45 protein-coding genes (2 of these 45 running past the window's edge) are annotated in these 57671 nt (G+C 51.2%); 17 read left to right on the top strand and 28 right to left on the bottom strand.

Annotated features, from left to right (window positions below; translation table 11 throughout):
* On the top strand, positions 1-469 hold the 3' end of the coding sequence (locus GBK04_RS07790; RefSeq protein WP_152758369.1) for a hypothetical protein. It extends 1478 nt beyond the left edge of the window; the window shows 469 of its 1947 coding nt (coding positions 1479-1947); the start codon falls outside the window, past its left edge; its stop codon occupies positions 467-469.
* A 106-nt stretch (positions 470-575) separates the two neighbouring features.
* Here the strand turns inward: GBK04_RS07790 and GBK04_RS07785 are convergent, their stop codons facing one another.
* The 8 genes from GBK04_RS07785 to GBK04_RS07750 all read right to left on the bottom strand — a co-directional run bounded on the left by GBK04_RS07785 (position 576) and on the right by GBK04_RS07750 (position 10545).
* Positions 576-1106, bottom strand: a complete 531-nt coding sequence (locus GBK04_RS07785; RefSeq protein ID WP_152758367.1) for a hypothetical protein — start codon at positions 1104-1106, stop codon at positions 576-578.
* Between the two features lie 158 nt (positions 1107-1264).
* Entirely contained in the window at positions 1265-2155 is an 891-nt protein-coding gene (locus tag GBK04_RS07780; RefSeq protein ID WP_152758365.1) for a dienelactone hydrolase family protein, read from the bottom strand.
* Between the two features lie 85 nt (positions 2156-2240).
* Positions 2241-2756 (bottom strand): heme-binding domain-containing protein, encoded by a 516-nt coding sequence (locus GBK04_RS07775; protein WP_373330805.1) that lies wholly within the window; start codon positions 2754-2756, stop codon positions 2241-2243.
* A 184-nt stretch (positions 2757-2940) separates the two neighbouring features.
* Positions 2941-4359, bottom strand: a complete 1419-nt coding sequence (locus GBK04_RS07770; protein WP_152758363.1) for a SusD/RagB family nutrient-binding outer membrane lipoprotein — start codon at positions 4357-4359, stop codon at positions 2941-2943.
* Between the two features lie 58 nt (positions 4360-4417).
* Entirely contained in the window at positions 4418-7534 is a 3117-nt protein-coding gene (locus GBK04_RS07765) for a SusC/RagA family TonB-linked outer membrane protein (protein WP_152758361.1), read from the bottom strand.
* Positions 7535-7789: 255 nt separating this feature from the next.
* Positions 7790-8026, bottom strand: coding sequence for a hypothetical protein (locus GBK04_RS07760; RefSeq protein ID WP_152758359.1), 237 nt, complete (start codon positions 8024-8026; stop codon positions 7790-7792).
* A gap of 73 nt (positions 8027-8099) precedes the next feature.
* The gene (locus GBK04_RS07755; RefSeq protein WP_152758357.1) at positions 8100-9932 is read right to left on the bottom strand and encodes an ABC transporter ATP-binding protein; all 1833 of its coding nucleotides are present in this window, start codon (positions 9930-9932) and stop codon (positions 8100-8102) included.
* A 151-nt stretch (positions 9933-10083) separates the two neighbouring features.
* The gene (locus GBK04_RS07750) at positions 10084-10545 is read right to left on the bottom strand and encodes a DUF4112 domain-containing protein (RefSeq protein ID WP_152758355.1); all 462 of its coding nucleotides are present in this window, start codon (positions 10543-10545) and stop codon (positions 10084-10086) included.
* 278 nt (positions 10546-10823) lie between these two features.
* Between GBK04_RS07750 and GBK04_RS07745 the strand changes: the two genes are divergently transcribed.
* Positions 10824-12317 carry an outer membrane protein assembly factor BamB family protein gene (locus GBK04_RS07745; RefSeq protein ID WP_373330804.1) on the top strand — a complete coding sequence of 498 codons (1494 nt, stop codon included), beginning with the start codon at positions 10824-10826 and terminating at the stop codon, positions 12315-12317.
* Between the two features lie 11 nt (positions 12318-12328).
* On the opposite strand, the gene GBK04_RS07740 is transcribed toward GBK04_RS07745, so the two are convergent.
* The 5 genes from GBK04_RS07740 to GBK04_RS07720 form a co-directional block, all read right to left on the bottom strand.
* Positions 12329-14113: an ABC transporter ATP-binding protein gene (locus GBK04_RS07740; RefSeq protein ID WP_373330803.1), complete on the bottom strand. Its 1785-nt coding sequence runs from the start codon at positions 14111-14113 to the stop codon at positions 12329-12331.
* Positions 14114-14226: 113 nt separating this feature from the next.
* Positions 14227-14733 (bottom strand): hypothetical protein, encoded by a 507-nt coding sequence (locus tag GBK04_RS07735; RefSeq protein ID WP_152758351.1) that lies wholly within the window; start codon positions 14731-14733, stop codon positions 14227-14229.
* A gap of 179 nt (positions 14734-14912) precedes the next feature.
* Positions 14913-15992 carry an aminotransferase class V-fold PLP-dependent enzyme gene (locus GBK04_RS07730; protein ID WP_152765952.1) on the bottom strand — a complete coding sequence of 360 codons (1080 nt, stop codon included), beginning with the start codon at positions 15990-15992 and terminating at the stop codon, positions 14913-14915.
* Between the two features lie 125 nt (positions 15993-16117).
* Positions 16118-18022 carry a phosphoglycerate dehydrogenase gene (gene serA / locus GBK04_RS07725; RefSeq protein ID WP_152758349.1) on the bottom strand — a complete coding sequence of 635 codons (1905 nt, stop codon included), beginning with the start codon at positions 18020-18022 and terminating at the stop codon, positions 16118-16120.
* 159 nt (positions 18023-18181) lie between these two features.
* Positions 18182-19162, bottom strand: a complete 981-nt coding sequence (locus GBK04_RS07720) for a YheT family hydrolase (protein ID WP_152758347.1) — start codon at positions 19160-19162, stop codon at positions 18182-18184.
* A gap of 98 nt (positions 19163-19260) precedes the next feature.
* On the opposite strand from GBK04_RS07720, the gene GBK04_RS07715 reads away from it, so the two are divergent.
* Entirely contained in the window at positions 19261-19677 is a 417-nt protein-coding gene (locus GBK04_RS07715) for a lipocalin family protein (protein ID WP_152758345.1), read from the top strand.
* On the opposite strand, the gene GBK04_RS07710 is transcribed toward GBK04_RS07715, so the two are convergent.
* Positions 19678-20109, bottom strand: coding sequence for a DUF4174 domain-containing protein (locus tag GBK04_RS07710; protein WP_152758343.1), 432 nt, complete (start codon positions 20107-20109; stop codon positions 19678-19680).
* Positions 20110-20202: 93 nt separating this feature from the next.
* Between GBK04_RS07710 and GBK04_RS07705 the strand changes: the two genes are divergently transcribed.
* Positions 20203-20421 (top strand): Kazal-type serine protease inhibitor family protein, encoded by a 219-nt coding sequence (locus tag GBK04_RS07705; protein WP_152758341.1) that lies wholly within the window; start codon positions 20203-20205, stop codon positions 20419-20421.
* 12 nt (positions 20422-20433) lie between these two features.
* Here GBK04_RS07705 and GBK04_RS07700 read toward each other — a convergent pair whose 3' ends face one another.
* From GBK04_RS07700 to GBK04_RS07665, 8 genes are all read right to left on the bottom strand, one after another.
* A complete protein-coding gene (locus GBK04_RS07700; RefSeq protein WP_152758339.1) occupies positions 20434-20811 on the bottom strand; it encodes a co-chaperone GroES in 378 nt (125 codons plus the stop codon).
* A 168-nt stretch (positions 20812-20979) separates the two neighbouring features.
* Positions 20980-22449, bottom strand: a complete 1470-nt coding sequence (locus GBK04_RS07695) for an MBOAT family O-acyltransferase (protein WP_152758337.1) — start codon at positions 22447-22449, stop codon at positions 20980-20982.
* A 15-nt stretch (positions 22450-22464) separates the two neighbouring features.
* Positions 22465-24156: a hypothetical protein gene (locus GBK04_RS07690; RefSeq protein ID WP_152758335.1), complete on the bottom strand. Its 1692-nt coding sequence runs from the start codon at positions 24154-24156 to the stop codon at positions 22465-22467.
* Positions 24149-25570, bottom strand: coding sequence for a DUF6056 family protein (locus tag GBK04_RS07685; protein WP_152758333.1), 1422 nt, complete (start codon positions 25568-25570; stop codon positions 24149-24151). The genes GBK04_RS07690 and GBK04_RS07685 overlap by 8 nt, the downstream gene beginning before the upstream one ends.
* A complete protein-coding gene (locus GBK04_RS07680) occupies positions 25563-26513 on the bottom strand; it encodes a glycosyltransferase family 2 protein (RefSeq protein WP_152758331.1) in 951 nt (316 codons plus the stop codon). The genes GBK04_RS07685 and GBK04_RS07680 overlap by 8 nt, the downstream gene beginning before the upstream one ends.
* A gap of 63 nt (positions 26514-26576) precedes the next feature.
* Positions 26577-27473 carry a DMT family transporter gene (locus GBK04_RS07675; RefSeq protein WP_152758330.1) on the bottom strand — a complete coding sequence of 299 codons (897 nt, stop codon included), beginning with the start codon at positions 27471-27473 and terminating at the stop codon, positions 26577-26579.
* On the bottom strand, positions 27470-28546 hold the full coding sequence (locus GBK04_RS07670) for an LptF/LptG family permease (protein ID WP_373330802.1): 1077 nt from the start codon (positions 28544-28546) through the stop codon (positions 27470-27472). The genes GBK04_RS07675 and GBK04_RS07670 overlap by 4 nt, the downstream gene beginning before the upstream one ends.
* Positions 28547-28702: 156 nt before the next feature.
* Complete coding sequence (locus GBK04_RS07665; RefSeq protein ID WP_152758328.1) at positions 28703-29365, bottom strand: metal-dependent transcriptional regulator; 663 nt, start codon at positions 29363-29365, stop codon at positions 28703-28705.
* Between the two features lie 261 nt (positions 29366-29626).
* Here GBK04_RS07665 and GBK04_RS07660 point away from each other — a divergent pair, with 261 nt between their 5' ends.
* Both GBK04_RS07660 and GBK04_RS07655 read left to right on the top strand, forming a co-directional pair.
* Entirely contained in the window at positions 29627-30967 is a 1341-nt protein-coding gene (locus GBK04_RS07660) for an Nramp family divalent metal transporter (RefSeq protein ID WP_373330801.1), read from the top strand.
* A 131-nt stretch (positions 30968-31098) separates the two neighbouring features.
* Entirely contained in the window at positions 31099-33063 is a 1965-nt protein-coding gene (locus GBK04_RS07655) for a KUP/HAK/KT family potassium transporter (RefSeq protein ID WP_152758326.1), read from the top strand.
* An 86-nt stretch (positions 33064-33149) separates the two neighbouring features.
* Here the strand turns inward: GBK04_RS07655 and GBK04_RS07650 are convergent, their stop codons facing one another.
* Positions 33150-34103, bottom strand: coding sequence for an aldo/keto reductase (locus GBK04_RS07650; protein ID WP_152758324.1), 954 nt, complete (start codon positions 34101-34103; stop codon positions 33150-33152).
* Positions 34104-34300: 197 nt separating this feature from the next.
* On the opposite strand from GBK04_RS07650, the gene GBK04_RS07645 reads away from it, so the two are divergent.
* Positions 34301-35362: an NAD-dependent epimerase/dehydratase family protein gene (locus GBK04_RS07645; RefSeq protein ID WP_152758323.1), complete on the top strand. Its 1062-nt coding sequence runs from the start codon at positions 34301-34303 to the stop codon at positions 35360-35362.
* 57 nt (positions 35363-35419) lie between these two features.
* Here the strand turns inward: GBK04_RS07645 and GBK04_RS30425 are convergent, their stop codons facing one another.
* Positions 35420-35728: a hypothetical protein gene (locus GBK04_RS30425; RefSeq protein ID WP_373330800.1), complete on the bottom strand. Its 309-nt coding sequence runs from the start codon at positions 35726-35728 to the stop codon at positions 35420-35422.
* A gap of 26 nt (positions 35729-35754) precedes the next feature.
* Positions 35755-36774 (bottom strand): neutral/alkaline non-lysosomal ceramidase N-terminal domain-containing protein, encoded by a 1020-nt coding sequence (locus GBK04_RS07640; RefSeq protein WP_373330799.1) that lies wholly within the window; start codon positions 36772-36774, stop codon positions 35755-35757.
* 113 nt (positions 36775-36887) lie between these two features.
* Here GBK04_RS07640 and GBK04_RS07635 point away from each other — a divergent pair, with 113 nt between their 5' ends.
* From GBK04_RS07635 to GBK04_RS07615, 5 genes are all read left to right on the top strand, one after another.
* Positions 36888-37649 carry a creatininase family protein gene (locus GBK04_RS07635; RefSeq protein ID WP_152758321.1) on the top strand — a complete coding sequence of 254 codons (762 nt, stop codon included), beginning with the start codon at positions 36888-36890 and terminating at the stop codon, positions 37647-37649.
* A 90-nt stretch (positions 37650-37739) separates the two neighbouring features.
* Complete coding sequence (locus GBK04_RS07630; protein WP_152758319.1) at positions 37740-38765, top strand: DNA-binding response regulator; 1026 nt, start codon at positions 37740-37742, stop codon at positions 38763-38765.
* Entirely contained in the window at positions 38762-39061 is a 300-nt protein-coding gene (locus GBK04_RS07625) for a helix-turn-helix domain-containing protein (RefSeq protein ID WP_152758317.1), read from the top strand. Before GBK04_RS07630 ends, GBK04_RS07625 begins: the two co-directional genes overlap by 4 nt.
* A gap of 220 nt (positions 39062-39281) precedes the next feature.
* Positions 39282-42227: a T9SS type A sorting domain-containing protein gene (locus GBK04_RS07620; protein WP_152758315.1), complete on the top strand. Its 2946-nt coding sequence runs from the start codon at positions 39282-39284 to the stop codon at positions 42225-42227.
* A 265-nt stretch (positions 42228-42492) separates the two neighbouring features.
* Positions 42493-44268: a T9SS type A sorting domain-containing protein gene (locus GBK04_RS07615; protein WP_152758313.1), complete on the top strand. Its 1776-nt coding sequence runs from the start codon at positions 42493-42495 to the stop codon at positions 44266-44268.
* Positions 44269-44342: 74 nt separating this feature from the next.
* Here the strand turns inward: GBK04_RS07615 and GBK04_RS07610 are convergent, their stop codons facing one another.
* Positions 44343-44978, bottom strand: coding sequence for a pseudouridine synthase (locus GBK04_RS07610; RefSeq protein ID WP_373330798.1), 636 nt, complete (start codon positions 44976-44978; stop codon positions 44343-44345).
* Positions 44979-45086: 108 nt separating this feature from the next.
* Between GBK04_RS07610 and GBK04_RS07605 the strand changes: the two genes are divergently transcribed.
* From GBK04_RS07605 to GBK04_RS07585, 5 genes are all read left to right on the top strand, one after another.
* Complete coding sequence (locus tag GBK04_RS07605; protein WP_152758311.1) at positions 45087-45722, top strand: RNA polymerase sigma factor; 636 nt, start codon at positions 45087-45089, stop codon at positions 45720-45722.
* A gap of 75 nt (positions 45723-45797) precedes the next feature.
* Complete coding sequence (locus tag GBK04_RS07600; RefSeq protein ID WP_152758309.1) at positions 45798-46889, top strand: FecR family protein; 1092 nt, start codon at positions 45798-45800, stop codon at positions 46887-46889.
* 158 nt (positions 46890-47047) lie between these two features.
* Positions 47048-50527 carry a TonB-dependent receptor gene (locus GBK04_RS07595; protein ID WP_152758307.1) on the top strand — a complete coding sequence of 1160 codons (3480 nt, stop codon included), beginning with the start codon at positions 47048-47050 and terminating at the stop codon, positions 50525-50527.
* A 50-nt stretch (positions 50528-50577) separates the two neighbouring features.
* Complete coding sequence (locus tag GBK04_RS07590; protein ID WP_152758305.1) at positions 50578-52014, top strand: RagB/SusD family nutrient uptake outer membrane protein; 1437 nt, start codon at positions 50578-50580, stop codon at positions 52012-52014.
* A 256-nt stretch (positions 52015-52270) separates the two neighbouring features.
* Positions 52271-53389, top strand: a complete 1119-nt coding sequence (locus GBK04_RS07585) for an alpha/beta hydrolase family protein (RefSeq protein WP_373330797.1) — start codon at positions 52271-52273, stop codon at positions 53387-53389.
* On the opposite strand, the gene GBK04_RS07580 is transcribed toward GBK04_RS07585, so the two are convergent.
* A complete protein-coding gene (locus GBK04_RS07580) occupies positions 53384-54508 on the bottom strand; it encodes a TlpA family protein disulfide reductase (protein WP_152758301.1) in 1125 nt (374 codons plus the stop codon). The genes GBK04_RS07585 and GBK04_RS07580 overlap by 6 nt on opposite strands.
* A gap of 203 nt (positions 54509-54711) precedes the next feature.
* A protein-coding gene (locus GBK04_RS07575) for an efflux RND transporter permease subunit (RefSeq protein ID WP_152758299.1) crosses the window boundary here: on the bottom strand, positions 54712-57671 show its 3' portion. It continues 88 nt past the right edge of the window; only the last 2960 of its 3048 coding nucleotides appear in the window; the start codon falls outside the window, past its right edge; its stop codon occupies positions 54712-54714.

The following is a 57671-nucleotide window of genomic DNA, read 5'->3' as shown; positions in this document are numbered from 1 at the left end:
CCGGGCCGCCAACACCTACTACTCACTGGTGCACCCTTCGGCGTACTACACGCTGAACAATATTCCGATGGGCGAAAAAATGAAAGTTTCCGACCTGACCACGACGCGTACCGGCGATCGTAAGGCTTCGGCCGATACGAAATCAACGATGGATCTGGTATCGCCCGACGGGCAGAATCAACCCGCTGCTGCCACGGCTTTGGCGGGTGCCCCTACCTACGAGGAAATCAAACCTTTGTTGCAACGCAACACCTGCCTGGCCTGTCATGCCGCCGACAAGCGCGTTGTGGGTCCGCCTTATGTGGAGGTAGCGAAGCGGAAGTATAGTAACGAGAAGATCGTGGATTTGATCTACCACCCCAAACCTGAAAACTGGCCCGACTACACCACGCCGATGGCCGCTATGCCGCAGGTACCCCGCGATGAGGCGCTGAAAATTGCCGCCTGGATCAATTCGCTGGATAAATAATTGGATTGTTTTTTATAGAAAACAGCCTTCCCGGTATCAGAACCGAGAAGGCTGTTTTGTCTACCTGATTGTTACAAACGTACCCCATAGGCTATTTGTACTCTTTTCACAAATCCAGCCGGGTGATAGGTACCCTGAACTCTGCCTTGACCAGCACCGTGTCGGGTAAGACCCTCTCCTTGTTTTCGCTATCCCCAAAAAGGATTTGAAAATTTCCTTCCATGATGTTGGCTACAGTATCCACCCGGCTGATGGTGATTTGATGGTTGAAGGTAGATTTTTCAAGCACGTACACCTGGTCCAGGAAAACATCATAATTTGATAGGCTCAAACTGCCCTCTACGTCTTCACAGTTTTGTGAATTATATTTTCTTTTGAAGATTCTGGCGGTACCTTCTGTTGGGGAGATGTCAAAAATAGCTAAGCCTAGCCTATCCAATCCAAGATTAGAAAAAATTTGAAGATTGATGCCTATTTTTTTCTCTCCACAGGATTCAGTAGCCAGGTATGCGCGAATTTGTGACTTGCCATCCCAAGTTATACCATTGATGCTTCCTTTCACTACACCCAAGCTTAGATCGATTGCTTCCTGCTTGCAGCTAGACAGCAGAAAGAGAAATACAAGCAGTTTTTTCATGGGAGATGTAGGTTAGGGTACCTTCAAACCAAATAACGACCCAGCACATTCAATATTTTAATTTCGGCTGACCGGCGCGTGGCTGCTTCCAAAGAAAAAAGGGATCATCCCAGCTCGTGCTGATGATGATCCCTTTTGATAGCGAAAGTACCTTCTTTCTACACTTTGAACTTCTTCTTAAGGTACCCCAGTGCCATGCCGTAGGCTACCTTGGCGTTGGCTTCGTCGTACTTGGGGTTGCTGGGATTGGCGAAACCGTGTACACCGGGAAAAATCTTATAGGTCAACGTTTTGCCCGCCTTCTTCATGTTGGCGTCGAATTGCTCGATGACTTCCTTGGAAATCCGCTCTTCGGTCGCGAAGAGGCCCAGGACATCGCCATCCAGCTTTTTGAGTTGTTCTACATCCTGCACGGGCATGCCGTAGTACATCACGGTACCAATCGTTTGGTCGCCGCCGATGAGGCCCGACCGCAGCGACCAGCCGCCGCCGAAGCACCAGCCTACATTGGCTACCTGTGCCTTAGGCCCGGCGTAGTCGAAACCCCCTTTGACAATATTTACCAGGCGGTCTTCCTGGGTACCCATCATCAGTTTGCCCGCTTCCTGCGGATTGTCGGTCGATTTGCCGTCGTACATATCCAGCGCCAGCACGTTGACGGTTTCGCCTAAATCTTTGTAAAAAGTATCGGATTGACGGCGGATGTGGTCGTTCAAACCCCACCATTCCTGATAGACGAACAGCCATTTGTCGCTGTTCTTTTTGGCTTTGATCAGGTACCCGCTCGCGTCTTTGCCATCGGGTGTTTTGAAGGTAATTTCCTTGCCCATGCCGTCATAGTTGAGCGGGAGGGGCGACGGGTGCAAAGCCTGAAAGGCCGGATCGAGCGCGAACTGCTTCATGCCTTCCTGGGGAAAAGTGAAATCAACGGCGGCTACCGTATGACAGACCGGAATGGTTGCAGGGGTACCTTCCGATTGAGGCTGCCCCAGGTACAGGCCGAATAGACCGGCCAGCATCAGATGAAAAGAAACGAGAAATTTGGTCATAATTCTGAACAGTTAAAGTTGCCTGGTTTGTGACAGTGAATAAGCCTTTTTCCGGACAATTTGTTTGTTTTGACCCCTATCTTTTTTACGATGCCGGAGCGGGTTGGCGGGGTTTCATTTTCAGGCTATCGGCCGGGTAGGTTGCTTTTAGCATGGCCATTTGTTCCTTTGCCCAGTTTATAATCAGTTCACGCTGAGCATCCGTCAGGTTGGCGTCGGGGTGCATACCCAGGTAGGTATAGTCCTTAATAGGCATTTCTTTTTCTTCTACCATTTCCACAATCTCTTCCAGCTTATGGTTCTGCACGGCAATGGGGCGCTTAGTGAACTCCGAAAAGTTCAGGTGGCGCTTGCCATCGGTAATGTGGTTGTCGAGCCACCACGCCACAGGTTGTACGTTATAGTACCAGGGGTACACGGTTTTGTTGGTATGGCAGTCGTTACAGGCTACCTGTAGCACATGGTTGACGTCATCGGGTACGGTGTATTTGGTAGAAATGTCGTAGGTACGGTCGTCTGACTCATTCCGGTCGGGACGGATGAATTGAGCCAAGATCAGTAAAGCAGCGAGGGCTAGGAAGATTTTCAGAATCATGTTCATAGAAATGAGATTTGTCGGGGTCCGGTACGCCGGAGCGGCCCGTGCGATTAGGAGAGATAAGAAAAGCCTCCGATCAGGAAAATCTAATGGATTTCTTCCGATCAGAGGCTTTTCTCAAAAACAATATGTAACAGCAATCTATGGAAAAACCACTTTTAACTGTCAATCGTCCACTGTCAACTGCCTACTTATCCCAAAACAAAGGTTCGGAAAGCGGCCCAATGGAGGGTACATTTACGCCGTTCTCGGAAATTTCGACGCTTGGGTACGCCACCCGGCGGATGAAGGTAGGTAGCGCCGCATTGACGGGTAGCGTGAAACCCTTGTACTGGTAATTGAAACGGCGGGCGTCGTTCCAGGCTTCGGGGTTGAGGTAGGTGATGACGTATTTCTCTTTGAAAATCAGCGCCAGGGTCAGGTTCGCTGCTCCGACTGACACGCTCGGATCATTGATGTAGGTATCCCGGGCAGCAGCGGCCACGCCCAACTTATCCATGTTGGCTTTGATGCCTTCCAGATAGGCGGCATAAGCTCGTTCGCGATTACCGGCCCGCAGGGCGGCTTCGGCCTCGATCATCTTTACTTCGGCGTAAGTGACAATTAGAAGCGGCGAGTTGTCGCCGGTGAGGGGCGAATTGAGTGAAATGTAGCTTTCGTCCTTTACGGTATTGTTGCCGCCCACGTTGCCCTGTCCGTTCACGGTACCTTTGTAAACCCCGTTCACGGTCTTGTCGGTGATTTTCTCGATTCGGGGATCGAACAGCCCATAGGTGGTGCCATTCAGCTGATTTACCAGCTGGGTCGACAGCCAGCCGTCCAGCACCAGAGCGGCATTATCGCGGGCTACCTGCGCCCACGGGTTGCGTAGGAGAAAGGTGCTCATCTGGGCGTCGTCAGCATTGGATGTGTACGACTTATCCACGGCTTCCAGGACAGACGCTGCGTTGTAGGTGCTTTGCTTGGAGACTTTGTTGAGCATCCGGGCTTTCAGGGCATAAGCGGTCTTGATCCAGTTGGCTGTTTTGCCTCCGTGGATCAGGTCGTCAGAAGCACTGAGCTTGATTTTGGAATCCGTTTTGGAAAGTTCGGTGATACCATCGTTGAGCAACGTCAGGGCGGTGGTGTACATTTCTTCCTGCGAATCGTAGGCCGGCGTAAGGGGCTCACCCGTGAAAGCCTGGCTGAACGGTCCGCTGCCGAATGAATCGGCGATGAGATTGAGATGATACGAAAGCAGTACATCGGCTACACCGACATATTCCGACGACTCTTGTTCCTGTGCCAGTCTCTTCATATCCGTCAGGTCGGCCATGGCGTAGTAAATCGCGTCCCAGGTACTGGTATAGTCGGTTTCCTGGTAGGTGTCGGTAGAGCCCCCTGAACCCGGATTGGCCAGATATTGCACGAAGTAGGAAGTAATATTGGCCATCCGCTGCGAGTTGAGGGCGGTTTTCTGCGTGGTAGTCGACAGCAGCGAATTCAACGGCGGATTCGAGATCAGGTTCGGATTCTCGTTCAGATCGAAGTAATCCTTGCAGCCGTTCAGTCCGAAGGTGCCGAGCAGAGCCAAAGTCACGAAGGTGTGTTTTATGATATTTTTCATTGGAAGTATTTTTATAATTGTATGAGCCAAGGGCCATTAGCTAACAGCCATCCGCATTTTAGAATCCTACATTCAGCGTAAAGAGGAAACTCCGCACGGCGGGGTAGGTAAAGCCGCTGAACCCATTGACATTGCTACCGCTGTTGTTGGAGCTGGTTTCGGGGTCATAACCCGAATACTTGGTGGCCAGCCACAGGTTGTTACCCGTTACACTCAACTGGATGGAACGAAACAGACTCTTTTCCAGCAAAGAGGTAGGTAAGTTATAAGCCAGGCGTACCGAACGCAGCCGTACCCATGAAGCATCTTCGATGAAGTTTTCGGAGATACCCCGGTGCACATTGCGGTAGTAGCCGTTGCCGTAGTCTACGCCATCCGGACCCACGCCCTGACCCAGGAATACCGCTTTGGTATTGGGGGTACCGTCGGCCAGCACGCCCTCAAAGACTTTGGTTTCATTGCGGTCTTCGGTGTATTTGGCAATCCCGAAGGCAGAGAAAAAATTGCTTAACTGATTGTAGCGATCCTGACCTACCTGCGCATCGAACAAAACAGATAGACTCAAATCGTGGTACCTGAAGCTGTTGTTGAGACCTCCAATCCAGTCGGGTAATGAATTGCCGATAAGTTTTTGGGCCGAGTTACGAACCGGAAAGCCATTGGAGCCAATGACGATCGGACGGCTCTTGTCGATGGTCATCGGATCTTCGGCCGTGCCATTTTCGTAGTACCGCTGGTAGCTGGTACCGTACAGATTACCGTAGGCTTCGCCCGGAATCAGTTTCATGCTCACCGTCGAACCCGAATAGCCATACTGGGAAGCGTAAGCGATTTCGGTCAGTCCTTCGCGGATGCTGATCACACGGTTGCGGTTGGCCGAGAAGTTCAGACTAGCGTTCCAGGAGAAGTTGGTCTTCTGGACGGGGGTACCTTTCAGCACTAGTTCGACTCCCTGGTTGCGCATGGTACCCGAGTTGATGGCAGCCCGCACATAACCGGTAGCCGATGATACGTTCACGTTGATGATCTGGTCTTTGCTCAGCGAATGATAATAGGTGAAATCAAGTCCCAGTCGGCTGCCGAAAAAGCCCAGTTCCAGGCCCGCTTCGTAGGTTTCCGTAAATTCGGGCCGCAGAGTAGGGTCACCCAGCAGCGAACCCCGTGAGAAACCCGTAAGGCCGGTAGGCAGATTGGTGTAGGAAGCATAGCCCGTAGTAGTAGAATAGGGTAGGGCGTCTTTACCAATTTTCGCGTAAGAAGCCCTGACTTTACCCAGGCTCATGTAGGTAGGAAGCGCCAGATGCTGCGAGAATACATACCCCAAACTAGCCGAAGGATAGAAAAATGAATTGTTGGGTGCCAATAGCGACGAGGTGATGTCGTTCCGGCCGGTCAGGGTCAGGTAGAGGTAGTCTTTATAATCGAGGGTCAATTCTCCGAAAATCCCCATCAGACGGTAGTCTTCGGCGCTTTGCGTAGGGGTGATGGTCTTGGCATTCCGCAGATCGAAATAGTTATATACCGTAAGCTCATTGCCTTCGGCCCCAAAGCTCCGGCTGCGGCGGTCGTACAGGTCATGGCCCAGGCGCAGAGTACCTTTCAGGTTCTCGCCGAGCTGGGCGGTGCCGCTGGCCGTGAATGTGGAGGTAATGGACCGGAACTGGGTATTGTACTGGTACACAAAGCCTAAGTCGTTGTCCTCGTAGACGTACTCATCCGCAAAGCCCCGGGGCCCCGGCGCCGTGCGCAGGCGGTTGTCGGAGTAGGTGTCCAGACCCGCCCGGTAGTTGAGCGACAGCCACGCGAAGGGCGTATAGTTGAAATTGACTCCCCCAATCAGACGGTTCACATTGTCGCGCAGTTTGTTGGTGTAGGCACCATAAATAGGATTGTTGTTGCCATAGGTGTTCATGGTACCATCGGGCTTGATGTAATCCGTCACGTCGTAGCGCGGCGACCAGTAGCTCAGGCTCTCGCTGAATCGGTCGGCGTTGTAGCGATCGCCGCCTGAGTTGATGAAGTTGAGGTTGGTACTGGTTGTGAACTTCTCACTGAATTTCACCTGGGCGTTTAGGCGGGCCGAGAATTTATCAAAATTTGTGAAAGGAATAACCCCCTCATGGTGCAGGTGCGACAGTGACGACAAAAAAGTGATTTTGTCGGTACCCCCCGAAAACGACAGGTTGTTCTGAAATTGCTGGCCCCGCTGGTAGGCATCTTTGAAGTGATTGTAGAGCTTGTCGGGATGGGTAGGGTCAATTTTCTTGGCTTCTTCCACGGTAGGTCCCCACGATGGAAAAAAGTCCTGGGGATTATAAACACCGCCGTAGCCGATGGTGTATTTATCCTGCACCTCGGGAAACTTGTTGACCGTTTCGGTGCCATAGGTACTGCTGAAATTGGCCCGCAAAGCGCCCGATCTGCCCGACTTGGTCGTGATAACCACTACGCCGTTGGCCCCACGAAGGCCGTACAGCGCTGTGGCCGCGCCCCCTTTCAGAATGTTAATGGTTTCGATGTCGTCGGGGTTGATATCCGCCGCCCGGTTAGACATCCCCCGTAGTTCGGCGCTCTGCCCCTGCGTGGAGGTACTGTTATCCATCAGGATGCCATCGATCACGAACAGCGGCTGATTGTCGCGGTTGACATCGATGGAGTTGATGCCCCGGATCAGGATGCGCGCGCCCTGGCCGGGCGCGCCACCTGTACTGTTGATGGTTACGCCGGCTACTTTTCCCTGCAAGGCATTGACCAGGTTCGTCTGCCGGTTCTGCATCAGTTCGTCACTGTCTACCTGTTGGGTGGCGTAGCCGAGCGCCTTCTTCTCACGGCTGATGCCCAGTGCCGTCACCACCACCTCATTGAGCGTCTTGGTATCTTCGGACAGCGCCACGTTGACCGTACTACGGTTGCCCACGGCCACTTCTTTGGTAACAAAGCCAATGGAACTGAAAACCAGCGTAGTGTTGGCACCATTTACCCGGAGGCTATACGTTCCGTTTTCGTCGGTCAGGGTACCCTGAGTACTGCCTTTCACGGCCACGCTCACGCCTGGTACCGACGAACCGTCTTTTTCGGAGGTCACCGTACCGCTCACCTGCGTTTGCTGGGCCATGGCCACGTGCAGCCCCACCAGGAGCCATGCCGTGAAACATACCTGTACAATTTTTTTCATGGATACATTTGAATTTTAGTTGTGGAAAAATAAACATCCTATATTCAAAGATAGGAAATAAGCCTCAAAGTGAGTTGTTGGAAGTTGCAAAATGTAGTGGGGACTGGCCGGGCAGAGGGGTACCTTAAACAGGTAGAGGAGATAAAGGGAAGCTCAGAGAATTGTGATTTTCAGGCGGGTATAATCCTTAATTCTCTTGAAATCGGCTTTGTTGTAGGTATAAACTTCATCACAATACTTCGGTATCAAAGTAAATCATAAATTCACTTCATTAGCCAGATCGGATAAGTTGATATTGGGGTCAATCTTGGAATTCTTGAATCGCTCACGCACTTCCAATGCTTTCTCGTAAAGATCGAGCTGGTTGGGTTTGGCTTTTTTCTCCACCTCCTGCACAGCAATTCTGACGTGACGTCCTTTAAATGGGGACAGAATAGATTTAATGGCCTCGTCGTCTAAGGCTTCTATCTCATATTGAACGGGCTGTTGCATGGCTTTTTTAGTAAAAATAAGAATTTCCTTATTGAAATGTTTCAAATAGCTTATATCCTTCGCTTTTCAACGGCTAAAGGTACCCCTGCGCCTGTAAGTTGAATAGTTCGGCGTATTTTCCATTAATAGCCAGCAGTTCTTCGTGCGAGCCGTATTCCAACAGGGTACCATTTTCCATAAACAGAATCCGGTCGGCCATGCGCACGGTGGAAAAGCGGTGCGATATCAGCACAGCCATTTTGCCCTCGATCAAGCGGCTGAACCGCTGGAACACCTCGTTCTCGGCGCGGGCGTCCAGCGCCGAGGTAGGTTCGTCGAGTACCACCAGCTGGGCATCGCGCATGTAGGCGCGGGCCAGGGCTACCTTTTGCCACTGTCCGCCGGATAGCTCCTGGCCGTCCTTGAACCGCTTACCGAGTACCTGCTGGAATTGCGCCGGGAGCTGATCAACAACCTCGCTGGCTAGACTCTTGCGGGCAGCGTCGGCGATGCGTTCGTCGTCGTCCCGGCGTTCGATATCACCCACGGCGATGTTCTCGGACACTGTCATTTCGTACTTGATGTAGTCCTGGAAAATAATCCCGATGTTGGCGCGCAAATCTGCCAGGCTGTAGGCTTCCAACGGCAGGCCATCGAGCAGAATTCGTCCCTCGGTCGGTTCGTAGAGTCGCGAGAGCAGCTTAACCAAGGTCGTCTTACCGGCCCCGTTCTCACCGACTAGAGCCAGCTTCTCGCCCGGATGTAGCGTGAAAGACAGATTACGGATTGCCCAGCGTTCGCTATCGGGGTACTTGAAACTGACATTCTCAAAAGTAAAGCCTTCCCGAATCGGCCGGGGAATTGTGACGCCATCCGGATTAGCTTTGATGGTAGGTTCTATCGCAAAAAAATCGAATAAATCCTGTAGGTACAGCGCACTTTCGGCGATGCTGGAGAATCGTCCCATGATTCCTTGTAACATCCCGTGCATCCGCTGAAACGAACCCGACAGGAAGGTCATGGTACCAATGCTGATGAACCCGGCAATGGTTTGGATCAGGATAAATACGTAAGCCCCATAGTAGGCCAAGGTACCTAAGGCCGCCAGCAGGTACCCCCAGGTCGCGCGGCTGAGGACGATCTTCTTATTCTGCTCGTAGTATTCATCCGACAAGGCCTTAAACCGCTGGGTCAGGTACTTCTCCAAGCCAAAGACTTTGACCTCCTTGGCGGTTTCGGCACTGGCCCCTATGTAGCGCAGGTAGTCGAGTTCGCGGCGTTCGGGCGTCCAGGAGCGGGTGAGCGAGTAGCTACGCTCATTGAAGTGCGTTTCGCCAAGAAAAGAGGGAATAACGGCTATAATCAGAATCAAAATCAACCACGGACTGAAGGCCACCAAACCCGCGCCCAGCAACAGCAGCGAAATAATGTCCTGCACCTGCGAAAGTACCTGCGTCAGCAGCACGGTGCGGCTGGTGGTCTGGCGGCGGGCACGTTCGAGTTTGTCGTAGAAAACGGGGTTCTCAAACTGGTACAAATCCAATTGCGCCGCGTGGTGGACCAGGTCGACGGAGGTTTTGTTAGCTACCAAATCACCCAGTAAACTGTCACACAGCCCAATCAACCGGCTCAGCAAATCCGAAAAGACAGTTAGCCCCAGTTCCGCTGCTACCATTGTCCAGAGGTACCTTTGCGAGCCACCTTCAGCAATGAGCCGGATCACCTCGTCAATGATTTCCTTACCAATGTATAGCATTACCACCGGAATGCCGGCTTTCAGTAGCCGGAACACCACATTGCCGACCGTCAGGGGCTTACTGGTATTCCACACCAGGCGGAAAAACGGCGGTAGGTTCTGTAACGCTGAAAATCGCTTGCGGAGCGATTGGGAGGTAGAGTCTTTTTTAGGGGGTAGGTTGGGGCGCAAATGTTTGTCGATTGGTATATATCAACTAATCATTTGCAATGGGGAAAAGTTCGAGTGGAGTGGCGGATAGGGGTAGGTTTAAATAGAGAATAGTCTCTGGTGCAAGTAAATTCGATACGCTCGATTTGAAAACCGGCTTCAGAATAAAAACTCAGTCAAACACCCAGACAAAAAACTTATAACTCAGCCAGGCCAGGGCACCTACCAGTAGGATGAGCAGCAGCATAATAGGTACCACGATCTTCCAGGCCCCGCCCTTGTGGCGTCCCTCCACATAATGCTCCTGCATGAGTTTTACGTTCCGAACGTTGGCCTTGAAGGCTACATCGAAAATATCACCGATAAGGGGGATGGACCCGAGCAGGGCGTCGATCACAATATTGAGGGCCATCCGGGCCAGCACAAATCCGCTGGCGCCGTTCCTGGCTAAAATCGAAACCATATACCCGGAAATCAAAAGGGTAGCGAAGTCACCGGCACCGGGGATAAGTCCTATCAAAGCGTCGAAACCAAACCTGATGTTGGTGCCGGGAATGGTAAAGCGGGAATCCATCCATTTGGCCATCGATTCTACATGGGAGATGGCCGACTTCTGCTTTGATACTGCTTGCATGGGTAGGGGTTAGCATTTGGTTTGGGATTGAACTTACTAATAGTATGCCACTTTACGTAGGGTTGTCACGTATACCCTGCTCAGTGAGGATTTTCCCCGGCTTTGGACGGCCAGTCCTGATTCACAAGCCATATACCCGGCTCGGTGGGCCTTGCGAAGATAATTGATAGGAATCCGGGAATCGCGTAGGCAGTTTCTAGCCTGCCGGGAATAAGGCGCATTATATTTAGCGGCAAGCAGTCAAAATGCTATATTGCTCCAATAAACCCCCATTTTTTGTGAAAAACGCCCTGATTCTGTTCATTTTAGTAATCCTTTTGGCCTCACTGTATTACTTTACCCATCGCAAACCTTACAAGAAGTGGTCTAGCACCCTCCCTGGTATTGGTACCTTTTCTTCGGCCAGGGTAGAGGATTTGAATGGGGATGGTGTAAGGGATATACTGCTGGGAGCCGGGAAAAATGAATTCGAGTACAGCGACTCGGCCTTAGTGGCCCTGGACGGAAAAACCGGCGAATTACTTTGGCACAATTCGGCCCGCGATCAGATGTTCGGCTCAGCCGGCCTGTACGACATCAATGGAGACGGTGTGAAGGATGCTTTTTTTGCGGGACGTTCCGTCGAGTTCAAAGCGCTGGACGGTAAAACCGGTAAAACACTTTGGCATTTTGATTCCACTTACTATTCACAGAACGGCAGGCGCTGGTTTAATTTCTACAATCCGCAATTCATCCACGATGTAGACGCCGACGGACTGCGTGATATTCTGATTTCCAACGGGGGCGATATCATGGTACCCCCTTTCAATCCCAACCGGGCGGCCGGCAGATTGGTGATCCTCAGCAGTGCTACGGGAAAACTGCTGGCCGAAGCAATGATGCCCGATAATAAGGAAATATATATGTCCATAGCCGTGGATTTTAACGAAAAAGAGCCTGAGCAATCCCGGATCATTTTCGGAACCGGTGGAGAAAGTATCGCAGGTAACCTGTTTGTGGGTACCATCCGAATGGTACTCGATGGCGATTTGACCCACGCAACAAAAATAGCTAGTGGAGAGAACCGGGGATTTATCGCGCCACCAGCCTGGGTGGATATGACGCAGGATGGCGTGCTGGATATTGTGGTCAATAGTGTGGATGGCCGGGTGATGGGCTTTGATGGTAAAAATCTGGCTCTGCTCTGGTCAACTGCGATTCCTAAGACCGAAGCTTACGCGTCTATGGCCATTGGGAACTTCAATGAAGATACTGTACCCGACTTTTTCATCTCTTTTGCCAAGGGCCGCTACCCTCGCCTTACCTGGACCAAACAGGCCATGCTGGACGGAAAAACCGGGGCCATTCAGTTCCTGGATTCACTCGGCTACTACCAGACCAGCAGCCCCATAGCGGTCGATTTGAACGGCGATGGAAGGCATGAAGTGCTGCTTAGCGTGGAGAACGAGGTCGTGCAAGGTAGGGAGCAGGTGTTCTATACCAATATTGTCAGCATTGACTTTTCCAGTGGCAAGATCATAAAATTTGTTCCGGCTCTGTTGGGACATAACCTTTCTTCTACCCCCTGGGTCGGCGACCTCGACAACGATGGCTATCTCGATTTAATTTATACCCACAGTACCGATAAGTACGGTAAGCTTTCTCAATCTTTTCAAGGCATGCAGGTACATCGTTTCGCCACCACTATTCCTATTAAAAAAGCCGTTCAGTGGGGAGCCTACATGGGAAGCGCTTACGATGGCGTGTACAGGACAGAGGCATTGCTTCCCTAAAAAAAAACCGTTCAATCCTTTTCCAGGGTCCTGGCAATCTTATCCAGGTTCAGGCTGCGGGCCGATGCATCGAAAATTTCGCGGTAGGTACCTTGCATGTCGTACAATTCGGCATGGGTACCCTGTTCCACCAGATGGCCCTTTTTCATGACATAGATACAGTCGGAATCAATGATCTGGGATAGGCTGTGGGAAATGACAACGACGGTACGGCCCTGTTTGATGGCGTCCAGACTGTTCTTGATTTGCTCGGTGGCGATGGCGTCAAGGCTGGCGGTTGGTTCGTCCAGAAAAATCACCGAGGGGTTTTTTAGAAACAACCGGGCAATGGCGATGCGTTGCTGCTGGCCGCCCGAGAGCATTTGAGCGTCGGTCTCGTATTGTTCGGGCAACTCCATAATCTGTTCGTGCAGGTAAGCCTGCCGGGCGGCTTCCACCACTTCGTCGTAGGAAGCTTCCATGGCTCCGTAGCGAATGTTTTCGGCAATTGAGCCCTTAAAGATATGATTCTTTTGCAGTACCATTCCCAAATCACCGCGGAGCTCGGGCAGATCGTAGCGGTCTAGCGGAATACCATCCAGCAGTATTTTTCCAGAATTGGGAGGATAAAAGCGGACCAGCAAATTGATCAGGGTACTTTTACCCGCTCCCGAAAGCCCCACCAGCGCGACGGTCTGACCAGCCTTTATCTTCATCGAAATATTGTACAGCGCTTTGGTGCCATTGGGGTAGGTAAACGACACATCGTCGAGTTCAATATCCCCTTTGATGCGGTCGGGAATGTAGTCCCCGCCGGTTTCCACGGCCCTGGCGTCGTCCAGAATGTCAAAAAATCCTTCGGAGTACGTCAGGGCATCGTTCATTTCGTCATAGATGCGGTGCAGCTGCCGAATGGGCGCCGACACATTGTTGAACAGCAGGATATGGAACATAATCGCCCCGATCGACATCTGCTGGTCCAGTACCAGGTAGGCGGTCAGGATGATGATGAGCACGATACCGATCTGTTCGATAAAGCTTTTGATCCCATCGAAAAAGAAATTGGTACGCCGGGTTTTGAGTTGCGATTCCATCAGGTCCAGTTGCAACTGGTACTGCCGCTTGCCCTCAAATTTTTCCCGTACGAAGGACTTGATCACCAGCACCGACTCGATGAGGTTGATAAGCCCACTGCTCTTGTTTTCCCGCTGGGTTTTCAGCTTACGCCGCACGCCCTGCAATTTCTCTGCCTGCCGGTAGCTTACCCAAAAATACACGGGCAGAATCCCCAGAGCAATGCTTCCCACATACACATTGGCCGAAAACATAATGATCAGGGCCACGATGGCATTGGCCGATAAGGGAAGTATGTCGATAAAGAAATTCTGAATGAGCTTGGTCAGGCTTTCGACACCCCGGTCAATGCGGGTCTGAAGCTTTCCTTTCTGGTTGGTATTGTCGCTGTAAAAGCCCAGTCCGTAGGATAAAATACGATCTACTGCCGTCTGGGATAGTTCGCTCGATACCTGGATCCGTATTTTTTCACCGTAGTAGCGTTGACCGAAAACAATAAAGGTGTTGATAACTTCCTTGGCAAAGAGAATCAGCGAAATCTCACCCAGTAACAGGGCACCGTTCTTTACTCCCCAGCCTTTGTCCAGCATGCCTTGAATCGTATCGACCGTGTAGCGCAGTACAATAGGGTTCACCTGGGCCGTCAGGGCACCCAGCAGGGTCAGAAATAAGGCCAGTACGATTTGGCTCCGATAAGGCCGGACGTAGGGAAGCAATCGCTTAAAGATCTCCCAGATATTCACGCAGCGTTTTTGTTAAGGCTATGGGCCTTTTTGGAGAAAGTGGGCCGATGAGTAAAAGTATAAACGTATAGTTGGCCAGAATGAAGACTCCGTTTGTAATGAGAAACATTCACTCAGTTTTTATGGGCCTCCCGATACTTTTCAGTGTTGAGGATCATCTTGTCCATAACTGCCTCGTCTCTTTTTAAATCCTCTTCCCTAAACCCGGCTTCATTTTTGAGATACTCAGGATATTTTTTCAAATAAGCTCTTTTCAAAGCAATATACTCTCTGCCTGTACTACATTCCTGGAAATCTTTTTCGAAGAATTGCCGGAGAATCTCTGCATGCTTTTCATTAAAAGCCAACCGTTTTGCCATTCCTTCAAACTGCACCAAGTTCAGACCAAATGCAATTTTGATAGGATATCTGCCACTTAAGGCGGATGAGTCGATACCCCAGTTAAAATTCTTTTCCACGCCGTATCTTCTGGAAATGGCAATTAATGAGTCAAGTAAGACCGTATCCTTGCTCATATTTAAAACTATCTTGTCATCCTTAAACAGAATTGGGGGTTCAGGTGACTGAGAAAAACTATTCGTAATTGGCAAAAGGAAAAACAGCAGCAGGTATCTTCTCATAGCCTCATAGATTTTGAGTCAAGATACCAACTCGCTCATTTCTTACGTACATCGAAGCTAGTAGGGTATCGCTTTGCCAAGATATACAAAAAATGAAACCGGAGTAGTACGTCTGAATTTTTAATTTTCAGAACGGGCTACTCCGATTATTTCTTCAAAAAAAGCCTGTAAATATACGCCTACACTTCCCCCAACGCTTTCACCAATCCCTCGATCTGCGCCACCGACGTAGCCGGAAAATTGGCCAACCGTACCTGCGAGCCCTTGAACTCGCCGTAGCCGCTGCCAATGATCAGGCCTTTTTCTTTGAGCTTGCTGATGACGGCTGAGGATTCTTTCTTTGTATTGGCTACTACCACCGTTTGGGATTGGTGGCGGGGTATCTTCACAAAAGCGTCAAAGTTGTTATGTTTCTTAACCAGATTATAAAGTAACCCGGCTTTGTGTTCGGTTTCTTTGCGTATAGTTTCAATGCCAATTCGGTTGAAGTCTTCCGCGATTTTGCCCAAAATGTAGATCGCCATTACGTTAGGGGTGGCGGGTGTTTCGTATTTCAGGGCGTTTTTCCACAAGGTAGGTAGGTCGTGGTGCGCCCCGATGGTGAGACTGTCGTACTTCCGCAGACGTTCGGCCTTGGCCAGGCACGCCTCGTTTACGATCCAGACGCCCAATCCGGCGGGCATGCCGAAGGCTTTCTGCACCGAGAAAAACGCGGTATCGATCAGGCTATAATCCAGCGCTGGGTAGGGTGCCGACGACACCATGTCCACGGCCACAAATTTGTCAGGATTCTTGGCTTTTAGTTTGTGAATATCAGCTACGGGCATCTGCACGCCAGAGCTTGTTTCGTTATGCGTGATGCAGATTACCTCGGCGTATTCAGGTACCTCGATTTCGGCGAAATCAAATCCCTCACCCATCGGCTTTTCGTACACATGCGCGAACTTGTGAAGTGCATGAGCGTAATCGTAAAACTTTTTCGAGAACGAGCCATTAACCAAATGAAAACTTTCGTGCTCGACGCAGTTCAACAGAATCCGTTCCCACGTTTCCGAAGCCGAACCCAGAAAAAGTACCTGATGTGTATCCGGGATAGATAGCAACATCCGCAGCTGCTCCACCGTGAAGCGGTGCAGGTCGCGGTACTGCTGGCTCCGGTGCGAGATGGAACCCAACTGACGGTCCATGAAGGTTTTCAGGTGTTTCTCAAAGGTGGGAAACAGTGCCGCCGGGCCGGGAGTGAAGAAGGTATTTTGCATAGGGGTAGGTAGGTAGCGGTGGTTCTTGAGGGACATAGGCACAAAGATTCAAAGTGCGTAAGATTGCAATCAAGCGTAAGTAATTCCTTTATGCCTCTGTGCCCTTGCTACTTTGTACATCCTGATTAATACAGCATCCGGAAACGAATGGTACCTTCGACGGCCTTGATTTCCTGGATGAATTCCTCGGAGTACTTCTTGGAAATATCCACAATCACGTAGCCGATCAGTTCGTTGGTCTTGAGGTACTGTCCCGAGATATTGATTTCGTATTTGGCAAAAATGCTGTTCAGCTTGGCCAGGACACCCGGTACATTGGCGTGGATGTGCAGCAGGCGGTGCGAGTCGCCCAGCTTGGGTAGCTGCACCTCGGGAAAATTGACGCTGCCGTAGGTACTGCCATTATTGATGTATTCCAGCAGTTTGCCCGGTACGTAGTAGCCGATGTTCTCCTGGGCTTCTTCGGTACTGCCGCCGATATGAGGCGTCAGAATGACGTTAGATAGGCCGATGAGCTCGCTTTCGAAGGCCTCATTATTGGTTTTGGGTTCTTTAGGAAAAACGTCCACGGCGGCCCCGGCAATTTTTCCGCTCTTGATGGCCTCAGCCATGGCCGCGATATCTACTACGTGACCGCGCGACAGGTTCATGAAAATGACCCCGTCCTTCATCAGGTCAAACTCCGCCTTTCCGATCATGACGGTGTTCTCCTTGCGACCGTCCACGTGCAGGCTGATTACATCAGAAATCTGGAGCAATTCTTCCAGCGAACGTACCTTGCGGGCGTTGCCGATGGCTAGTTTGTCAACAACATCATAAAAATACACTTCCATCCCCAATGCCTCAGCCACCACAGAAAGCTGTGTGCCAATGCTGCCGTACCCTACCATGCCTAGTTTTTTGCCCCGAATTTCGTAACTACCACTGGCCGACTTGTCCCAGTGGCCGGTGTGCATGGCGTTGCTTTTAGGGACGATATTTCGAATCAACATAATCATTTCGCCAATAGCCAACTCCACTACGGAGCGGGTGTTGCTGTAGGGCGCGTTGAATACTGCCACGCCGCGTTCGGTGGCCGTTTCGAGGTCGATCTGGTTAGTGCCGATGCAGAAAGCACCAATGGCCATCAGGCGGTTAGCACTTTCGAGTACGCGCTTGGTGATCTGGGTTTTGGAGCGGATACCGATGATTGACACGTCCTTGATCCGCTCGCAGAGTTCATCTTCGTCCAGCGCGCCTTTCAAAAACTCCACTTTGAAGCCTTCTTCTTCAAAAGCCCGCACGGCCGCCGGATGCACGTTTTCCAGCAGGAGTACCTTGATTCGGCTCTTGGGGTACGACTGGCTGCGACTCAGTTTGTTATCGTACAGGAATTCATCCAGCGAGCCCGACACGTGATCGGCTACCTGTACCACGCGGGGGCGGTTGACATTTTCAGTGAAAGCATAAAAACGGTTAGCCAGGCCCGATTCGCGCAGCTCGTAATCGGTATAGCCGTCACCAATCACGTAGATATCGCCCGTCAGATTCAGGGTACGCAGGAGTTTTATTTTGCCACCGTCCGAGGCCAGTACGTTCGTCTCATCCACGCCGATAATGCGCCCCTCTTCGTCGAATACGAATTCATTGGCAAAAACATGATCGGCACGAACACCCAACTCGGTCACAATGGGAACGATAAATTCCTTGAAACCGCTGGAAACCACATAAATATGGTCGGCATTGTCGGTGATAAAAGTCTTGTTGCGCAGAAATGAATCCGACACTTTGGTACGCAGGTAGTCAACCAGAAGCTCAATGTGCGAGCGATCGGCCGACAGCAGGGCGATGCGGCGGCGTAGTCCTTCGGCAAACGCCATTTCGCCGTTCATGCCTTTATCGGTCAACTCGCGGATCTGCTGTACAATCGCTTCGCGGTCGTTATGGCCGGCCAGGGCAATATGGGCCAGCTCGTCGAGCCCTTCTACTTTGGTAAACGTGCTGTCAAAATCAATGACAATGTGCGTCGGATTAAGTGTTTGCGTCAACATGCAGGAAGTTTGGCAGGAATATTATCCCCTTGGTTCAGAATGACTACTACGTTTTATGCAAAATTAAGAAACGTAGCGTACACTGACTATAAAAAGTACATTTACAGCCGATTGTATAGGATGCGTACTATTTATTAATTGATTAGTGAAAATGTGCCCCTAGCTTTTGTTGTTTTCCAAAAAATCTAGCGCCCGCTGCTCCGACCAATACAAATCATTGTCCAGGGTTTCGGAGCGAAATCCGCAATGTCCGCCTTCCTGCGTAAGTTCCAGCCACACATTCGGCATGGCGGCGATTTGAGCCTGGGGTAGACTTTCCGCAGGTACCAGAGGATCGTTCAACGCATTGACAATCAAGGTAGGGATGGTAATGGATTCCACAAAGAATTTGGAACTGTTGCGAGCGTAGTAGTCGTCTGCGCCGTCGAAGCCGTGTAGGGCGGCAGTGTAGATATGGTCGAAATCGTAAAAGGTTTTTACTTTGGCGTAATCGCCCACGCTGATATGATCGGGAAAGACTTTGGATTTTTCGGTCACTTTGGGTTTTAGCGATGATAGAAAGCGTTTCAAGTACACCCAGTTTTCCGGTTTTTCGATCGCCCGACTGCACGCCAGCAGATCCATGGGTACGCTGAACACGACCGCTTTTTTTATTTCAGGAATCAGGAGGGTACCTTGCTCTCCTAGGTACTTGAGGGTAAGGTTTCCGCCCAAACTGAACCCCATCAGAAAAAGGGTACCATAGCCTTTTAGAAGTGCGTGCTGCACCACCAGATCCAGGTCGTCCGTGGCCCCGCTATGGTAAAACCGTACCTGCTTGTTCATTTCACCCCCGCAACTCCGGTAATTCCAGGCTAGGCAATCATACCCCTGACGAGTCAGTGCCCGCACCATGCCCAGAATATACTGCCGCTGGCTGTCTCCTTCCAGGCCGTGCGACAGAATCACCAGGCCTTTGGAGACGGGAGCGCCGGTTTTGGCCCAGTCCAGATTCAGAAAATCATCATCGGGCGTTATGATCTGCTCACGCGTGTAGGCGACATCCTTTATTTTCCGGAAAAGGGCGGGAAAGATACTTTGGAAGTGTCCGTTGGGTAGCCAGAAAGGTGCTTTGTGATCGGTGGTACGGAGCAGGGGCATAAAGCTCTGTTTTTCTGTATGTGACAAAAAAAAGCAGAACGTCGTTCCAACCGACAGCCCGGAAAATTGGTCTGGTAAGAAAAACAGAATGTAAGAAAATGAAAAGAATAGGTTTCATGCTGATGCTAATCAGTTTGTTGGGATGCAGCAAAGAATCGCTCAGTCCCGAAGAAAAAAACATAGTGGGTACCTGGCAGTTGAAGGAATTCTGCGTAGGTCCCGGCGATGGCAGCTGTCCGCAGCAATTAGCCACCACCAGCGCCACCCAAACGCTCGAATTCAGAAAAGACGGTTCCTTTATCGAAAAGATACCCCAACCCGGTCAGTTCCAGACACCCATCGTGAGTTCAGGTGAATTCAGAATCGAAGGAGAAGGGCGACTGTACTTCAAATTTGACAATGCAGGCACGGGGAATAAAGAAAACCATTGGGGATACAACCTCGCGGGCGACCGGCTCACCATCCTGCCCTCGATATGTAATGAGGGCTGTTCCTACACCTACCAGCGCATGTGATCAGTTTTTGGGCGTGCCGCGTCTCATCTCGGCCTGCCGCATGGGCATGGAATCGATGAGGGAGAAAAATTTTTCGGCAGTGACGGGTTGCGTTTCGGTGAGTTTAGTACCCCCATCTTTCCCGACCAGCCACACCCCGAATTTCGTCAGGTCGTGACTAAAATGGCGAGCCAGGTAGTTTTTGTCCTCAGCATCTAGTGTTTGGCCCACGCATTCGATGACGACGAGATCTCGTTCTTTTAGTTCTTTGGGTTTTGCGGCCAGGATTTGCTTCTGCTGCTGAAATTCTTTGGAGCTGGCGTCGGGTGTGTAGATGACGATCACTCGATTTTTCCAAGTCAGGCTTTCCAGTTTTTCGCGGAGGGGGATTTCTGCGAAGAAGGTAGCCAAGAGAAGGGAAGAAAGGAATAAATGAAGGATCACGGAGTTCATGGCGTTGAATGTTTCTTAAAAAACGGCCATGTCTCGAAATTGTTCATAGGCTACGTACACTTTTAAGGTACCCTGCCAAACCAAAAACAGACTATGAAAAAGATAGCAACGCTATTCATTTTAATGCTTGCGTTTGGCTGCCACAAAGAAGTGGATAGGGAATGCATTGAGCAGCCGCACGATGGGAGAGCCTGTCCCTTTATCTATAATCCGGTATGCGGCTGCAACGGAAAAACCTATGCAAACTCCTGCGTAGCTGAATCAGTGGGGATTATTAAATATACTGCCGGAGCGTGTAAGTCTAAGAGATGAGTTAAGCCCCAATCAATCAAACAGATTTTCCGTCCGGTCCAGCATCAGGATCGAGGCTTGCGGCACGATTACATACTTTTCACCGTCGTATTCCAGTTCAATGGCGTTGCGCTGCAGGTAAATCGCCAAATCACCTTCCCGGGCCTGCAAGGGCATGTACTTCACTTTTTCTTCAGTTTCCTTCCAGGGCTCTTCGTCCACGGCGGCGGGAATAGGGTACCCTGGACCTACCTTGATGACGTAGCCGGTTTGTACCTGCTCTTTCTCGGTTACGGTAGGAGGTAGGTACAGACCGCTATGCGTACGGTCGTTGGGGCTTTTGGGTTTGATCAGGACGCGGTCACCCACCACGATCAGGCTTCTTAAACGGTTATCGGCAGTAATTTCCATTGTAGTGGTTAGTTTTTCATCCAGGGAAATTTGTATCAAGGATTCTGTGTTCAAAAGAAGCGTACAACGCTAACCAAAAATGCCAAATTGACAGAAATTAACCGCCAACAGCATTTTCTGGATTAACCCAAAAAGTCAAACGCCCAGCATCCGGCATCTGAAATCTTCTTAAAACTGGAAGTAGATAAACTGATTGGAAGTGAAGACTCCGAAGAAATAAATGAATGCGCAGAGGAAGATAAAAAGGGAATAAAACAGCGCCGTGCTACGCGTAGGAATAGTGAGGAAATAGTGTTCCTTGACAAGCATGAAAAGAATTAGCACTACGGAAAACCACATCTCGACCGAATTGAGCGGCGATCGCACCGGCTCGCCCCACGATAGGGTACCTATCTTGTGGAGTATGGCGAAGGCTTGTTTTACGGGGGCTTTGTCGTTTCGGAAAAACACCCAGGTCAGGCTCACAAGTGCGAAGGTGATGGCGACGTTGGCAAAATGGATGAAGCGGTTTTGGGGAATGACTACGCCCCATCGGGCCAACCACTTTTTACGCAGAGCCGCCCCTACCTGGTAAAAACCGTGCAGACTCCCCCAAATCACGTAGTTCCAGCTTGCTCCATGCCACAGCCCGCTTACCAGAAACACGATGAACTGATTGACATACCGTCGGTATTCGCCCTTACGATTACCGCCCAGCGGAATGTACAGGTAGTCCCGAAACCAGGTGGATAGCGAAATATGCCATCGCCCCCAGAACTCCGAAATGGAAGCGGATTCGTAGGGAGTACGGAAGTTGTCCATCAGCGTAAAACCCATGACCCGCGCCGCCCCGATGGCGATATCGGAATAGCCCGAAAAATCGCAGTAAATACGGAAAGTGAAGAAGAGGGTAGCCACCAGTAAGGTTAAGCCGTTCTGCTCGTAGGGATTCTCATAGGCATAGTCTATCATCAGGGCCAGGCGGTCGCCGATCACTACTTTCTTGAACATACCAAAGGCCATCTGCATCAGCCCCGCTTTCACCTGTTCAAAATCGTAATTAAAATACGAGTGGAACTGGAACAGCATATTCTGTGGGCGCTCGATGGGCCCCGCCACCAGTTGCGGGTAAAACATGACGTACAGCGCGTAGATGCCGAAATGGTACTCAGCCTGCTGGTTGCGGCGGTACACCTCGATGGTGTAGCTCATGGCCTGGAACGTGTGGAACGACAGGCCGATGGGTAGCAGCACCCGTCCGGCTCCGTTGGTAATCCACTCGGCGATGCGATGCGGAATCAGTCCGCCCAGCGGAGGTACATAGGGACCCAGGTTCAGGAGAGCCAAGAAACTATTGACCGAATCGCTAAGGAAATCGTAGTACTTGAAGAACGCCAGAATCCCGATATTAGAAATCAGGCTAATGATCAGCAAAAGTTTACGCTTTCGCTGATCTTCGATTTTCTCAATCCAGATTCCGGCGAAGTAATCGATGACGATGGTACCGAACAGGATCAGGATGTACACGGGCTTAAAGACCATGTAGAAGTAGCAACTCGCCGCCAGCAACAGCATCCAGCGTCCCCGCCACGACAGGCTGAAGTAAGCCACCGTCACGAAGATGAAGAAAACAATGAATTGCAGGGAGTTAAACAGCATCGGTTCGGGAGGGCGTCAGGGGATGATCACAGTTTGGTCGGTGGCTAGAAGCGTATCGTGTTGATTGCCTGCTTCCCATATTTCAACCGTATACACTCCGCTGTGCAGCGTTGCTTTGGGGCAGTCCGCTAAGCCCTGAGTGGGCTGGACATAGAACAGATAGATGTTCCGGGGCGATTTGAGCACCGCGTAGCGGTCGAAGGGTAGGTCGCTGGCCTGGTGGGTTGGGAGCGTAATCAGAACGTTAGCATCCGTTTCGCGTATTGTGGTTTTAATATTTCCTTCGGTAAACCGTTCGGACAAATCCTCTTCACCGGGGTGGATCAGGGGCGAAGGCAGCTGGTACACGCCCTTTTCTTTAGTACCCTGCAAGGTACGCACGACCATCGGCTCGAAGGAGGTACCTTTGGAAGCGCCCAGCCCGATGCCGTTATGCCGTTGGTTGAAGGCGAACGCCAGCCGGACTTTACGGATTTTGGCTACTTCGGGAATGTAATGGTAGTATGAGGTACCCCACGCAAGTAGCGCCAGTGCCAGTACCCCGCCAAAAACATATTTTTTTACGGAATAGGGTACCAGGGAAATCAGGAGCAGATAGGCAATGGCGGCGGAAGTACCCGGGTAGATCTTGTAGGTACTCCACAATACCAATTCATAATTGAAGCGTGTCCTGAAAAAAACCACAAGAGCCATGCTGATGAACAGGTAGGTCAGGGCACCCAGCCAGAAGGCATTCGTCGAATCCTGGTCCGGCAGCGGGTTGTTGTTTTTAGGGAAATATTTTACAAATCCTGTATTTGGAATGCGCGGGTGCCAGTACTCCGAACGCGTGAAGATCATCACCAGCCAATATATCCCAAATCCCAGCATCAGAGCCCCCAAAAGAACCGGAATCAGCATTCGGTACAGGAAGGTTAGGGTGGGAAAAATATCAAAAATTCCCCCTACCATAGCCAGCAAACCCGCCAGCACTTTGACGGGATTGGCCAGAATGTAAGCAAATCCTTTTTCATTGCCCTGCACCAGTTCCTGGCCGTAGAAGTACGCAAAAACGGCTACTACTCCCAGGATTACCCAAATTCCCAACACTTTCCAGCGGCCCTGGAAAAATAATAACACAACGCCCGATGGCCACACCATCATGCCATTGCCCATACTATACGTATCCAGCAGCGCTACGCCCACTGCTAACCCGAAAGCCAAGTAGGTACCTTTGGCTAGATAATGGAGGGACAAAAAGGAAAGGAAGATCACCAGCTGGTACTGCAACGTCATGATGGTCATGAAGGTCATGGCGTAGTACTGCAAATTAAAAACTAGCAGCGCGGCGGGAAGAAGCCACAGCAGGCGCGTTTCGGTTTTTCTGAAATTCAGAGCTATCAGCCAGAATATCCCAAGCACGGATAGGTTGCCTATGAACGCCATGACTCTAAAATTCAGGGTGCCCATAAGGGACTGTTGGGCCAGTAGCACCAAGTGCGCCGAGACGATCCGGTGCTCATTGGTGGGATGAAACAAGGCTTCCAACTTACCGGAAAAAGTTTCGGCGTTCAGCCAGTTCAGCAGGAAGTTGGGCAGACAGTCGAAGTCGTCGAACCAGGGTACATTGATGCTATACTGAATAGAAACCACATAAAACAGGACGATTGGAATCAGGATCAGGATCGCCGCGCCAAGGGTACCTTTGGTGAGCACCTTTTCAGTCATGATCTGCTTTTTTAAGGTAGATCGCCTCCTTGCCGAAGTACCCGGCCATCAGCTTATTCCACCAGTGGTTCTTATCTTCTTTGATGTCGTCCACGAACAGGGATTGGGGCGGATCTTTTATTTCGGGTAGGTACACCACCGGAGTTGGCGAATTTTTAATCAGCTCATACCGCTGGTACATTTTGGCGTTGTAGGTAGCCGCTTTGCCGCTCAGCCAGTCCTTATACACCATGCGGATGTTGGCATTTTCGTAAACATCAAAAACAATCCAGAACGCCAGAATTGTCAGGATTATGCCTTGGGGTAACCGGGGAATATGAGGTAGGGTGAACTGGCTGTTGACTTCGTGAAAAAGCACGCCTGCTACATAAAACCAGCCTACCAGAAAAAATAAATACACGTAGTTGACCTCCCGTGCCGTAGGATCGATGCCAATGCCATAGTAAGGCGTAAAGAGCTGAGCGGCCAACACACCTAGGAATAGCAGAGAAACGTACCAGAAGGGAACTGCAAAATAGGCGCGGGCTTGCGGCACAATGCGCGAAAGTACAATGAACCACACGACCGTGAACAGCAGGATTGGAGTGGTAGTGAGCCAGTCGACAGTGAGTAGGGTGAGGGTTTTGAAAGCGTTCAGCATCGACTTAGGAATGTTTCCACTTAGAGGATTGCCCCCGATGCGGACGGTAAGGCCTGGGGCTCTGAAATAGAAAAAACAGCCTATGGCCGCTGCCACCAGCATCCCGATCATGAACCCGTCGACCTTTTTATGAAACAGAAGGCGGTATCCCCAAAGACCTGCGATCAGAATAAGAATCGTAAGGAGGCTGGGCTCACTGCTGCCTATGATAGCAAATACCAAAAAACCAGCAAAAACAGTGGTGAGGATTTGGAGTCGTTTGGTTTCGAGGCGATACCAACGAATTGTCAAGATAATCCAGCCAAAGGTCATGATGGCCGGAACCGAGAAGGTCACGAAAGCCGCCATCCAGTAGAAAGCTTCGGCGACGCTGGGCAATTTGAGGATATATAGAAAAAAAAGTACCCCCGCAAAACCCAGATGTGCCCGCCACGACAGGGTGGGGGTCAACTGACGAGCCAACCCGTACAGGATCGCCACCAGGCCCAAGATAACCAGAACGGGCAGTACCTTGAAGCCCTCAACGGAATGGAAAAGAAGAGGGTTTGTATGATTTAGGAAAATACCAAAATACCGGCCTGTCCAGCCCGTGTAGTAGTAATGCATGGCTTCCAGCCAGCCGTATTTGAACACCGTGTCGATGTAGCCGTAGTCATCGGCGGGGGAAGGGTGGTTGTAAAAAGATAGGGCGATCAATGGCAGCAGTACACCAGCCAGTAAGGCTATATTAATTGTGTTGCCGACCGTCCGGTAAATTCTGATAAGATTATTCATGCACTATTTTTTCAATAATATAGCGGGGCCGGGCTTTTACTTCCTCGTAGATTTTGCCGATATATTCCCCAATCAGCCCCAGCGCCATCATATTGGAGCCGCTAAAAAAAGTAATCGGGAGCATGGTGGAAGTCCAGCCGGGTACGGTAAAGCCAAAAAGGTAGGAACCCAGGATATAGGCAAAAATAACCATGGCTACCAGAAAATTGAAAAAACCAAAGTACAGCACCAGCCGCATGGGAAAGGTGGAGAATGACGTGATGCCGTTCCAGGCGAACAGAACCATTTTCCTGACGGGGTACTTGGTCTCGCCTGCCATCCGGTCCAGCCGCTTATAAAAAACCTTCTCACTCTGAAAACCTACCAAAGGCACGATGCCCCGTAGGAAGAGGTTGATTTCCCGGAAATTCCCCAACTCCCGCAGTACCCGGCGATCCATGAGCCGGAAATCGGCGTGGTTGAACACCACCGGAACGCCCATTTTCTGCATGATCGTGTAGAAACTCTCGGCCGTCACGCGCTTGAACCAACTGTCGGAGGTCCGGTCGTTGCGGACGCCGTACACGATCATCGCGCCCTCGCGATGTTTTTCGAGCATGGCGGTCATGGCGTGGATGTCGTCCTGCAAATCGGCGTCGAGGGTGATGAAGCAGTCGAAATCGTCCACATGGTGTTCCAGTCCGGCCAGGATTGCGCTTTGATGACCAAAATTGCGGGAGAGCTTGACGCCAATAACGGTGGGATCGGCTTGCGAAATCTCTTCAATCATGGTCCAGGTACGGTCGCGGCTGCCGTCATTGACGAAGCATATTCTGCTATCTTCGTGAATGAGTCCGCTTGCTTTGATACCCGCATAATAGCCTTTCAGCGTACCATAGGTGTGGTGCAGAATGGCTTCTTCGTTGTAGCAGGGTAGTACGAGCAGCAGGCGTGCTGGATTCATAAAGTCGTCGTTTATGGGGCAAAATTAGCAGGAAAAGGCAAACCCCAGGCATTTAGGTTGGGTTTAACCCGCCATGGGCTGGCGCCTCTGCAAAAGGGGATAAGCCAGAACCGCCAGCAGAATCACCAGGGTACCCAGATAAAAGCCAGGCGTCATGCGCTCTTTCTCCCCGAAAATGACGAAGGCCAGCGCAATACCGTACACGGGCTCGAGGTTCACAGTGAGGTTGAGCATATACGCCGAAAACTGCTTCATCAGCTGGGTACCCATAGAATAGGCATACACGGTGCATACCCCCGCCAGAATCAAAATCCATAGCCAGTCGGCGGAAGCAGGCCAGAGCGGCAGAGCATTGTTCAGGTCGTACGTTTGAAAAACAATCACAAAAAAAAGTGAACAGATGCTTGCTCCCACCATTTCGTAAAAGGTAATCACAAAAGCGTCGTGTCGCTTCACAAAATGGCTGTTGGCCACGGTGAAAAGGGCCGCCAGAAAAGCCGAACCCAAGGCTAGTATCAAACCCAGGGCATGATTGAACTCGAAACGGAACACAATGTATAGTCCTGCCACTGCCAGCAGTCCCAGAAGTACCTCCAGCGGCCTGACCCGCTGTCGGTTCACCAGCGGCTCGACCAAACTGGTCCAGAGCGAGGTAGTGGACATGCCCGCCAAACAGACGGATGCTGTGGAAACCCGCGCCGAAGCGAAAAACAAAATCCAGTGGGTAGAGAGCAGAATCCCCACCCCCATCATGCGAATGGCCTGACCGCGTCCGACACGGAAACTCTTTTTACGCAGATAGACTACCAACGCTAATCCCAGAGCCGCAAAAAAGGTACGGTAGAGGACCAAAGCAGTGGGAGCAATAGTCACCAATAGTCCCAGGATGGCGGTAAAACCCCAGATCAGCACCAGGAAATGCAGTTGCAGGTAGGAGCGCAGCGGGGGCGACGAACTCATCGGGGCAGGGTTTTGAACAGAGCCACGCCCACAAATGAAAAAATAATATTAGGCAGCCACACCGCCAGTAGCGTATTGATGTTGCCCGACTCGGCCACTCCCTTGGAAAGTAGAAAAAACAGAATGTAGATAAAAGCCAGGGCAAAGCCCAGGGCGATCTGCAGGCCCACGCCCCGGCGACTTTTGCGCGCTGACACGATTACCCCAATGGCAGTCAGAATCAGGATGGCAAATGGCTGGGTAAAACGCGTATATTTTTCAATAAGGTACACTTCCAGGCCGTCGGCACCCCGGCTCTTGAGTAGGTCGATGTAATCGTTCAACTCGTTCAGGGTGAAGGTTTCAAAAAGATTGTAATCACTCTCGAAATCTTTGGGTCGTAGATTAATCAGCGTGTCCAGCTCGGTACCATAGGTGAGGTTTTCGCGCAGGCTGTCCAATGTGCGGATGCGATAGTCTTTCAGGGCCCATTTATTCTTCTTGGGTTGCCACACAATATGGTCGGCCGTCAGTTTCTTTTTGAGCTTATTGCCATCCACGGTTTCCAGTGTGAACTTGTTGCCAGTTTTGGTGGTCACGTTGTAGCTTTCGAGGTAGGCGTACATATGCGGGGCTACTTTGATGTGTACATTGCGCCCGTCGTAGTAAAACTCATCTTTTACGTACTGTTGCTCGAACGCGTTCCTGATTTTGTTGGCTCGGGGAAGTACCCAGCCCACCAGCAGGAACATCACGCCGCCAATCACGACGGCCCCCATGAAATAAGGTACCAGCAGACGCCCGAAACTGATACCACTGCTCAGCATCGCCACTATTTCGGTACGTGCGGCCAAGCGCGAGGTAAAAAAAACCGTCGCAATGAACACCATCAACGGACTGATGTAGTTGATCCAGTAAGGAATCAGGTTGAGGTAGTACTGGAACAAGATAGCCGAAACTGGCGCCTTCTTTTCAATAAAATCGTCAATCTTCTCTGTATAATCGATCATACAGATAATGAGCACGATGACAAAGGCGACGAACAGATAGGTAACCAGAAAATTTTTGAGAATATAGCGGTCCAGTATTTTCACAATGACGACTTAGGATAAATTCGGGATGAGGGATACTGGATTGGGGATCGGCTAATAAGGTAGGTGGTAGGTCAAAAGTAAATAGGGCAATTATTTCTGCGCAGGTACTTCCATCGAAAAAAAATATCCACTGTCAACGCTCAATTGTCTACTGATTTAAACACGTTGTACCAGGAGATGTTTGGAGACTTCCTGGCTGATGAACAGCGTTTTTACGCCATCGATCTGTACTAGCGCCGACTTGTCGTATTCATTGATTTCCTTGATTTCCATTTCGCAACCCAGCATCAGCCCGGAGCGATCAAGGTGTTGGAGGAATGGCGTGGCGTGCTCAAGTACCCCCATCATCAATACCTTGTCGCCTTCGTGCAACTCCGACAGCTTCAGGTAGTCGGCGGCCGGCATATTGCCTTTCGCATCGGGAATCGGGTCGCCGTGGGGGTCGAATTGCGGATTGCCCAGAAAAGCGGCCAGCCGTTCCACAAGGCGGTCTGAAGGAATGTGTTCCAGTTCTTCGGCAATATCATGCACCTCATCCCAACCGAATCCCAGCGTTTCGACCAGAAAAACTTCCCATAACCGATGCTTACGGATTATTTTAAGAGCCAGTTTTTCGCCCGTTGGAGTCAGCGTGACCCCCTGGTATTTTTTATAATGAATCAAATCCTTCTCTGCCAGTTTCTTGAGCATGTCAGTCACCGAAGCCGCGCGGGTTGCCGTTCCTTCGGCCAGGGCGTTGGTACTCACTTCCGTCCCTTCGGGGCCTGACAGGTTGTGAATGATTTTCAGATAATTTTCTTCAGTGAACGAATGCTGCATGAGGTAGAACTGACTTCGACGCGGACTGCTATAACGCAAAAGTACGATTTACTTATTGTATTGAAAAAGTTTAGGGTAGTCTAAAAAATAGTTTCTACCTTTGCATAGAAAATATTTTAAAGATCCTTTGCAGGGATAAATTGGGTCTTGGTATAATATTGATAGACAGCCATTAGGAAATCCATGACAAATGATTTTGTGCCTGTTAGGGCACGACTGGATGCAACCCTATCGTCAGAGCCTTTTCTTAAAAATACTTAAATGATTAAAAACATACCCCGCAAGCGGGAAAGTACCCCGCTTCTTATGGAACAATTGCCTTCCCTACCAGAGGTACATTCTACCATCAATGTGCCCGAGGGCAAAGGCTGGTGGAAAAAAATGGCCGCTTTCATTGGGCCCGGCCTGATGGTGGCCGTGGGTTATATGGACCCTGGCAACTGGGCTACCGATATCGAAGGCGGCTCCCGCTTTGGCTACACGCTGCTGTCGGTGATTTTGATTTCAAACCTATTCGCCATGCTGTTGCAGCACTTGTCGCTGAAACTGGGCATCGCCACCGGACGTGACCTGGCCCAAGCTTGCCGTGACTATTACTCACGCCCGGTGTCATTCGTACTCTGGATTTTATGTGAGATCGCCATCGCTGCCTGCGACCTGGCCGAAGTCATCGGTTCTGCCATCGCCCTCAATCTGCTCTTCGGCATGCCGCTGGCCGTGGGTGTGGTACTTACGGGTTTTGATGTGTTGCTGATTCTCTACTTCCAGCACAAAGGATTCCGGGTGCTCGAAAGCATTGTCGGTGGACTCATTGCCCTGATCATGGTCAGTTTTATCTATGAAATGATCGTAGCCGAGCCTTCCTTGGCGGGTATACTGGGTGGACTGGTACCGCAGGCAAAGGTCGTTACCGATTCCACGGCGCTCTACATCGCCATTGGGATTCTGGGCGCTACGGTGATGCCACACAACCTGTACCTGCATTCGAGCATTGTTCAGACCCGCAACTTCAAGCGGGACGAAGCGGGCAAGCGTTCGGCCATTAAATTCGCTACTGTCGACTCCACAGTTTTTCTGGGCCTGGCTTTCTTTGTCAATGCGGCTATTTTGATCCTTTCTGCGGCTACCTTTCACACCAATGGGCGTTTTGAAGTGGCCGACATCACCGATGCTTACCATTTGCTCGATCCCCTACTGGGCGTAAAATGGGCCAGCATATTCTTTGCGGTGGCCCTGCTGGCTTCGGGCCAGAACTCGACGCTGACGGGTACCCTGGCCGGGCAGATTGTGATGGAAGGCTTCCTGAACCTGCGCCTTAAGCCCTGGTTGCGGCGGCTTATCACCCGGCTCATTGCCATTGTGCCCGCACTGGTGGTGGCGATTCTCTACGGTGAAGAGGGTGCCGCCGAACTCCTGGTACTCAGTCAGGTAATTCTCTCCATGCAATTGAGTTTTGCGGTTATTCCGCTGATCATGTTTACCAGCGACCGGGCCAAGATGGGGGCATTTGCCAACACCCGATGGATGAAGGTCATCAGCTGGGTAGTGGCCGCCATCATCCTGACGTTGAATGCCTACCTTTTGTGGGATACTTTTTTCTGAAAAGAAACTGGAAATTGCCGGCAGGTATGCATTTCCCTTTTCTCTTTTCAACTTTCAATTGATTAAATCCTTACTTTTGGCGACTTTTTTGCTAATATTTAGCACATTACACAAGCGGTAATTCGTCGTCCATGGATCATAGTAGTCATTCACATAGCAACAGTCACAGGAATCTAGAAAAAGTATCGGCCGCCGGACTATTGGTGGCTCTTGGGATCATATTCGGCGACATAGGTACCTCTCCCCTATATGTATTGAGGGCCATCGCCAGTACCGAAACCATTTCAGAATTATTGATTCTGGGAGCTCTTTCGTGTATTTTCTGGACCATTACCGTTCAAACCACCCTTAAATATGTGGTTTTGATTCTACGCGCAGATAATAAGGGAGAGGGGGGCATTTTTGCCCTCTTTGCTTTGGTACGGCGCCATGCCCGATGGCTCACTGTGCCGGCTATCATTGGAGGATCTACCCTACTATCGGACAGCATTATTACGCCACCCATCTCCGTTTCTTCGGCGGTCGAGGGTATCCGGGCCATCTATCCGACCATCGAAACGATCCCGATCGTCATCATCATCCTCACGATTCTTTTTACCATCCAGGTTTTTGGAACCAACAAAGTAGGGGCGGCTTTTGGTCCGGTAATGCTCGTGTGGTTTATTATGCTGGGTACCGTAGGGGCTTTCTCGCTTTCCCACGATCCGGGTGTACTCCGGGCTCTGAGTCCACACTATGCCTACGATTTGCTGGTGGAGCACCCGGGAGGATTCTGGCTGTTAGGCGCGGTCTTTCTGTGTACTACGGGTGCCGAAGCACTATATTCCGACCTGGGACACTGCGGTCGGGGAAATATTCGGATAAGCTGGATCTTCGTCAAATCCTGCCTGCTGCTCAATTACTTCGGACAGGGAGCATACGTGCTCAAGTTTAATGGGCAAATGTTGGCCGAGCGCAATCCCTTCTATGAAATCATGCCGCTGTGGTTTCTGCCGTTCGGAATCGGTATTGCTACCATTGCCACCGTCATTGCCAGTCAGGCTATGCTGAGCGGGGCGTTTACCCTCATCAGCGAGGCTATCCGGCTCAACTTCTGGCCGAAGGTACGTCTTGTGTACCCTTCCGATCAAAAAGGACAGTTGTACGTACCCAGCATCAATTTCCTGCTTTTTGCGGGTTGTATCGGGGTGGTTCTGTATTTCAAAGAATCATCCAAAATGGAAGCGGCCTACGGGCTGGCCATCACCATGACCATGATGATGAATACCATTCTGTTCGGCTACTACCTCTATATTAAAAAAGTGAATATGTGGTGGGTGGCAGGTTTCGTAGGTTTCTACATGTTGGTCGAGGGATGCTTTCTGGTAGCGAACATGGTTAAATTCACCCATGGGGGCTGGGTTACGGTACTCATCGCCGGTGTCATGGGCGGAGTGATGTTCGTATGGTTGCGGGCCTTCTATATCAAGCTGCGGCTTACTGAATATGCCAAACTGGAGACTTACCTGCCGGCTCTTCGCGAACTTAGCCGGGACATCAGTATTCCCAAGTACGCCACCCATCTGGTGTACATGAGCAATGCTTCCCGCGCCAGCGAAATCGAAACCAAGGTAATCTATTCCATTTTTCAGAAACGCCCTAAACGTGCGGATATTTACTGGTTCGTGCACGTTGACACGCTGGATGATCCTTATACCATGGAATACAAAGTGGATGTGTTGGAAGAGGATGACGTCATCAAAGTGACGTTCCGGCTGGGCTTCCGGGTGGAGCAGCGGATCAACCTGTTTTTCCGCCGCGTGATCGAGGACATGGTTAAAAACCGGGAAGTGGATATCACAAGCCGGTACGAATCACTCAGCCGTCAGAACATGACCGGCGACTTCCGGTTCGTCGTGCTCGAGCGCTTCCTTTCCTTCGAGAACGACCTGCCCTATTTTGAACGGATCGTGATGAAAGCCTATTTTTTCATCAAGGATTTCACTACCTCCGAAGACAAATGGTTCGGACTGGACAGCAGTTCTGTCAAGGTGGAGCAGGTACCCCTGGTAATACGACCCGCCGAAAATGTCAAACTCCGGCGGGTGTACAGCTAGGTTATGGACTTCCAGCCCGTCTTAGTAGACAGAATGCCAAAAAAGACGGGCTGGAAGCCGCGCGGCGTACCGTCCGTACTACAAGGCTACTTATCCCAAATTCCTTCCAGGGTATAGTCGGTGCCTGCCTGAGCCCAGGTTTCGCCATTGATGAAGCGAAAATGCTGGTCGAGCTCACCAATACGCGCCATATCGTCATTATCCAGTTCAATGTCAGCGGCTTCAAAATTCTGTTTGATCCGGTCGGGATTTACCGATTTGGGAATTACTACCGTACCTCGGTTGATGGCCCACGCCAGCAGCACTTGCGCCCAGCTACAGCCGTACTTTTCTGCAATTTCCGTAATCGTTTCCTCCTCTGACAGGTTAGGGTCGTCCTCTTTCTTCAACCGCTCAGGCCTGTCGCCCGACCCCAGGGGCGAATAAGCCGTGAGTTGTATGCCGTTTTTATGACAGAAATCCACCAACTCGTTCTGCTGAAGAAAGGGGTGCATTTCTACCTGATTCATAGCCGGTTTGATGCGAGCCGTCTCGAGCAATTTTTTAATTTTTGGCACATTGAAGTTTGACACGCCGATGTGATGCGTCAGTCCGGCATCCACACAGGCCTCCAACGCCTCCCAGGTTTCGGATATGGGTACCTCTTTCAGGCTTAGAAATTCGCTGCTGTCTTTGGGAAAGGCGACGCCCGCTTTCAGGGCTACCGGCCAGTGAATTAAATATAGATCCAGATAGTCTAGCTGGAGGTCGTTCAATGTTTTTTCCAAGGCCGGACGTACCTGCTGCGGTCGATGGGAATTATTCCACAGTTTTGAAGTGATCCATAGGTCTGCGCGTTTTACGGTACCCTTGGCCATCACATCATATAGAGCGCGACCTATTTCGGCTTCATTGCCGTATATTGCGGCGCAGTCGATGTGTCGGTACCCTGCGTTAATCGCTTCTATGACAGCTTTATATACTTCGCCTTCGGCTGATTTCCAGGTACCCAGTCCCAGGGCGGGTATGGCGTCGTTTGGGCCAATCGGTATAGTTTTCATGAATTGGGCTAAAATTTGATTGAAAAAAAATAGATGGAAGGACAAGTTCGTACAAAACTGTTCCCAAACCAAAAATGAGCCGGATATCTACCTGAGGCAGGTGATTTTTTGTGGAAAGTCCAGGCGGCGGAGTGCAAGGTCAATTCAAATGCCCTTACCTTTGGCCGTAAAAACCAATCTACTTTACCCCCTAATCCATGAAAATTCTTATTACGGGCGGAGCCGGGTTTGTCGGTTCATCACTGGCGATAGCCCTAAAAACCAACTATCCCGATTATCAGATTTTTGCCCTTGACAATCTTAAAAGAAGGGGCTCTGAATTGAACATTACCCGCCTGAAAAAAGCAGGCGTGGAGTTTGTCCACGGCGATATTCGCAGCAAAGAGGATTTTGATGCGCTGCCTGCCGTGGATACCGTGATCGAGGCATCCGCCGAACCTTCGGTGCTCGCCGGGCTGGATGGTACCCCCGACTACCTGATCAATACCAATCTGTTCGGAACGGTCAATTGCCTCAACTATGCGTTGAAGCACAAGGCGGCATTTATCTTTCTATCTACCAGCCGAGTGTACCCGATCAAGACGCTGGAAACGCTGAATTTTGTGGAGGAGGAAACCCGCTTTGCCTTAGCGGATGAACAGCCTGTCCCGGGCGCGTCGGCCCAAGGCATCGCCGAGGATTTCCCGCTCGATGGCGCGCGCTCGTTATACGGTACTACCAAGCTGGCTTCCGAATTATTGATTCAGGAATACAAAGAATTTTACAACCTCAAAACCGTCATCAATCGTTGCGGCGTTATCACGGGCCCGTGGCAGATGGGCAAGGTGGACCAGGGCGTGATGGTGCTGTGGGTAGCGAAGCATTACTTCCAGCAGCAACTAGGGTACTTTGGCTATGGCGGCACGGGCAAGCAAATCCGCGATATGCTTCACGTCGCCGACCTCTATCGCCTCATAGACTGGCAATTACACAACCTGGATCAGGTCAACGGCCAAATTCTCAACGCGGGTGGGGGACTGGAAAGCAGCGCGTCGTTGCAGGAGTTGACCAAAATTTGTCAGGAAGTGACGGGCCATACCATCCCCATTAAAGCCGTAGCCGAAACCCGCACGGCCGACATCCGGCTGTACGTGACCGACAACACTAAAGTGACGACGCTCACGGGTTGGAAACCGGAGATTGGCATCAGGCAGATCGTGCAGGAAATCGCCGAATGGCTTAAGGAAAATGAGGAAGATTTAGGGCCGATTTTGAAGTAGGGTACCTCCGTGCCACGATTTTGAACCGTGGCACGGATAACAGTTTTAAGCCGATTTTCAAATCGCCATTTTATCGACTACATTCTTTACAACTTCCGAAAAATAAGCACCATTGTAAGGTCCGAACCAACTCATCGTCACGGTTTCGTATAAGTTCTGGTCGAAGTGTCGGTCGTCGGTGATGTAGCCCGCGTAGGCTCCGTCGAAACTCGTTACCATCAGGTGCATGCCTCTGGCCGCAGCATAGGCGCTCAGCTCGGCCATCAGTTCACCGGAAAAATCGCAAGGGAGCCCCACCAGCAGGATATTGCCAATCCGCAGTGCTTTGACAAAAGATGGGTAATCACCGAACGCCCAGCGGAACACCCAGGGCCGCAGAGCCCAGGTCGTGTTTAGCCGGGGGTAGGTTCCCGCATGGGCAGCATCACTGTAAAGGCTCGTAATGTTGTTACGGGTTCAACCTGTATGCTATCGAAGCTCGACTGAATGGCCGTTTCCACGCCATCGGCCTGATGGCCTACCTGCTCAAAATCGGTCGTCCCTACTTCCTGTGGCCCCATGCTTCCCACGGCCCCGGCCATAAAGACGGCAAAGTCGGCTTCGCCATCTTCCAGGGAATCGACCAAAGCGCCGGCATAATCACGGGAAAGAGCGTAGTTTTTCGAATCCAGTACCGTCGAATGGGCGGCATAGGAACTGAGCAGGGCCGTGCGTCCGTCAGCCCCGCGCAAGTACATATTACGTACCCACGGATCGAGGGTACCTTGATCGCCTACCAATCGGTTCCGGATATCCACCGTATCCTGTACCTGAAGGTACCCCACCTGTACGGGTTGCTGGTTGCGTTGCGCGGCGCGGATGGCCCGGATCATGGCGTCGGCGATGCGGTCGGCGATGACAGGATCAAAGTTTCCGGCAAAGAGTTTGCCCGTGATGGTATCGCCCCAACCGCCAATACTATTGTGGCTATGAATAGCCCCCAGGTAGACCTGGTCAAACCCTATCCCTACCTCGGACAGGCGTTTTTTCAGAGCTTCCGTCACCGTGGGTGGCACAATGAGCAAATCCGCTACCACCAGTACGGCCCGCGTAGCCCCATTGTCAAAAGCGAGCGCCCGCACGTAGACCGAATCGTGAACGCTGGTGTAGGGCTTGCCGCGGCGGTTGCCGTAGCCCGCCATCGGTCCGGGTTGGGCGGGCGTAATGTTGACTTTGGCCCAGCCTGCCTGTAAGGGCTGCGTCGCAGTATCCGCCGAAACCTGAACCGCACCGATGTTCTGCTGCCATTCGCGGTAATAATTCATGTCCTGGTAGGGGGTGTAGTCGATCGTCGTGACCATCGCAAGCACGAGCAGTAGTAGTACCCCCACAAGTCCGCCCAGAATTTTGAGGAAAATTTTCAGGAATTTCATACACGTAAATGTACTATCTTATCTTTTTGACTGCGCTTCCAATTGGAATAATTCAAAAAAAGCGGGAAACTTGCCCATTCTCACTTGTCTACCTTTTTAGAAATACTTCCCCTATGAAATCCTACCTGCTTGCCGAAACAAACTGGAAAGCCATCCAACACGAAAAGTTTGAGTTGGCTATCCTACCCTGGGGTGCCACCGAAGCCCACAACTACCACCTACCCTACGCTACCGATGTGTACGAGGCCGATCATATTGCCGCCGAGTCGGCACGACTGGCCTGGGAAAAGGGCGCGAAAGTCATTGTGCTACCTACGGTACCTTTCGGCGTCAACAGCGGGCAGACCGATATTTTACTCGATATCAACATGCATCCCAGCACCCAGCTGGCCGTGCTAAACGACATTGTGGAGGTTCTTAACCGCCAAGGTATCCGCAAGATGCTGGTGCTCAATAGCCACGGCGGTAACGATTTCAAACCCATGCTGCGCGAGTTGGGGGTAAGGTACCCCCAGATGCACCTGAGCTTTTGTTTCTGGTTCAATATCCTCGACCGCAAAAACTATTTTGAAGAAAAAGGCGACCATGCCGATGAGCTCGAAACCAGCGTGATGCTGCATCTGCGCCCCGATCTAGTACTACCTCTCGACGAATCCGGCGATGGCGCGGCCAAAACCCATACCGTAGCCGCCTTCCGCGAAGGCTGGGCGTGGAGCGAGCGCAAGTGGTCGCAGGTGACGGCCGATACGGGCATCGGCAATCCCAAGAAAGCCACGGTAGAAAAAGGCCAACGGTTTTTTCAGGATTTGACGGAAAAACTGGGTGTTTTTTTTTATGAGTTGGCCAAGGCGGATTTGGGGCAGATGTATGAATAAAGTAGGTTAGGGAATGCCGGACCATACCTCAAAGCTATTAGATCAGCTGCTTCGCTGTCTTTTACATATCTGCCTTTATGTCCTCACTCTATGAGATTTTTTATCGCCATCCACGCGATCATACAAGAGATTAAAAATTGCTGTTATTCCCTGATACTGGCAATACTGCTGACCTTTTTGCTAGGGCCGCCGACGCGCGCGCAGACATCTCCCTACCAGCAACTCGAACGGAAGGTATTCGATCTGAACAATGCGCTTAAATTTAACGAATCGCAAGCACTGCTTCTGCCCGCGCTGCAAAGTGACAAGTTTAGCCCCGACGAAAAGTACCAGGCAGCTATCTTGCTTTCCTACACCTACAAGCGTCTGCAAGACTATCAGTCTACGCTGCAGTTTTTAGAAAAAGCCCGGGGATTTGCCCTACAAACTCCAAAGAAAGAAGCCTATCTGGCCTCTATCATGGCGCAGGAAGCATTCGCCTACTTTGATATTCATAAGTACGAAAATTCCGATAGTTTGATGAAGGCTCTGGAAAAAACCGGCTTCCGGTACATCGACCTTGAGAATAAATCGAAACTGGTGATGCAACAGGGGTACCTGCTATTCATGGACAAAAAATACCAGCAGGCCGAAGCCACTTACGACCGGGCCATTGGCTGGATGCGGACCTCGGACCCCTGCGACCTGCCTATGATCTACGTCAAGAAGATGGAACTGTACAATGCCATGCATAAACCCGAGCAACTGCTGGAAGCTTTTCGGCGCTCAGGTCAGTATGCCGACTCCTGTGGGATTATCAAGTACCACATGTACGCCCATGAGCAGCTGTTGCGCATTTACGAAAGCCACAACGACCCGGCGGCAGTAGCTGTGAGTCGCAAACTGGACTCCCTAAATCTGGAATATGCCCAGACCCAGAACCTGGCCGCCCTGCACAATCAGAAAGAGACTATCCTGTTGAACGAAAAAGACCAGAAACTACAGGATGAGCAGGAGCGCCGTCTGTATCTGACCTTCGGGCTGGTCGGTGCCGTGCTTTTGACTCTTGCATTGCTGGTTTGGGGGGGCTGTATCGCCGCAAAAAACTCAGGATGGAAGTCGAATTTGAACGAATGAAATCTGAACTTGAGGCTTTTTTAGTCCAGCAGCAACAGCAGATCAATCTCCTGAAAAACCAGGATCAAAGCGGAGTTGTCGTTTCTGGCGAAGGTACCTACTCCCAACCCGGTGAGGGAGATCTTTCCGAACGACAGCGGGAAGTATTGGATTGCTTGGCGGCAGGTAAGAGTAACCGGGAAATTGCCGACCAACTGTTCATTTCGGAAAATACAGTAAAGTACCACATCCGCAACATCTATCAAATACTGGACATAAAGGACCGAAAAGATTTGCTGATTAATTTTAGAAAATAGGCTTTGGAGGCTGGAAACGTAAAGACTACCCATTGGGGTAGTCTTTTTTTTGGGCAAAACTACCCGAACGGGTAGGAATCCAACCGCTGCTGACCCCTAGGTTTGCAAATGCTCTACCGTCTCCGCACCGGCTGAGGGCAGCTGGACGATCATTCGAATTATTCTATACACCATACACACACACCTTTTTTTTCCTTTTACCCAAACCACTTTACTACGTATGAAAAAACACTACCTGATTGTGGTAATGCTACTGGCTTTGGTAGCTCCTTGGGCGGGCTACGGTCAACCCCTACCTACGCTCGCTAAGCAGCTCAGTTCTAAAAACAACAGAACTAGTAGCACGTCCAGAAATATGACAACCGGGACGGGAATCGTACCGGAAGGTACCCAGACTGATACGAAGTCCTACAACGACAGCGGCGAATACAAATACGCCGTACCCGGCTGCGGCATGCTGACCCTGACCGCTCGGGGCGCCGATGGAGCCACCAGCATCAATCCAGGTGGGTCAGGAGCTACGCTTACCGCTGATTTTCCCGTTCTAGCAGGTGACACGCTATTCCTCATAGTGGGCCATGAGGGAGGTGGGCTATGGCAGGGGAATAGCGGTGGCGGTAGTGGCGGTGGGGGTACAGGCGTCGTCCTGATCCGTGGTGGAGTTTCCACGCTTCTGATGGTAGCCGCTGGGGGTGGTGGTGCTGGCTTTTCCAACGACCAGAACTACGGCAGTGGCAAAGGTGCTTCCGCTAACGATGGTACACCTCGGGGCGGAACCAGTTCACCGCAGGGTGGCGGCGGCGGAGGTGGCTTCATCATACCGGGTGGCGGCAGCAAGGGCGGCAAGGCTGGTAGGGTTTCGGGTGGTGCGGAAGGCGGCACTGGCTACAACTCGACAGGTAACGCCTTCCGTGGAGGTTTTGGATTTGGCGGCGGTGGTGCCGCCAGCTATGGCGGTAATGAAAATGGCGGCGGCGGCGGCGGCGGCTACGGTGGTGGAGATGCCGGAGCAAATTATGCCGGAGGGCAGGGTGGTACCTCATTCGTACAGACGGTGGGAGTAGCTCCCGCTAGCAATATTGACCGCAAGAATGGAACGGACGGTAGGGGAAATTTTATACGGGGTTCTGTACAGCTTATCTATTCATCCTCCAACCTACCTACGGCCTGCCCAGACTACACCCAATCTTTCAAAGACAGTGGAAATCACAAGTACGCCGTGCCCGGCTGCGGCATACTGACCCTAACCGCTCGGGGCGCTGACGGAGCCACCAGCATCAATAACGGTGGATCGGGAGCTACGCTGAGGGCTGATTTTGCTGTTCAGAAAGGTGACACGCTCTTGCTCGTGGTAGGCCATGAGGGAAATGGTCAATACGCCGCTGATGAGCGTGGGAATAGAAGCGGTGGGGGTAGTGGTGGCGGTGGTACGGGTGTCGTTCTCATTCGTCAGGGTATCTCCTCCCCGCTGCTAGTGGCAGCCGGCGGCGGTGGCGGCGGTTTTGCTAGTAGCGAAGAATTTGGAAGGGGGAAAGGAGCTTCGGCGGCCGATGGTACCGCCCAGGGTGGCAACAGCACCGGAAGGAGCGGCGGTGGGGGAGGTGGCTTCAATGCAAGCGGTGGAGGCGGTACTAAAGGAGGAGAGGCTGGTACATTGACAGGGGGTGGTCAAGGCGGCACGGACTATAATAACTCTTCCGGTTATGAATACACATTCCGGGGTGGGTTCGGATTTGGAGCGGGAGGAGCCGGAAAATACGACTATAGCCGTAGCAACAAAGGCGGCGGTGGCGGCGGTGGCGGCTATGGTGGCGGCAGCGGCGGTCAGAATAGCGACGGGGGCAGCGGAGGTATCTCATTTGTGCAAACAACGGGACCAGTACCTGCCAATAATATTATGCGCCAAGACGGGTTAGACGGGGTCGGTGATTTCATACGCGGGTCTGTGCAGCTATCGCTCAAACTGTCCGAGGTGCAACCGCCTGAACTCGCTACGGCCTCTGGCGATCCCCGGGTGCCTGCCGGACAGCAGTCGGCCACTGTCTGTCAGAACTCCGGAAACGTGACCTTCCTGGCCAGTGGCTGCGATGGTGGTACTATTAACTGGACGGGCGATAACAACAGCAACGGTACGGGCAATATCGTAGCTTCTTCGGCCAACATGGGTACCGTCGTGTACTCCGCTACCTGTACGGCTGGTGGGCTTACCAGCTGCCCGGTGTCTGTCAGCGTGACGACGGTTGCTTCTCCCGTGACTTTGACACCCACCGTCACCCCTGTGAGTTGCCAAGGAGGTAGCAATGGTAAGGTGTCCCTACTGGTCGGTAACGGAACAGCACCTTTCACCTACTCGAACGATGGCGGAACCAATTACGGCTCGCCGACCCACGACAATCCCTTTGCTTTCACAGGCCTATCCGCAGGCACTTATCAATTCCGGGTTAAGGATGCCAAAGGGTGCGCATCTCCCGTGCAGTCAGCCACCGTTACGGAACCTACTGTTGTCACGGTCAGCATCAGCGGCAATACTTCGGTTGTCTATGGCTACGGCAGCAACTGCACCACCCTGACGGCCAGCGCCACGGGCGGAACGGGACCGAAAACCTTCCAGTGGACCGCGGGTACCAGTAGCACCAACACTACCGTCAATGTGTGTCCTACCACCACTACAACCTATACCGTGCTAGCCACTGACCAGAACGGCTGTACGGGTGAGAAGAGTGTTACGGTGATGGTGCTGGATGTCCGTTGTGGCTATGGTGGGGTAAAAATGTGCCTGGGCGGGCGTGAGCTCTGCCTCGCTCAGTATCTGGTCCCTACCTACCTGCGCTTTGGAGCGACGCTGGGTGACTGCAACACCAGCGTTCCGTCGCGCATCGGCTACGAAGAACAACCAAGTGAGCCAGTACTGAGCCTGTCGCTGAAAGCCTACCCCAATCCCACCACCAGTGCCCTGACCGTGGAAGTCAGCGGCCCGGTGGCGGGCGCCGCCCAGCTCGACGTGCTGGATGTGGCCGGTCGGCCGGTGCAGCAGCGGGTAGAGAAACTGAGCGAAGGGATGAACCGGGTGGAGTTCAACCTGGGTGGGCAGGCGCAGGGTACCTACCTGCTCCGCTGCCGCGACGCGTTGGGCCGCCAGGCCGTCGTGCGCGTGCAGAAGCACTAATCACTTATATAGAGCAAAACCAAAGCAACGTGTAAGTACTTTCTAGCACATCCGCCAGCTCGAGAAAACGGGTTGTCGAGGAGCGTTATTTTTCTTTTGCTTACCTAAGCTGATTGTCCATTTGGATAATCAGCTTTTTTTTTATAATAATTTCATTAGCAAGCTGTGGATAAAATTACTCAGAATATATATATTTGCGAAGTGTAATTTTTTTACAAAAAATTATCCCTCATACTTTTTCACCAGCTTAAATTCTCTACTTATTATGAAAAACATTTCCTTATTGTTAGTAATGATTGTGTTGAATCTGGGAATTAGATCCCAAACTAGTGCCCAGACATTCAATAGTACTGGTGCCAATCAAAGTTACACAATAAATGCAACGGGCACTCTAACTATTACTTCAAGAGGGGCTGATGGGGCATCGGCGTTTGCGAATGGAGGCTCCGGAGCCACTGTACAGGCTGATTTTCCAGTACAGATGAATGATGAATTGATTATCGTAGTCGGCAAAGCTGGAATCGGAAACCTTAGTGGACAGGGGTTTGGGGGCGGCGGCGGCGGAAGTGCCGTCATTCTGAAAAGGGGAGGCACCTCTACATTGCTCATCGTGTCCGGCGGTGGAGGTGGCAGTTCGCTGTTAAACAGTGATGGAAGAGGCGGCTTGGCTTCTGACGGCACCCCGGGAGGAGGAAATGTGTTGGGAACTCAATATATAAAAGGGGGCACCGGAGGGGGTGGTTTTGGAGTTGACGGCAGTTCTATTTCTGCTTTTAATACCGTGCTATATTCCGGCGGTCAGGCGGGTACCCTGTCTGGTGGTGGAAATGGAGGTACTAGTCCGATTGGTCCATCTGGTGGGTTCGGTTTCGGGGGAGGTGGTAGCGGCAACAATCTCACTTTCAGTGGCGGCGGCGGCGGTGGCTATGGTGGCGGGAACGGTGGTTTTGGCAGTATCGGAGTGCCCAACATCGGAGGCTCAGGGGGTACTTCTTTTATTCAAACAAGCGGAATTGCGGGAACCAATGCTGTACGCACTAACGGAGTAAATGGAGGTGGAAGCGGGCAGGATGGCAGCGTGATTCTCAATTTTGTATGTGGTGCACCCGCCCCCAACCTATTTACGGCGTATCCTGGCGACGTCCGCGTACCCGCCGGGCAGCAGTCGGCCAATGTCTGCCAGAACTCAGGCGACGTCATCTTCCAATTCGACAACTGCATCGGGGGAACCGTCAACTGGATGGGCAGTGACAACAGTAGCGGCACGGGCAATATCGTTGCTACCTCGGCCAACGTGGGCACAGTGACCTACTCGGCCACTTGTACTCTTGAGGGCTGCACGGGCGAGACTTCCACCGTCAGCGTGACAACCAAAGCCCCGCCCGCCGTGACGATCTCGGGCAACACCTCGGTTATATACGGTTACGGCAGCAACTGCACCACGCTAACAGCCAGCGCCACTGGCGGTACAACGCCCTACACCTACTCGTGGAGTCCGGGCGGTAGCACCAACGCCAGCATCAATGTGTGCCCTACCAGCACCACTACCTATACCGTGACGGTGACTGGCGCCAACGGCTGCTCAACACAAAAAAGTGTTGAAGTCAATGTCAACGACGTGCGCTGCGGCTACGGTGGGGTGAAAATGTGCCTGGGCGGGCGTGAGCTCTGCCTCGCTCAGTACCTGGTGCCTACCTACCTGCGCTTCGGAGCGACGCTGGGCGGCTGCAATTCGAATGTTCCGGCGCGTATCAGTTATGAAGGAGAAACCTCCGAAGCGGTATTGACGCTTTCCATGAAAGCCTACCCCAACCCCACCGCCAATGCCCTGACCGTAGAAGTCAGCAGCGTGGTGGCGGGTGCCGCCCAGCTCGACGTGCTGGACGTAGCCGGCCGGCCGGTGCAGCAGCGCGTGCAGGAGCTGAGCGAGGGGGTGAACCGGGTGGAGTTCAACCTGGGCCGCCAGGCGCAGGGTACCTACCTGATCCGCTGCCGCGACGCGCTGGGCCGCCAGGCCGTCGTACGTGTGCAGAAGCAGTAGTATGAGTAGTGATTTTGCCTGTACCTAATATATGTAGAAAGGGCCCGGATTAGTCGGGCCCTTTTTTTATTATATCAGATCGGAGGTAGGTAGGGAATCCTCAGCTTTTCAAAAAAATCCTCTTCTTCAATCTCCTGCACCTGCCCTGGTGGTAAACCGCCAAGCTTGAGGTTTTCAATGCTTATCCGAATCAGGCGCTGGCAGGGATGGCCCACCGCCCGCGTCATTTTTCGGATTTGGCGGAATTTTCCTTCGGTCAGCGTGATACGAAGCCACGAATGCGGTAAACCTTCGCGGTATTCATAGCCGCCGGAGAACAAATTTTCTGGTTCTTCTACCCGTTCTACTTCACAGGGAGTTGTTACAAAATCCACATTGCCTTTGATGCGTATGGTTACCCCCGTGCGCAGTTTTTCAATCGTTTCTGGGCTTACTTCGCGGTACACCCGCACGAGGTAGGTACGGCGGTGAGGTACCTCTCCCTGAAAAAGAAGTTTGGTGATTTTTTTATTCGTCGTCAGAATCAGCAGCCCCTCCGAATGGTTGTCCAGCCGCCCGATGGGGTGGGTACCTTCGGGGAAGTCGATGCCCAGCTCGCCCAGCATCCGGCCCTGACCGCCAATGAATTGCGAGAGCATAGCGTAAGGCTTGTTCAAAACGAAGTAGCGGTGCTCAGCTTTCAATGCTTGGGTGATGGTATCAGTTTGCAAGTGAGGTTTTAGAATTTTTCATGGACAAAGGTACAGTTTAGGGAGTAGAACCTGATTCGAGAGCATCTTTGAAATACAGTCTCACCGGGTTATTAACGAGCGAATTTTGTGAAGAAAACTCATTTTGAAAACCAGTTCTCGGTTGATACGCCTGCGACTCCTGTTGTGAAGGAGAGTGACGGTACCGCTTGGCCAGCTTTTGAGGATGGTAGTAAAGAGGCTTTTGAAATACTGTATAAGGCTCATATTCAATCTCTCATTCAGTATGGCTATAAGATTACAAGTGACCGTAGTCTGATTCAGGATTGTATTCAGGATCTTTTCGTGGAGTTGTGGCAGAATCGCTCATCGCTTGGCCAGGTCCGTTCAATGAAGCACTATTTGCTCAAATCGCTCCGTTACAAACTTATCAGGGCCTTGCAAAAAGACACCACCCAAACGCTGGATGAAGTAGAAGTACCTGATGATTCGGACACGATTGAAAATCAGATTTTGGCGCAGGAAAATTCTCATCGGTATGCTCAACAACTGGCCGCTGCCTTGCTTCAATTACCCAAGCGACAGAAGGAAGCCATCCATCTTCGCTACTTTCAGGAACTCAGCAACGAAGAAGTAGCTCAGATGATGGGCGTAAACTACCAATCAGCCTGTAAGTTCATCTATACGGCCCTCCGGACGCTGCGCAAAAAACTGCAACTAATTAGTTTGCTTCTTCCCTTCTTTCCGTTTGTCGGAAAAGTTTAATTAAAAAATCTTTGAATAAAATGGATTAAAATCAGAGTTCTCATGCACTGGGGTATGTAAAACATTATCTACCCCATGGCAAAAGATTTTAGAAATTTTGAAATTGAGGACTTTGCCTTTGACGAAACCTTCCAAAACTGGGTACTTGACCCCGATTCCGAGTACCGTAGTTTTTGGGAGCAGTACATTGCTTCTCATCCCCGGCAAACCGATAAAATACTGGCCGCTCGGACACTCGTTCTGGAGCTGAAAACACAACAGTCGATTTCCGACGATCATGATCTGGCCGATTCGATCTGGCAAAATATCCAGCACCGTATTCGTCCTAAACGCCGTTGGCTGCTACCCGCTCGCCCCGGATGGCAGTGGGCGGCCTCAATCGCCTTCCTGCTGGGCATGGCCGCTTATTTAGGATGGATTTATCTGAACCGGGATCTAACCCACCTTCCGGCTATTGCCCGTCAATCTACCCAGGTTGAGTTACTGGAAGAGGTCAACCGGACTACGGGTACCATTAAAATTCATTTGAGTGACGGTAGCGTGGTCAGTCTGGGCCGGGATAGCCGCCTGACCTACCCCCGCGAATTCGCGGCCGACCAACGGGAAGTTCATCTGAGCGGAGAAGCATTTTTTGAGGTACACAAAAATCCCAGCCAGCCCTTTCTGGTATTTGCCGATGAAACCGTAACCAAGGTATTGGGAACGAGCTTTCGTATCAAGGCATATGCGGGTTCTCCCAAGGTGATCGTAGAAGTCAGAACGGGACGGGTTTCGGTTTTTGCCAAGAAAGATTTTGAAAAAGAATTGACCATTCCTGAACGAAAAGGGCTGATACTTACGCCCAATCAACAGGCCATTTTTAACCGTGACTTGTCGCATCTCGATAAAACGCTCATCGAGGTACCCGTCATTCTGGCTTCTCCCGTCGAAAAAATCTCCTTTGAATTTAACAATACCCCGCTTGACCGAATTTTTCAGGTACTGGAAAATGCCTACGGCGTGGAGATTATCTATGAACCCGAGGTAGTTGAAGGGCGGTCGCTGACCGTCGGTTTGGAAGACGAAAGCCTGTATGAGAAGCTGGATGTAATTTGTAAAACGCTAAGCCTGTCGTACCAAATTGTTGATGCTCAGATAATTATTGAAAATAAAAACCCGAAAAAATAAATTTATACCAGTACCCTAATTAGACTTTTATGTAAAAAAATGTCCTGATTAAAAAGTCGATCATGTGACCAACCTAACCGACTTTGAACCCATCCCGGAATAGCGGGAAATAGTTTTGCTGATTCTGTTTTCAATGCACCTTACAAACCTTCAAATTCATGAAAAAACATCGACATGTTCATGTACTGTTAACTATGATCAAGTTTACATGCGTCCCTCTTTTTCTGGCTTTTCTGACCTTCGGGATCAGCGTAGCCCGGGAAGGCGTTGCTCAGGAATTACTTGCCCGGCCCATTTCGCTGGAATTGACGAATCAGGATATTCGGATAGCCCTAAGCCAAATTGAGAAATCGGCCGAGGTGAAGTTCAGCTACGAACCAACTTTGCTTAAAAGCCGAAAGCGGGTAACCCTGGAAGCCCGCAACGAACCCCTGGCCTCGGTATTGACCAGACTCTTACGTCCGCTGGACATGACGTACGAAGTGTCAGGGAAGTACATTATCCTTACCCGCCAAAGGGAGATTAGCTTAGCTGCCGATCAAAAAACGGTCGAAGCTCGGAATGCGCCTGTAGATATTACCGTGTCGGGCAAAGTGACCGACGAAAGCGGAGCGGAATTGCCGGGAGTCAATGTGCTGGTGAAAGGTACCCAGCGGGGTACCACAACTGACGCCGAAGGAGAGTACAGCTTGTCTGTTCCCGATCAAAATGCCGTGTTAGTGTTTAGTTTCGTAGGTTACGAAAGCACGGAGATGACCGTGGGCAATTCTACAAGACTTGATGTTTCGCTGAAAGTCAACATAAGAGCGCTGGGGGAAGTGGTTGTGGTAGGGTATGGTACCCAAAGCAAAAAAGACGTCACTGGTTCCATCGCTTCTCTCAATACGCAGGCGATCAAGGATATGCCCGTGACGAACATTGGCGAAGGTATGGCCGGGCGCATGCCGGGCGTGCTGGTCCAGCAGGCTTCGGGTGCACCCGGCAGTGGTCCTTCGATCAAAATACGGGGACTAGGGTCTATTAGTGCGGGAAACGGGCCGTTAATCGTGGTAGATGGTCAACCGTTGAATTCGGGCGATTTGGTCAATGGCAGTGGCCTGAACCTGATCAACCCGAATGATATCGAAACCGTGGATGTGTTGAAAGATGCTTCGGCTACGGCCATTTTCGGATCGCGCGGCGCCAATGGCGTGGTGATGATTACTACCAAGCGCGGCAAAGCCGGCAAGAGTACGATCAATCTCGATTATTACACGGGTATCCAGGAGGTGAGCAAAACCATGGATATGCTGAACGCCCAGCAGTTTGCAGAGTTTAGTAAGTCGGCGCATAACAACGCCTACCTGGAACGGGTACCTGGTGCTTCCATTACGGACCCCAACAGTGCCCGGCCGGCCGCGCAACGCTACCGCTACCCCCGTGGCGAATTTCCGGGCCTGGATTTCGATAATCCGGCGGGAATTCAGAGCTACGATTACCAAAGCCTGATTTTCCGAACCGCGCCCATCAGCAACTACCAGCTATCCGCATCGGGAGGAAGTGATAAGGTACAGTACATGGTGTCGGGAAACTACCTCAAGCAGGATGGGATTATCAAACAGTCCGGGATCGACCGCTACACGTTCCGTTCCAATGTAGATGCCCAGGTGAGTCCCCGTATTAAGGTAGGCATGAGCATCAGTCCCAGCTTTACCAAAGAACGCAGGATCAATTCCGACGGACACTGGGCCAGCAATGGGGTGATCAACGCCGCTTTGTCCCAAGTACCCATTGTCCCTATTTATCAGGCGGATGGCGTAACCTACAATTCACAGGCCTCCATTGCCGCTCCCTACGATTGGGCTGGGGTGACGAATCCCGTGGCCAATATTACCGAAGCCGACAATAATGTCAATACCCTTCGGCTCCTGGGAAATACTTACCTCGAAGTAGGCATCTGGAAAAGCCTGAAGTACCGCGGGAGTGTAGGAGGGGATATTACCTATCTCCGCCAGAATCTCTACCGGGCCTCGACCATGCCGCTGAACCAGCTCCTGCCGCCCAACATCAGTACCGGCTCGTCCATCACCAGCCAAAACATCAACTGGGTTACCAACCACACGCTCGACTACTCGTTCGAACTAGGTACCGCCCATCGTTTCACCGCGCTGATTGGAGTAGAGGCTCAGCAGAATACCTTTGAGAACAACCGCGTAGATGCCACCAATTTCCCGAACGATATTGTCCGTACGGTCAACGCGGGGGTCATATCGGGGGGTAGCTCATTCAAAGAGCAGTATTCGCTGGCTTCTTATTTTGGCAGAATTGGCTATGTTTTCAATGACAAATACTTGTTCAATGCTTCCATCCGGCGCGATGGCTCGTCACGGTTTGGGGCCAACCAGCGATATGGTACCTTCCCATCGGCTTCGGTGGGCTGGCGGGTCAGTGAAGAGCCGTTCCTGAAAAACGTGGCCGCCATTTCGGAATTGAAACTGAAAGCCAGCTTTGGTCTTTCGGGTAATAACGCTTTTGCCAACTACGGTTCCATCGGCACATTGGGGATCGACAACTATGTGATCGGGAATGGTCTGGCCAATGGCTTGGCTACCAACGTGATCGGTAATCCTAACCTAACCTGGGAGAAGAGTCGGCAAACGGATATAGGAGCGGAATTAGGGCTTTTCAAAAACCGGGTTTTCCTCCTGGCCGACTACTACTCCCGTATCACTTCTGATCTGCTGCTGTCCGTCCAGGTACCCAGCCTGACGGGATTCACGTCGGCTAATCAGAATATTGGCAAGGTCGAAAACAAAGGAATGGAGTTCGGACTTACTACCCGTAATACGGTAGGTACCTTTGCCTGGACTACGGATCTCAATCTCTCTTTCAACCGCAACAAAGTACTGGCACTGGGGCCCACCGGAGATGCGATTCGGAGCGGATCGGGAGTTGGGGAAACCAACATTACTGTGCTGGGTGAACCTTTGGGCAATTTCTATGGCTACCAGCAGATTGGCGTATTCCGAGATCAGGCTGAACTCGATGCCTTCCCCCATTTTGCCGACTCACGTCCCGGCGACGTTAAATTTGCCGATGTCAATAACGACGGAGTAATCAATGCCAATGACCGGACCCTGATCGGGAACAATCAGCCCGATTTTATTTATGGCATTAACAATACTCTTACCTACGGCGGATTTGATTTAAGCATATCGGCTCAGGGTGTCCAGGGTGGCCAAATCCTGAATCTGAGTCGGCGCTTTATCGAAAATCTGGAAGGAAATCAGAATCAACTAACTACCGTTCTGGATCGGTGGCAGTCGCCCGAGCAACCGGGCAACGGCATTGTTCCCCGGGCCAATACCCGCTCCACCGGCAACAACAACGCGATTTCCAGTCGGTGGATCGAAAGCGCGAGTTATTTCCGGATCAGAAACATTACCCTGGGCTATCGCTTGCCAAGTTCGCTTTCCGACCGGATAAAAATCCAGAATGCCCGCGTTTATGCGGGAGTACAAAACGCCTTCACCTTTACGAAGTACTTAGGGTATAACCCCGAGGTAAGTGGCTACGAAAACGCCCTGACCGGCGGAGTGGACTACGGCTCGTATCCTTTGGCCCGTACCTACACTATTGGCCTGAACCTCTCTTTCTGAATTCGATCGGCGATAGAATCCCGCGTATTTTATTCTAAAATAAAACCAATATGAAAAGCAAAGTCATAATAACCCTAATCGCTGCGTTGAGCTTTACGGGCTGTAAAGAAACATTCCTCGACCTGGCGCCCATCTCTTCGGCCAGTACGGCTACTTTTTTCAAGACCCAAGCCGATATGATTACGGCCATCAATGGGGCCTACGCCACCCTGCAGGCCGGGGGGCAGTACGGCAACTACTATATTCTGGGCGAGATTCCTTCGGACAATACCACCCCGGTTTTGTCAGGCTCGGTTACGGACCAGGATGAATTCGACAAGTTCTACATCCGGACTACCAACCCCGTTTTGCTGGCCCGCTGGAACGACGGCTACCGGGGAATTTACCGTGCGAATACCGTGATCGACCGGATCGGAGCGGTGGCCATGAACGAAACCCTGAAGGCACGGATTACGGGCGAAGCCAAATTCCTGCGGGCTTTGATGTACTTTAACCTAGTACGGGTATTTGGTGATGTACCTCTGGTCCTGAAAGAAATCGACGATCCATCCGAGGGCTATGAGTACGGACGTACCCCGGCCAGCGAGGTATATGCCCAGATTATAAAGGATTTGTCGGAGGCCCAGCAGGTACTTCCGGATAGTTATAGTGGTACGGACGTGGGTAGGGCCACGCGGGGAGCCGCCAAATCGCTGTTAGGCAAGGTGTACCTTACCACTAAGCAATATGCCGAAGCGGCTGCTGTCTTAAAAGAGGTGATCGACAGTGGGATTTACGACCTGCTGCCCACCTATGCTGCTGTTTTTAATCCGGCCAATAAAAACAGCAAGGAATCCATTTTTGACGTTCAGTACAAAAAAGGCCTGGTACCTCGCGAAGGGAGTGGGTTTGGCAACAGTTTTGCTCCCGAAAACTCCGGCAATGCCGTGATTCAGTTTGGGGGTGGGGGCAACAATCGGCCTACACCGGATATGGAACAGGCGTATGAACCGGGCGATTTGCGTAAAAATATTTCGATGGCAACGGGCTATACCAACGCTCAGGGAAACAGAGTAGACTACTATTTTGTGAAGAAGTACCTCGATGCCCCTGTGGTCAGCGGTGATTCGGACGACAACTGGCCCGTACTACGCTATGCCGATGTATTGCTGATGTACGCTGAGGCCCTAAACGAAATCGGAAAAACAAGCGAAGCCCTGCCTTTCGTGAACCGGATCAGAAAGCGGGCAGGGCTGAACGATCTGTCCATCAGTAGTCAGGCGGATATGCGCCTGGCCATCGAGCAGGAGCGCCGGGTCGAACTGGCTTTTGAAGGTCATCGCTGGTTCGATCTGGTTCGGACGGGCCGGGCCCTACCCGTTTTACAGGCCAAAGCAGCCGCGATTGGTATCAAGACCAATCTGACGGCCGATAACCTTATCTGGCCCGTACCCCAGAGTCAGATTGATATCAACCCATCCAAAATCAAACAGAATCCGGGGTATTGATCAAAACAAAAGTACCGTTGAAGTATTCAAAAGCCCCTTCCATTGTCAGGAAGGGGCTTTTTTAGGGCAATTGGGGTATAAAGAAAGAGCATCCCCCTTCCCATTTATGGAACAAGTTAATCATGTTATGTCAAGACACTTTCTCTCTCTGCTGCTTACTTTTTTAGTTTTTGGTAGAGTCAATGCTCAGAAAAATATTCCTACTATTGATACCGAGCCTTTCGGCTCAACGGAAATACTCTGGGATTTGAAATCAATGAGCAAACCTCCCGCTTTTTCCTGGCTCGATTCTACCTCGGCCGTTCGCTCACTGACGTACGAAAGTGTAAATTACCAGGGCAAACCTACCCGGGTTTTTGCCTACTATTCCAATCCGGACTTATTAATGGGAAAGAAAACCAATCGGAAGTTTCCGGGCGTAGTGCTGGTACACGGTGGGGGAGGTGCTGCCTTTAAGGAATGGGTAGAAAAGTGGGCTGCCGATGGCTACGCAGCTATCGCCATGGATCTAGGCGGAAAAGGTGCCGACGGACAATTCCTGCCGGACGCCGGGCCGGACCAAACCCACGAATTAAAATTTACCAGCATCGAAAAAGGAGAACTACAAAATGTATGGAGTTATCATGCTGTCGCCAGTGTCATCCTGGCGCACTCGCTCTTACTAAACCAGCCACAAGTCGATTTTACCAAAACCGCACTGACGGGCATCAGCTGGGGCGGCTATCTGACGTGCATCGTCGCGGGCCTGGACAATCGTTTCAAAGCCGCAGTGCCGGTGTATGGCTGCGGGTACTACGACGAGTCGGATGTTTTTGGTAAAGATCTGGCAAAGCTATCATCCCAGGAAAAAACCAAGTGGATGAAGTACTTCGATCCTTCGGTGTACCTGCCCTTCACACGGCCTGCACTGCTTTTTGTCAATGGTAATAAAGATCGTTTCTATAATATTAGCCCTTATTCCAAAACCTACGCACTGCCAAAAGAAACGCAGAAAAACATTTGCTTGAAACCCGACATGAGGCATAGCCATACGCACGGTTGGGAGCCCGTTGAAATTCGCTATTTCTTCGAATCGGTACTGAACGATGGCGTTCCGTTGCCAAAAGTGGAAACAGTAAAGAAAAGTGATTCGACTGTCCACACGGCCTTTGACGCGGTGGTGGGGCTGCGTGCAGCGCGTTTTTACTATTCCTCGGACATCACGTCGGCCAATGAGCAACGGGTTTGGGCCAGTGTAGAAGCCAAAGTCGATCCTGCGCGGAAAAAACTCACCGCTAAAGTACCCGATCCGAATTTTGCCTACGGCTTTTTCTACATTACCGACCACCGCGAGGTGTCGGTTTCGAGTCCGATTTTTGTAAAGGGGAAGTTATAGCCGGTCCGCAAGTACTTTATTGAGCGATTTGAGATTGTCTTGTTCTTCGTACAAGCTATAAATCACCTGACCTTCGGGGTCGATGACATAGAGTACTGGAATAGCTTGTATCGAATATTGTCTCATCATTTTTTGAGTTAAAAATGCATGTTTTCCCTGAATATCGTACTTTTTTACAGCACCTTGAAAGGCAGAAGTATCGTCATCAGAAGAAATAAAAACCATAGCCAGTTTCTCTTCGGGGAAATTCTTTCTAACTTCCATAATCGTGGACATTTCGGCGACGCATGGTCCACACCAGGATGCCCAGAAATCGAGCAGTACGTATTTGCCCCGATAATCGCTCAGTGAAAATGTCCTTCCTGTTGTATCCTCGATTGTAAAGTCTGGGATCAATTGCCCTTTTTTTAGTTTAGAACTTCGCAAAATTTCTACAACGCGCTCTCCTTCCCGGCTATTCTTGAGACTATCGGGAAACAGGGCAAACAATGTAAACAAGCTATCTGAGCCTATTTTGTAGTCATATACGATTCCCGTTCTGAAAAACCAGAAATTATAGTACAACTCAGGGTTTAGGGTAATAAACTCTATGTTCTTGTCTTCCCATCTGTCAAATTTTTCTCGAGCTAACGTCAAGAGTGAGTCATTCATTTCGTCCTTATGAGCCTCTAAAAAGGTTATAGCATCCTTTTGCTCTGTAGCTGTATACTTTATCAATTCTCCCCTTCCCATGCTTTCGTGAGTATACGCGTATTTCGCTTTGAATTTACCAAGAGGATCTTTGTCCGAAGATGCACCTAAAAATGAAATGGTAGCTGGAGCATCGGTCAAGAAAAAGTTTGCTTCATGCCATCCCCCTTGCTTTGACGGATACTCAATTTCCAAACTGGCGTATCTTGAATAATACGCTCCTGAGATTATGATGCGATTGCCCTTGAAAACTGGCTTTACTTCAACTTCTTCAATCCTAGTATCGTAGGAAACTTTGAGTTTTTCCTTCACCAATAGCGGCGAAATTTCGATGGTGACGGAGAATGTTTTTTGCGCATAGGTCCCATGACACAGCAAAGTGGCTAACAAAACAGCCCAGACGATCGAACCAATTTTCTTTAATTTCATTTTGCGTTTTTTTAGGTTGGTTCGTAGAGCCAGCTACACGACTATTAGTTGTAACGCTCAGAAAAAATAACTCCCGATTAAGGGTAGATTAATTGACGAAGAACGCCTCCATCGTCACTTCATTCTGCACCAATTTTATCTCAAAAAACCTACCTACAATTAAGTTTGGCTATAAATGGTAAAATACATGATTTACATCAAACCTACACTGAAACTACCTCCACCGCCGGTGGCAGCAGTTTATACAAAATCGGTGTTACGATGCGGGAAAGTAGTGTGGAACTGATCAGTCCGCCGATAAGTACCCACGCCAGCGGCGAGTAGAGCGGATTACCTTCGATGGCCAGGGGGAGCAGGCCGCCGATGGCCGTTAGCGAAGTCAGGACGATGGGGACGAAACGGATTTCACCCGCTTGCTGAATGGCTTCGATGAGGGGTACCCCTTCGGCACGAAGCTGGTTGGTGAAGTCCACGAGCAGAATGGAGTTCTTGACCTCGATGCCGATGAGGGCAATGAGACCAATGATGGCGACAAATGAGAGGGGGTACCCTACCAGAAATAAAGCGCAGAAAGCTCCGATCATGCCTAGCGGAATGACCGACAGCACGATCAGCGAACTCTTGAAAGTCCCGAATTCCAGTACCAATACCCCCAGAAAGCCAAAAGCCGTGATGAGAATGATGGTACCCAGCCCGCCAAACGACTTGGCCCGCGCTTCCAGTTCGCCCGCTGCTTCGTAGTGAAACTCCGGCGGGAATTGGTACTTATCCAACTTGTCGATAATCGCGCTGTACACATCATCTACCAGAAAATCGCTCTTCACGTAGGCCGATACGGTCACGTAGCGATCTTTGTCGTAGTGTCGGATTTGGTTAGTGGCACTCTCGAATTGCAGGTCGGCGATTTGCCGCAACGGTACCGACGATCCCGCCAGGGTATTGATATACAAATTATTGAGTACGCTTTGGTCGGTCACTTTGCCCTTGGGCATGGTCACATTGATATTGTAATCGTCGCCTTGGGCATCTTTGAAAGTACCTACGTTCAGACCCGCCACCGCCAGGCGGATGGTGCGGTTGACATCCACCATCGAAATGCCCAGCATCCCGGCTTTTTCTTTGTTGATCTTCACCCGCAGATCGGTTTTCTGATTGGCCAGCGGATTATTTACGTAGATCGTTCCGGGGGTACTTTTCAGGATTTTCTCCACGCCAGCCGCTGTGCTCCGCAGTTGGGCCAGGTCTTCGCCGAATACCCGGATGGCCACCGGAGCTTCCGTATTGGGGCCCTGCTCAAAATCTTTGACCTCCACTTTGGCATTGGGTACCAGCCGGAAACGGTTGCGGAGTTCATCGATGATCTCGCCTTTTTTGGCAGGCGGTACATCCTGCAATTGCACGAAAAATTCAGCCACATTGGAAGCCTCGGAGCGTTGGATGACGTTGTAGTAAATCCTTGGATTTCCCTTGCCGACGTTCGTAGTACTGTATTTTAGCTCGGGAATTTTCTTCAATTCCATTTCGACGGTGCGGGCAATCCGGTTGGTTTCGGACAGGGCCGTACCATCGGGGGTTTCCAGCGTGACGAGGAACATGGGTTTTTCGGATTTGGGAAAAAGTCCGAAACCAATGATTTTGGTCAACCCCAACGAGGAAACGAATAATACCAAAGCCACGAGCAACGTTGGCAACGGATGCCGCAATGCCCAGTACAGTAGCCGACTGTACGAGCCGGAGATGACTTTTTTCAAAGCGCGGAGAAAAATGTTGCCTTCGAGATTGTGGTCGGTTTTCAAAATTCGGCTACTCAGGAAGGGCACGATCGTAAGCGAAACGACCATGGAGGCGATAATAGTCAGCGTTACGGCCATCGGCAGGCTGCGGATGAAGTCGCCCGAGGCTTCGGGCAGGAAATTGAGCGGTAAGAACGCCAGTACCAGGGTGACGGTACAACCGATTACGGCCAACGTAATCTGTCGGGTCGCTTTGATGGCCGCCTCGCGCTTGGGGTACCCTTCGCGCATCCAGCGTTCGATATTTTCAACGACCACGATCGAGTCGTCCACCAGAATGCCTAATGCGACGATCAAGCCCACAATGCTCAATTGGTTGATGCTGAATCCAAGGTAGTCCAGGCCCGCCAGTCCGATGGCCAGCGATAGCGGGATGGAAATCATGACCACCAACGCCGCCCGAAAGCCCAGCGGTAGCAGCGTGAGCGACACCAGCAAAATGGCAATCCCGAAATCTTTGGCAAAACGGCCCAGCCGCTTGCTGACACTCTCGGCCTGATCAAAGCTTTTGACTAATTCGATATTCGCGGGCAGGGTTTTGGCAAACTGCGCTACGACCGGATTCAGGGCCTGACCTACTTTTTCGATGTTTTGTCCTTCCTTTTGGGCGGCAGTCACGAGTACACAGCGGTGACCATTGAGGCGGGTCAGATGCGTTTCTTCCTCGTAGTTGTAGGCCACGTCGGCTACGTCGCGCAGATAGGTGATTTTCTGTCCGTTGGTCCCAACGATTGTGTTCCTTATTTCGTCGAGGTTTTGGTAATCGTCGGAAGTTTTGACGTTGAATTTCCGCTGGCCTGCCTGCAGACTACCGCCCGGAATGGTACTGTTCTCGGCCTGAATCGCACCCAATACCCGGTTGACCGCCACGCCCTCGGAAGCCATTTTTTCCACATTCAACGTCACGCGCACCGTGCTGGCCGGGTAGCCCCAGTCATCCACGTTTTTCAGACTTTTTACCTTCGTCAGCTCGTCTTTCAGGCGGTCGGCCTGGTCGCCTAGTTCTTTGGCCGAGGCAGTTTCAGAAATCAGGGCTACCTGGACAATATTGACATCGGTGGGCGAAAAGCGCCGGATTTCGGTGCGGAAAATATCGGCGGGTAGTTCGCGGGCCAAAGAACCTACCTCACGCACGACTTCCTGGTACTTTTCGTCGGGATCTTCGCTGAATTCGTATTCGATTTGTACCACAGCTAGGCCGTCGTCGATGCTGGTCATGACGTTTTTGATATTATCCAGCGCCGAAAAGCGCTCCTCGACCTTATCAACTACCAGCTCCTCCATGTCGAGGGCATCCGTGCCCGGATACACGTACACGACTGCAAATTGCGGGGCGAAAAATTCGGGATCTTCGCCCCGGGGCATGTTGA

The organism is Salmonirosea aquatica, from assembly GCF_009296315.1.
In the GTDB taxonomy this organism is placed as follows: Bacteria; Bacteroidota; Bacteroidia; order Cytophagales; family Spirosomataceae; genus Salmonirosea; species Salmonirosea aquatica.
This window is presented reverse-complemented; position numbering and strand designations above follow the sequence as displayed.

Bases quoted from the DNA above. Each gene is read 5' to 3' on its own strand.
- GBK04_RS07650 (WP_152758324.1), bottom strand. From the start codon at position 34,103: ATGAAAACTATACCGATTGGCCCAAACGACGCCATACCCGCCCTGGGA.
- GBK04_RS07660 (WP_373330801.1), top strand. From the start codon at position 29,627: ATGATTAAAAACATACCCCGCAAGCGGGAAAGTACCCCGCTTCTTATG.
- serA (WP_152758349.1), bottom strand. From the start codon at position 18,022: ATGTTGACGCAAACACTTAATCCGACGCACATTGTCATTGATTTTGAC.
- GBK04_RS07765 (WP_152758361.1), bottom strand. From the start codon at position 7,534: ATGAAAAAAATTGTACAGGTATGTTTCACGGCATGGCTCCTGGTGGGG.
- GBK04_RS07690 (WP_152758335.1), bottom strand. From the start codon at position 24,156: ATGACTGAAAAGGTGCTCACCAAAGGTACCCTTGGCGCGGCGATCCTG.
- GBK04_RS07710 (WP_152758343.1), bottom strand. From the start codon at position 20,109: ATGAACTCCGTGATCCTTCATTTATTCCTTTCTTCCCTTCTCTTGGCT.
- GBK04_RS07680 (WP_152758331.1), bottom strand. From the start codon at position 26,513: ATGAATCCAGCACGCCTGCTGCTCGTACTACCCTGCTACAACGAAGAA.
- GBK04_RS07595 (WP_152758307.1), top strand. From the start codon at position 47,048: ATGAAAAAACATCGACATGTTCATGTACTGTTAACTATGATCAAGTTT.
- GBK04_RS07785 (WP_152758367.1), bottom strand. From the start codon at position 1,106: ATGAAAAAACTGCTTGTATTTCTCTTTCTGCTGTCTAGCTGCAAGCAG.
- GBK04_RS07640 (WP_373330799.1), bottom strand. From the start codon at position 36,774: ATGAAATTCCTGAAAATTTTCCTCAAAATTCTGGGCGGACTTGTGGGG.
- GBK04_RS07580 (WP_152758301.1), bottom strand. From the start codon at position 54,508: ATGAAATTAAAGAAAATTGGTTCGATCGTCTGGGCTGTTTTGTTAGCC.
- GBK04_RS07695 (WP_152758337.1), bottom strand. From the start codon at position 22,449: ATGCTGTTTAACTCCCTGCAATTCATTGTTTTCTTCATCTTCGTGACG.
- GBK04_RS07590 (WP_152758305.1), top strand. From the start codon at position 50,578: ATGAAAAGCAAAGTCATAATAACCCTAATCGCTGCGTTGAGCTTTACG.
- GBK04_RS07720 (WP_152758347.1), bottom strand. From the start codon at position 19,162: ATGCCCCTGCTCCGTACCACCGATCACAAAGCACCTTTCTGGCTACCC.
- GBK04_RS07625 (WP_152758317.1), top strand. From the start codon at position 38,762: ATGAAATCTGAACTTGAGGCTTTTTTAGTCCAGCAGCAACAGCAGATC.
- GBK04_RS07620 (WP_152758315.1), top strand. From the start codon at position 39,282: ATGAAAAAACACTACCTGATTGTGGTAATGCTACTGGCTTTGGTAGCT.
- GBK04_RS07600 (WP_152758309.1), top strand. From the start codon at position 45,798: ATGGCAAAAGATTTTAGAAATTTTGAAATTGAGGACTTTGCCTTTGAC.
- GBK04_RS07675 (WP_152758330.1), bottom strand. From the start codon at position 27,473: ATGAGTTCGTCGCCCCCGCTGCGCTCCTACCTGCAACTGCATTTCCTG.
- GBK04_RS07715 (WP_152758345.1), top strand. From the start codon at position 19,261: ATGAAAAGAATAGGTTTCATGCTGATGCTAATCAGTTTGTTGGGATGC.
- GBK04_RS07775 (WP_373330805.1), bottom strand. From the start codon at position 2,756: ATGAACATGATTCTGAAAATCTTCCTAGCCCTCGCTGCTTTACTGATC.
- GBK04_RS07630 (WP_152758319.1), top strand. From the start codon at position 37,740: ATGAGATTTTTTATCGCCATCCACGCGATCATACAAGAGATTAAAAAT.
- GBK04_RS07705 (WP_152758341.1), top strand. From the start codon at position 20,203: ATGAAAAAGATAGCAACGCTATTCATTTTAATGCTTGCGTTTGGCTGC.
- GBK04_RS07780 (WP_152758365.1), bottom strand. From the start codon at position 2,155: ATGACCAAATTTCTCGTTTCTTTTCATCTGATGCTGGCCGGTCTATTC.
- GBK04_RS07655 (WP_152758326.1), top strand. From the start codon at position 31,099: ATGGATCATAGTAGTCATTCACATAGCAACAGTCACAGGAATCTAGAA.
- GBK04_RS07735 (WP_152758351.1), bottom strand. From the start codon at position 14,733: ATGAGAAGATACCTGCTGCTGTTTTTCCTTTTGCCAATTACGAATAGT.
- GBK04_RS07730 (WP_152765952.1), bottom strand. From the start codon at position 15,992: ATGCAAAATACCTTCTTCACTCCCGGCCCGGCGGCACTGTTTCCCACC.
- GBK04_RS07750 (WP_152758355.1), bottom strand. From the start codon at position 10,545: ATGCAAGCAGTATCAAAGCAGAAGTCGGCCATCTCCCATGTAGAATCG.
- GBK04_RS07665 (WP_152758328.1), bottom strand. From the start codon at position 29,365: ATGCAGCATTCGTTCACTGAAGAAAATTATCTGAAAATCATTCACAAC.
- GBK04_RS07685 (WP_152758333.1), bottom strand. From the start codon at position 25,570: ATGAATAATCTTATCAGAATTTACCGGACGGTCGGCAACACAATTAAT.
- GBK04_RS07635 (WP_152758321.1), top strand. From the start codon at position 36,888: ATGAAATCCTACCTGCTTGCCGAAACAAACTGGAAAGCCATCCAACAC.
- GBK04_RS07585 (WP_373330797.1), top strand. From the start codon at position 52,271: ATGAGCAAACCTCCCGCTTTTTCCTGGCTCGATTCTACCTCGGCCGTT.
- GBK04_RS07615 (WP_152758313.1), top strand. From the start codon at position 42,493: ATGAAAAACATTTCCTTATTGTTAGTAATGATTGTGTTGAATCTGGGA.
- GBK04_RS07700 (WP_152758339.1), bottom strand. From the start codon at position 20,811: ATGGAAATTACTGCCGATAACCGTTTAAGAAGCCTGATCGTGGTGGGT.
- GBK04_RS07770 (WP_152758363.1), bottom strand. From the start codon at position 4,359: ATGAAAAATATCATAAAACACACCTTCGTGACTTTGGCTCTGCTCGGC.
- GBK04_RS07760 (WP_152758359.1), bottom strand. From the start codon at position 8,026: ATGCAACAGCCCGTTCAATATGAGATAGAAGCCTTAGACGACGAGGCC.
- GBK04_RS07645 (WP_152758323.1), top strand. From the start codon at position 34,301: ATGAAAATTCTTATTACGGGCGGAGCCGGGTTTGTCGGTTCATCACTG.